Origin of the sequence: Methylobacterium jeotgali (assembly GCF_022179345.1) — a bacterium.
Lineage (GTDB): Bacteria > Pseudomonadota > Alphaproteobacteria > Rhizobiales > Beijerinckiaceae > Methylobacterium > Methylobacterium jeotgali.
In genome coordinates, this window is the sequence record NZ_BPQR01000012.1 from 1 (window position 1) to 46,117 (window position 46,117).

Here is a 46,117-nt window from a genome sequence, read left to right on the forward strand (position 1 = left end):
GTCACCCACACCGATGGCGAAATCGGCCGCGGACCGTCAAGGGCGGATCGCGTCCGATCCCGTGCACAGCGGGCGACGTGCGAAAAATGACACGCCGCTTCCGCCGAGAGCGCCGTGAGGAAGCGTGAAGGAAGGGTTTCGGGCCCCCGAAGGGCGCCTCCCCTTGTGGATGAGAGGGAGCAGGCGGCCCTTCCCCCTTGGAACGGCTGCGGCACCGCTTAGTTGTTGAGCCTGAGTTGCGCCCCGAGGGCGCCTCACCGCGAGCGCGCGGCAGCGCCGGAACCGGAGGAAAGCGATGGCCACCAAGACGACAGAGACGAAGAGCGCCCCTAAGAAGGCCGCCGCGCCCAAGGCCAAGTCGGCCGATGCGAAGCCGAACGCCCTTCAGCAGCCCCTCAAGCCCTCCGCCGAGCTCGGCGCCATCGTCGGCACCAGCCCGCTGCCCCGCGGCGAGGTGGTGAGCAAGGTGTGGGAGTACATCAAGAAGCACAATCTCCAGAACCCGGAGAACAAGCGCGAGATCCTCGCCGATGACAAGCTGAAGAAGATCTTCGGCAAGGATAAGTGCAGCATGTTCGAGATGAACAAGCATCTCGCCGCGCACCTGAAGTCCTGATCGACTCGCTTCCGGCGCTCGCGCGCTCCCGGCCGGCCCCTCAGGCCGCCGGGGGTCTCGCGGCGTGTGCCGGTCAGATGATCGAACGGAGCAGTCCGCCCTCCACGCGGAGCGCGGCGCCCGTCGTGGCGCTCGCCGCCGGCGAGCAGACGTAAGCCACAAGGCTCGCGACCTCCTCGACCGAGGCGAGGCGCCCGATGATCGAGCTCGGGCGATGCTCCGCGACGAAGGCCTTGCCGAGAGCCTCGAGATCCGCGTCCGGCCGATCGCCCGCCATCTGCCTTAGGAAGGTCTCCACGCCCTCCGAGAGCGTCGGGCCGGGCAGGACGCTGTTCACGGTCACGCCGGAGCCGGCGACCGTCTCGGCGAGGCCGCGGGCCACCGCGAGCTGCGCGGTCTTGGTCATGCCGTAGTGGATCATCTCCAGAGGGATGTTCACGGCGGACTCGCTCGAGATGAACACCACCCGTCCCCAACCGCGCTCAACCATGCCAGGCGTCAGCGCGCGGGACAGGCGCACGCCGCTCATCACGTTGACGTCGAAGAGGCGCTGCCAGTCGCCGTCCGGGATCTCGAAGAACGGCTTCGGCTCGAAGATGCCGGCGTTGTTGACGAGGATGTCGACCGGCCCGAGCCCCGAGACGAGCGCCTCGGCGCCTTCGGCGGTCGCCACGTCCCCAGGGGCGCCCTCGAAGCGGCCCGCCGGCATCGCACCGCTCAGGCGGCCGATCGCCTCCTCCACCCGCGCCGGCGTGCGGCCGTTGACGGCAACGGTGGCGCCGAGCTCGGCGAGCGCCTCGGCGATGGCGTAGCCGATGCCGCCCGTGGAGCCGGTGACGAGCGCGCGGCGGCCGGTGAGGTCGAGGTTCATGGGCAGTGCCTTCGATCCGAGGAGCCAAGCGGGGCGATATCCCGACAACGCGTCGGCGCGGACCGGGTGCCCGGCGCGAGCGCGCGGCATCGCCGCACCCGGGCCGGACGGCTCCCGGAAACGTGAATGCCGGCCGGCCCGGGTTCAGGCCAAGTTCACGCCACCGGACGGCAAGTCAAGGCGGATGCCGGGCCCGGATCGCCGGGTTCCCGATGCGAAGAATGGAGGGCGCCATGCCGATTCCACGCATGAACGGGCTTCGCGCGCGCCCGATACGGGGATGGCTGCCGGCGCTGCTGCTGACGATCGCCGCGACGCTCGGCTGCGGCGCGCCCCGCGCGCAGGCGCAAGGGCCCGAGAAGCGCATCGCCCTCGTCATCGGGAACGCGGCCTATACCGGGGCACCCCTGGCGACGCCCGCCAACGATGCGGGCCTCGTCGCGCAGACCCTCCAGGCGGCGGGCTTCGACGTGGCCGGCGCCCGCGACCTCGACGAGGACGGCCTGCGGCGGGCGCTGCGCGACTTCGTCGACAAGGCCGCGGCCTCGGGCCCCGACACGGTCGCCTTCCTCTACCTCTCCGGTTACGGGCTCCAGCTCGACGGTGAAAACTACTTCGCCCCCGTCGACGCCCGGATCGAGCGGGCGGCGGACGTCGCGGCCGCGGCGGTGCGGGTCTCCGATTTCACCAAGCGCCTCGCCGGCCTTCCCTTGAAGGCGCGCTTCGTGGTGCTCGATGCCGGCCGCGCCAACCCCTACGCGAGGAGCGGCGATCCGCTGGCCGGTGGCCTCGCCCTGGTCGAGGCCGACCCCGGCAGCCTCGTCGCCTTCAACGCCGCGCCGGGAACGGTCGGGCCCGAGTCGAAGGGCCCGTACGGGGCCTACGCCGAGGCGCTCGTCGAGATGATCCGCGAGGGCGGCCTGCAGCCGGAGGCGCTGTTCGAGCGGGTGCGCCTGCGCGTCAACGAGCGGACGGCCGGCGGCGAGGTGCCCTGGCACGCTTCCCGGATCGAGACGCCGTTCGTGTTCCTGGAGCGCGCGGCCGACGCCCCCGCGGTCGCGCAGCCGGCCACGACCGCCTCCTTGCGGGGGCGCCCCCTGCGCGAGATCGGCGCGCGGGACGCCTACGCTCTCTGCCTGGAGCGTGACACGCTGCAGGGCTATCAGGACTTCCTCGCCGCTTACCCGCAGGACGCGCTCGCCGCGCGGGTGCGCGCCATCCTGGCCGCCCGGCGGGAGGCGCTGACCTGGCGGCGCACCCTCGCCGCGGGCTCTCCGGAGGCCTACTGGTCCTATCTCGGCCGCTATCCGAAGGGGCCCCATGCCGCCGAGGCGCGGCATCGCCTCGCCCGTCTCGCGGCCGCCCTGCAGCCGCCGCCGGCCTTCACCCCGATCGTCTACGACGTGCCGCCGCCGCCGGTGGAGGAGATCGTCTATGTCGACCGCCCGGTCGTCACCTTCGACGATCCGGTCTACGCCTTCGCGCCGCCGCCCCCGCCGCCGGTCGTGCTCCTGCCGCCGCCGCCCGCCTACATCGTGGCGCTGGCACCGCCCCCGCCGCCGGTGGAGGTCTACGCCCTGCCGGTGCCCGCCTTCGTGCCGATGGCCGCCTACGTGAGCGCGCCGGCCTACATCTCGCCCCCGCCGAACAACGTGATCTTCCAGAACATCCACAACACGACGGTGATCAACGCGATCAACGCCGGCGCCGCCAACCCGGGCGCCGCGCAGTCGATCGGAGGCCCCTCGACCGCGGCGGTGGTCGGGGCCGGCGCGCTCGGCGCCACCGCCGGGATCACCGCGGCCAAGATCGCGCTGCCGCCCTCCGTCGCGCAGAAGGCCGCGCTGCCGGCCAATGCGCCCGGCGCGGCGCAATCCGGCGCGGGCGGGTTCCATCCGGGGCAGCCCCTGCCGGGACAGGCGCCGGCCCCAGGCTTTCCCGCCAAGGCGACGCCCCTGCCGGGCCAGCTCCCGGCTCAAGCGCTGCCCTCGAAGGCCGCGACGCTGCCGAACGCCACCGTACCGAATGCGGTGCAGCCGGGCGGCAAGCCCGGCGCTCCAGCTTCGGCGGCGTCTCCCCTGCCGCAGGGCGTGAAGCCCGGCCTCGCGCCGCTCCCGCAGCCGGCCGCTGCGAAACCGGCGACGCCGCCGGCCGGCCAGGGCCCCGGCCTTGCGCCCGCGCAGAAGGGCCCGCCTCCGGCCGCGGCGCCGGCTCCTGCAGTCGCCGCGAAAGCCGCGCCGCCCGCCGCAGCCGCGCCCGTGCCCTCGGGCGCCCGTCTTCAGGCCGCGCGCCAGCAGAATCTCGCCGGCCAGAGGCAGGCGGAGATCGAGGCCCGGAACGCCCAGCGCCAGCAGGCGATGGCCGCGCAGCGGGCCGCCGCGATGCAGCGCCAGGCGGCCGGCGCCGAGGCCCGCGCCCGGCAGATGCAGGCCCAGGCCGCCCGCCAGCAGGCGATGGCCCAGCAGCGGCAGGCGCAGCAGGCCCAGATGCAGGCGATGCGCCAGCAGCAGTCCATGCAGCGGCAGCAGGCGATGCAGCAGCGGGCCATGCAGCGCCAGCAGATGATGCAGCAGAGGGCAGCCCCGCCTCCCCGGGCTCCGGCACCGCATGGCGGAACCCGCTGCCCGCCCGGCATGCATTGCCGCTGAGCGCGTTCCGGCGAGGCGGCCTGCGGCTTGCCGAAAGACTGCGCGTCGAGACGAGAGCCACGAGACGCCGGCCCGATGCCGTTCGGTCGCCGTCTCGAGGTTTCGGCCGAGCGAAGCGGAGCCGCGCGCGCCGACCGCGCGTTGTGGCGATGCCCGGCTGCCGACGCAGACGGACACCGCACCATCAGGAAGGCCGGACCGGGGGCATGGATACAGGCGAGCGCTTCAAGCCCTTCGTGCCCGTCGGCGCCCAGGATGCGCCGATCCACAACCGGCCGGAGGTGCCGGAGAACGCCCGCAAGATCGTGAGCTGGAACCTCCTCCGGCGCACGGGCGCGGCGGTGGAGAACGTCGTCGCGCTGATCGAGCAGGAGCGTCCCGACCTCCTCCTGATGCAGGAGGCGACCCGCGGCATCGCCGCGATCCGCGACCGGGTCGGCGGCTCCTACGCCTGGGTGCCTCTGCCCGGCCGCATCCACGGCCTCGCCATGTGGAGCCCGCGGCCCTGGCCCGCCGAGCCCGTCGTGGTGACCCTGCCCTCGGGGGCGCTGGTACACCGGGTCTGCCAGGTGATCGATCTCGGCGATTGCGGCATCGCCAACGTGCATCTCTCGCACGGGCAGGTGCTCAACCGGCGCCAGCTCCGCTGCATCGAGCGGGCGCTGCCGGAGCGGGCGGCGGTGCTCGGCGACTACAACATCGTCGGCCCGGCCTTCCTGCCGGGCTTTCGCGATGTCGGGCCGCGGGCGCCGACGCATGCCATGGTCGACGTGCTGCCCCTGCGCCTCGATCGCTGCCTCGTGCGCGGCCTCGTCTGCCACGACCGGGGCGTGCTGCCCCGCGGCCCCTCCGACCACCGGCCGATCGTGGTGCATCTCGGCCCCGCGCCCGCCGAGGCGCCGGCCCGCGAGCGCCGGATGGTGCTGCGGGTCAGAGGTATGGCAGCAGCAGTCGGACGGCTGCGTCGCGCAGCCTCACGGGAAGGGAACGGGCGCGCAGGTCCTCGCGGGTGAGGCGCCGGCCCATCTTGGCCCGCATCGCCGCGTCGAGCCGGCCCGCCAGGTCGGTATCGTAGATCTCGACGTTCAGCTCGAAGTTCAGGCGGAAGCTGCGCATGTCCCAGTTGGCGCTGCCGACGAAGCACCAGGCGCCGTCGACGACGAGCAGCTTCGAGTGGTCGAAGGGCGGGTCGTCGAGCCAGATGCGCACGCCCGCGTCGAGCAGCGGGTCGACATGGGCCCGCATGGCGAAGTCCACGAAGCGGTGGTCGCTGCGGCCGGGCACGACGACGTCGACCTCGATGCCGCGCAGCGCCGCGAGGGACAGGGCGTTCACCACCAGCTCGCCGGGCAGGAAGTAGGGCGTCGCCAGCCGGATGTGGCGGCGCGCGGTGGCGATCGCCTCCAAGACCGCGATCTCGATCTTGCGCAGATCGGCGTCCGGTCCCGAGGTGACGACGCGGGCGGCGCTGTCCCCGGTGGGCGGCAGGGGCGGAAACCAGCGCTCCCCCTCGAGATCCTCGCCGGACACGAAGGACCATTCCTGCGCGAAGGCGATGGCGAGCTGCTCGACCACCGGCCCTTCGAGCCGGAAATGGGTGTCGCGCACGGGGCGGGGCGGGGAGAGCGCGACGCGGTTGGCGTCCGAGACGTTGATGCCGCCGGTGAAGCCGATGCGGCCGTCGACCACGAGCAGCTTCTTGTGGGTGCGCAGGTTCAGGAACGGCATCCGCCAGGGCAGCGCCGAATGCAGGAACAGCCCCGCCGGCACCCCGAGCCGGACAAGGCGCCGGTAGGCGGCCGGGTTGAACCAGCCGCCGCCGACGCCGTCGATGAGCACCCGCACGGCGACGCCGCGCCCCTGAGCCTCGGCGAGCGCCGCGCTGAAGGTGCGGCCGGTCTCGTCGTCCCGGAAGATGTAGCTCGACAGGCCGACGCTCTCGCGAGCGCCGGCGATGGCCGCGAGCATCGCCGGATAGGCGGCGTCGCCGTTGCGGTAGACCTCGACGCGGTTGCCGCCGACGAGCGGCAGGCCGGTGATGCGGCGCATGGCCCGGCCGAGGGGCGCGAACGCCTCCGGCACCGCGACGCTCGGATCGGGATCGTCGTCCCGCGTCTCGGAGGGTCTCGGACGCAGGCGCCGCGCCCGGCGCGAGACGCGGTTGACGCCGAACAGCGCGTAGAGGGTCGTGCCGAAGAGCGGCGACAGCCAGGCGAGGCCGATCCAGCCGATGGCGACGCCGGCCTCGCGCTTGCGCAGGAGCGCGTGGACCGTGACGACCAGCGAGAGGCCGAAGCCCCCCAGTCGCAGGATTTCGGCGCGAATCGCGGCGGTGGCCTCGATCCAGCGATACAGCGCCTCTTCCACCGTCCGGTCCGCCTCCCGAGAGTTGCCGCTCTCTTAGCCGAGTTTCCTTGCGGCGCGGCGGGCTTTGTCGGGCTCCCGCCGCAAGCGGGGCAGGATTCCCGCGAGGAGGACGCGGGAGCGCGCGGCCGGGGCGACGAAGCGCTCCGGCCGTTTCGTCCGGATCGGTCCAGGCGGCCGTCTTCTCCTCACTCTCGACGCAATCGGCGGGCCTCCTGCCCCTGTGCCGCTCTGCAGCTCGGCACTGGGGAAAGGGCCGTCATGCCTGTGATCGGACTGTGCCTGGCCATCGTGCCGATCCTGGCGATCCTCGCCGTCCGGGGTCTGGCCAAGCTGATCCTTCTGCCCGTGCGCGGCATCTTCGCCCTTCTGCGCACCCGTCCCGCCCGCGCCGCGCTGCTGATCGCGGTATGCGTCAGCCCGCTCCTGGCCTGGACGATCGGTTCCGGCGCCTGACCGGACGCGGCGTCTCAGGCGCCCTCGGCCTCCGCGGCGGGCTTCGCCTCGGCACCGGGGTGCTTGCGCGACAGGTAGTAGAGCCCGACCGCCTTCCAGAACGCGCCCTGCTCCTCCTCGGTCCTGCGCTCGAGGGAGGATGCGATCACGTCCATGGCGGCCTGCGCCGCCTCGTTGTGCTTCAGCTCGTCGACGAGCGTGGCAAGCACCTGCATGGGCGATCTCCCGGCTGGGGGTTTCAGAAGCGAAAGAGTCGAGCAAAGGGAACGCTCAAGCTCACGTTTCGATCCGGCCTGATCAGGCCACCAGACGCTCCTCGGCGATCGTCCCTCCCATGGTGAGCGCCGAGAAGGTCTCGATCGCCGCCGGCCTGCCGATCAGGTAGCCCTGGAGGGAACGGCAGTTCTCCGCCTCGAGGAAGGCGAGCTCGGCCTGGGTCTCGACGCCCTCCACGATGACGCGCATCTGCAGGCCGTGGCCGAGCCCGAGCACCGAGCGCACGATGGCCGCCGCCTGATGATTCGACTCGATCTGGCTGATGAAGGAGCGGTCGATCTTGATCTTGTCGAACGGGAAGGTGCGCAGGTTCGAGAGCGACGAGTAGCCCGTGCCGAAATCGTCCATGGCGATGTGCACGCCGAGCTCCTTCACGCCGCGCAGCACCGTCAGGGCCCTTGAAGGGTCGCGGATCAGCGCGGTCTCCGTGATCTCGATCTCGAGGCGGCTGGGGGCGAGACCGGTCTCGCGCAGAATGGCCACCAGCAGGTCGAGGAAGTTCGGCGCGTGAATCTGCACGGCCGAGACGTTCACCGCGATGCTGAGAGGACGCCGCCAGCGCGCCGCCTCGCGGCACGCCTCCCGCAGCACCCATTCCCCGACCTGGAGGATCGCTCCGCTCTCTTCGGCGATCGGAATGAACACCGACGGCGAGATGCTGCCGCGACTCGGGTGATTCCAGCGCAGAAGGGCCTCGAAGCCGACGACGGCTCCGGCCTCGCCGCCGGTCTGCGGCTGATAGACGAGTTCGAGCTCGCCCCGGTCCACGGCCATGCGCAGATCGTGCTCGAGGAGACGGCGCTCGCGGACCTGCGCTCCCATCCGCGCCTCGAAGAAGCGGTAGGTGCCGCGGCCCTCCTGCTTCGCGCGATAAACCGCGGTGTCGGCGCAGATCAGGAGGGCGTTATGGTCGCTGGCGTCGTCCGGGTAGACGGCGATGCCGATGCTCGTGGCCGCCTTGGGACCGTCCGTGCCGCGGGCGGTCTCGCGAAGGCTTTCCAGGATGCGCTCGGCGAGGCGGCCGGCGGTCGCGGCATGATCGCAGGGGACCAGCACCACGAACTCGTCTCCGCTGAGCCTGGCCATCAGTTGCGTCTCGTCGAGCAACCCGGTGACCAGCCTTGCGATCATCGTCAGGAGCGCATCGCCGGCGGCATGCCCGAACAGGTCGTTGACCTCCTTGAAGCGGTCGAGGTTGAGGCACAGCACCGCGAGCTTGCGTCCGCTGGCGGAGGCGAGCTGCATCTCCTGGCCGATGCGGCGGTCGAAGCTCGCCCGGTTGGCCAGTCCGGTCAGGGCATCGTGATGGGCGAGATACTCGATCTGCCGCTCGGCCCGACGCCGCGCGCGGAGATCGCGCATGGCCACGGCGAAGTGCGGCCTTGCGGCGTAGTCGATCGTCCGGACGATCAGCTCGACGGGGATCCGGGAGCCGTCGCTCCGGACGAGATCGGTCTCCAGCGGCTGGTCGAGGGCGTGAAGGCGGCCGCCCTCCCGAGGGAGGTACTCGGCCAGCGCCGTCCCGGGGACGTCCTGCGGCTGCCGCCGGACCAGGGCCGCGAAACTGTCGTTGGCGGTGACGATGGTCTCGCCGTCGCAGACCAGCAGCCCTTCCACGGCCGCGTTGGCGAGGCTGCGCAGGCGCGCCGACTCGCCCTGGGAGCGCCGGCGTTCGCGCAGATCCATGGCCAGCCCCGCCCCGGCAAGCGCCAGGATCACGACGCTCGCGAGCGCGACAGCAACGGCGAGCCATGCCTTCGGCAGCGCGCTTTCGGGCACCACCACGGTCGGATCCGGGACGATGGTGATGGCTCCCATCCCGGTGAAGTGAAGGCCGCCGATCGCCAGGACGAGCAGGGTGGCGCTCGCGGCCTGCCTCGGCAGGCTGCGCCCGTCGGCGAGCGCGGCGAGCGCGGCTCCGCCGAGCCCCATGCCGATCAGAACCGAGGCCGCGACCAGCTGCCGATCCCAGAGGATCTGCCCCTCGATCTGGAGAGCGCTCACGCCGATGTAGTGCATGGCCGAGATGCCCGCGCCGCCCACGGCTCCGCCGATCCAGGCCGTGGCCGCGGAGCGGCGGACCGTCCGCAGCATGGCCCCGGCGCCGGTGAAGGCGACCGCGACCACGAAGGAGAGAACCGTCAGCCGAAGATCGAAGGCCGTCGCCAGGCCGGGCGAGAAGGCCAGCATGGCGATGAAATGCGTGGTCCAGGCGCCGGACGCGATGGTGATCGCGGCCACGGCGAACCATGCCGCCCGTACCCGTCCGCCCGCGCTGGCGGCGTGCTTGGCCAGCATCACCGTCGCGACCGCAGCGAGCACGCACAGCGTCGCGGCGAGCGCGACGAGCGCGAGGTCGTGCTGATCCACGATGCAGCCGACGACTCTGATCATCTCAACAACCCATGGTTTTATCTTTCTTCATCATAGGCGATGCCACTTAATCGCGCACGAACAATGACAAGACCTCATGAATACGGTTACGCTCAAGTAAAAATCGATCATCTTGCGGCAATCGACGGAGCCTTTGGCCTTCCATGGCGTCGCATTCGCGGGACGGGCCGAGACAACCCTCTCCCCATGCATCGCAGAAAGGCGTCCTCTCGGACGCTGCCGCCGTCATATCCAGCGTCTTCAGCGCATCTCTCCTTCGGGAAACGAGGATGATCCATCCCGGCCGGGCAGGATGGCACGATCATCTCCGTACGATCTTCCATTGAAAAGATCGTTTTATTGACTGTCGATTGGACTCCGGCCAGCCTTGAACGAAGATCGTCACCCGCTTTCTCCCCCCTCTGCATGGGTCCTCATCTGGGGACAATGATCGCAGGTCGAGACTCTTCGGGCAGCGGACGCACAACCGGAAGTAGACCCATGACCCGTCCGAGGCTCGTCGGCTTCTCGGCCAACATCCAGCGCCCGTCGAGGACCCGCACGCTCGTCGAGACGATCGCCGGGCAGGCGGGCGCCGAGGCCGGTGCCGAGATCCGGCTGTTCGATCTCCTCGACGCCGGCACCGGCCTCGGCGCCGCCTGGAGCCGGGAGGCGCTCCCGCTCCCCGCGCGCCGGGTCGTGGAGGCGATCGAGGAGGCGGACGCCCTTGTGGTCGGCTCGCCGGTTTACAAGGGCGGGGTCACCGGGCTGTTCAAGCACCTCTTCGACCTCGTCGAGCCGACGCGTCTGGCGGGCAAGCCCGTCGCCATCGCGGCCACCGGCGGCGGCGCGCGGCACGCGCTCGTGGTCGAGCACGCGCTGCGGCCCCTGTTCGGATTCTTCGGAGCCCTTCAGGTCCCGACGGCGGTCTACGCATCGGATGCGGACTTCGTGGACGGACGCCTCGTCGAACCCGGCGTCGCCGACCGCGCCGGGCAGGCCGCCACGGAGCTTGCCGCCCTTCTCGGCCTCTCCGTCAGCGCGCAGGCGCCGGTGACCCGGCAGACGGCGGCAGCGGCGCGATGATCGGCCGCCGCACGATCCTGGCCGGCGCGCTCGCCTCCGCCTTCGCGCCCCGCGGCGCAAGGGCCGCGGAGAGGGGGGTGCTGCGCATCGGCTATCAGCGCAACGGCATTCTCGTCGTCGCCAAGCAGCAGGGTGTGATCGAGGAGCGCCTCAAGAGGTTCGGCCACACCGTGCGCTGGGTCGAGTTCTCCTTCGGACCTCCGCTCCTCGAGGCGCTCAGCCTCGACGGCATCGATTTCGGGCAGACCGGGGACGCGCCGCCGATCTTCGCGCAGGCGGCGGGCGGCAACCTCGTCTACGCGGCGACCCAGGAGGCCGGGAACTCCGGGCTCGGGATCCTGCTGCCGAAGGGCTCCCAGATCGGCGCGCTCGCCGAGCTGAAGGGCAAGCGCGTCGCCTTCGCCAAGGGATCGAGCGCCCACAACTTCACCGTGGCGGCCCTGGAGAAGGCGGGGCTCACCTACGCCGATATCGAGCCGGTGACGCTGGCGCCGGCCGACGCGGCGGCGGCCTTCGCCCGCGGCAGCGTCGACGCCTGGTCCATCTGGGACCCCTATCTCGCCGTGGCGGAAGGCGGGGAGGGCGTGCGCGTGCTGGCGAGCGCCGGCGACATCGCCCGCCAGAACATCTTCTTCCTCGCCAACCGGGACTTCGCGCGGGAGCGCGGCGAGGTGCTTGCGGAGGCGATCGACGGGCTCGGCGGCGTCGCGAAGTGGTGCACGGAGAACCGCGGCGAGGTCGCCGCCATCCTCTCGAAGGGCACCGGTGTGCCGCTCCCCGCCACCCGCCGGGCGGTCGACCGGACCGACTACGTGATCGGTCCCCTCACACCCTCCGTCGTCGCCGATCAGCAGCGCGTGGCCGACCGGTTCCGGTCCCTCAACCTGATCCCCAGGCCGATCCGCATCGCCGACGCGGTGTGGACGCCGCCGGCCCGCAACGGGTGAGATCGATGCCAGCCGCCCTCCGCTCCGCCCCGGCGCTTCCGGCGCCCCTCACCGCCGCTGGCCGCAACGCCCTGCCCTGGCTCCTTCCGGTCACGGTGCTGCTCGGCTGGCAGGCCGCCGTCTCGACGGGCATCGTCTCGAACCGGTTCATGCCGGCCCCCCTCGACGTGGTGCGGGCCGGCATCGCGGCCGCCCGCTCCGGCGAGCTCTGGACGAATCTCGGCGTCAGCACTCTGCGGGCGCTCGCGGGCTTCGCCGTCGGCGGCAGCATCGCCTTCGCGCTCGGCCTCGCCAACGGGCTCTCACGTCTGTCGGAGCGGCTCACCGACACCACCGTGCAGATGGTGCGCAACGTGCCCCACCTGTCGCTGATCCCGCTGGTGATCCTGTGGTTCGGCATCGGCGAGGAGGCGAAGCTCTTCCTCGTGGCGCTCGGCGTGTTCTTCCCGATCTACGCCAACACGCTCCACGGCATCCGCTCCGTCGATCCCGCCCTCGTGGAGATGGGCCGCGTCTACGGGATGTCGGAGGCGGAGCTGTTCCGCCGGGTGATCCTGCCCGGCGCCCTGCCCTCGATCTTCGTGGGCCTGCGCTACGCGCTCGGCATCATGTGGCTGACCCTGATCGTCGCCGAGACGATCTCGGCCTCCTCGGGCCTCGGCTACATGGCCATGCAGGCGCGCGAGTTCATGCTCGTCGACGTCGTGGTGCTGGCGATCCTGATCTACGCGGCGCTCGGCAAGATCGCTGACGCGCTGACGCGGGTGCTGGAACGGGCCTGCCTCGCCTGGAACCCCGCCTACCGGACGGTGTGACCGCCATGCTCCTCGACGCCCTCGCCCCCGACGCCGCCCGGCGGGTCGCCGACGCGCAGGCGCTCGACGGACGCGCCCTGCCGCGCGCCGCCGCGCCCGGTTCCGGCATCGCGGTCACGATCCGCGACCTGCGCAAGAGCTTTGACGACCACGCCGTGATCGGGGGGCTCGACCTGCACCTGCCGGCCGGCAGCTTCACCGCCGTGGTCGGCCGCTCCGGCTGCGGCAAGAGCACCCTGCTGCGCCTGATCCTCGGCCTCGAGGAGCCCACCGGGGGGCGCATCCTGCTGGAACAGAAGGACGGAACGCGCCGCGACGGCGCCCCGAAGCGCATCATGTTCCAAGAGCCGCGCCTGCTGCCCTGGGCGCGCGTCCTCGATAACGTCGCGGTGGGGCTGACGGGTCACGGCAAGAAGGCGTGGCGGCGGGAGCGGGCCCGGGCTGCGCTGGAGGAGGTCGGGCTCTCCGACAAGGCCGGGCAGTGGCCGGCGACGCTGTCGGGTGGCCAGCGGCAGCGGGTGGCGCTCGCCCGCGCCCTCGTCAGCCGCCCGGGGCTGCTCGCCCTCGACGAACCGCTTGGCGCCCTCGACGCCCTGACCCGCATCGGCATGCAGGAGCTGATCGAGCGGATCTGGCGCGCGCAAGAGTTCACGGCGCTCCTCGTCACCCACGACGTCGGCGAGGCGGTGGCGCTCGCCGACCGCATCCTCGTCATCGACGAGGGCCGCATCGCCCTCGATCTCCGTGTCGAGGTGCCCCGGCCCCGCCGGCGCGGCGACCCGGACCTCGCCCGGCTCGAGGGCCGCATCCTCCAGTACCTCCTCCACGGCCCCGGCCGGGAGGAGAAGCCATCACAAGGAGAGCTCGCATGAGCGCATCGACCGACGGCCGCACGGACGTCCTCTGGTTCCTGCCGACCCACGGGGACGGCCGCTATCTCGGCGCCTCCGAGGGCGCGCGGGACGTGTCGTTGAACTATCTCCGGCAGATCGCCCAGGCCTCCGACGACCTCGGCTACTACGGCGTGCTGCTGCCGACCGGGCGCTCCTGCGAGGATTCCTGGATCGTCGCCTCGGCGCTGGCGCCGCTGACGAAGCGCCTGCGCTTCCTCGTGGCGGTGCGGCCCGGCCTGATGGAGCCTTCCGCCGCCGCCCGCATGGCGGCGACCCTCGACCGGATCTCGGACGGGCGGCTCCTCATCAACGTCGTCACCGGCGGCGATCCCGTGGAGCTGCGCGGGGACGGCGTCTTCCTGGCGCATGACGAGCGCTACGCCGTCACCGACGAGTTCCTGCACATCTGGCGCGGGCTCATGGCCGGGGAGACGGTGAGCTTCGAGGGCCGGCACCTGCGCGCCGAGAACGGCCGGGTGATCTTCACGCCCGTGCAGTCACCCTACCCCCCGCTCTACTTCGGCGGCTCTTCGCCGGCGGGCATCGAGGTCGCGGCCGAGCACTGCGACGTCTACCTCACCTGGGGCGAACCCCCGGCGGGCGTCGCCGAGAAGATCGCCATCGCCCGCGCCGCGGCGGAGGCCAAGGGCAAGACCTTCTCCTACGGCATCCGCCTCCACGTCATCGTGCGCGAGACCGAGGCCGCCGCTTGGGACGCGGCGGAGGCGCTGATCTCGCGCCTCGACGAGGACACCATCGCCCAGGCGCAGGCGACCCTGAAGCGGCAGGATTCCGTCGGCCAGAGCCGGATGATGGCGCTTCACGGCGGCAGCCGCGACAAGCTCGTCGTCTCGCCGAACCTCTGGGCCGGCGTCGGCCTCGTGCGCGGCGGCGCCGGCACCGCGCTCGTCGGCTCGGCCGATCAGGTGGCCGACCGGATGAAGGAGTATATCGACCTCGGCATCGACCGGTTCATCCTCTCCGGCTACCCGCACCTGGAGGAGGCCTACCGCTTCGCCGAGCTCGTCTTCCCGAAGCTGCCGCTGCGCGACACCACCGGCACCGCCCCCTCGAACGCCCGCAATAACGGCCCGTTCGGCGAGGTCATCGCCAACGACATCGTGCCCGGCCGCCGCGTCGCCGCCCACTGATCCCTCGGAGATCTCGATGCCAGCGACCTCCCGCACGCTCCGCCGCGACGCGCCCGCTCTGCGCCTGCGCCGCCTCCTCGCGACCTGGGGGGCCCTCGCCCTGCTCCTCGGCCTCTGCCTCGCGGCGACGGTCGCGCATGCGCAGGAGAAGGTGATCCGGGTCGGCTACCAGAAGTACGGCACGCTGGTGCTGCTCAAGGGCAAGGGACTCCTGGAGAAGAAGCTCGCGCCGCTCGGCTACAGCGTGCGCTGGTCGGAGTTCCCGTCCGGGCCGCCGCTGCTCGAAGCCCTGAACGCGGGCGCCATCGACTTCGGCTCCGCGGGCGAGACCCCGCCGATCTTCGCGCAGGCCGCGAGCCCCGGCTTCGTCTACGTGGCCGCCGAGCCGCCGGCCCCGCGCGGCGAGGCAATCCTGGTGCCGGGCGACTCGGCCGTCCGCAGCCTCGCCGACCTGAAGGGTCGCACGGTCGCCTTCAACAAGGGCTCGAACGTCCACTTCCTGCTCGTGCAGGCGCTGGCCTCGGCGGGCGTGAGCTACGGCGACATCAAGCCCGCCTTCCTCGCGCCCGCGGACGGCGCCGCCGCCTTCGCCCGCGGCGCCGTCGATGCCTGGGTGATCTGGGACCCCTACCTCGCCTCCGGCGAGCGCATCCCCGGCGCCCGCACCCTGGCCAGCGCCGAAGGCCTCGCCCCGAACCGGCAGTTCTACCTGTCCGCGCGCCGCTTCGCGGACGGCAACCGCGAGGCCTTGAACGCCGTCATCGCGGCGGTCGGGGAGCTCGACGACTGGGCCCGGGCGAACACCGACGCCGCGGCGGCGGAGCTCGCCCCATCCGTCGGCATCCCGGCCCCGGTGCTCGCCGTGGCGCTCCGGCGGCAGAGCTACGGCGTCGCGCCCCTCGATGCCGCCGCGGTCGCGGACCAGCAGACGATCGCCGACACCTTCCACAAGCTCGGCCTGCTGCCGAAGCCGATCACCGTGTCGGATGCGGTGTGGAAGCCGGGAAGCTGAGGATCAGCTCGGCAGGCCGGGCGCGCCGCCGAGCATCAGCCCGGCGAGGAGCGCGACCCCGATCACCAGCACGAAGGCGGCGGCCAGGAGTTCGAGGCCGCCGATGACGCGGGCGCCCGTCCGCCCACGTCCGCCGAACAAGCGCAGCGCCAGGGCCTTGGCGAAGACGGCGAGGCTCGCCAGAAGTCCCGTCGTGAGCGCCGTGCCGAGCGCCATGGCGAGAACCGCCGCGACACCGGCCCAGAGAATCCCCTGAGACGCCGCGAAGACGAGGATCAGCACCGCACCGGCGCAGGGCCGCGAGCCCGCCGCAACGACGATGCCCGCCCGCTCGCGCCAGGAGCTGCTCCGGCCGATCTCCGGCGACACGTGCCCGCAGCCGGGACCGCAGCCCTCCGCCTCGACGGCGGCGAGACGCCCGGCCTTGCGCCAGGTCAGCGCCAGGCCGACCAGCGCGACGAGGGCGAAGCTGACGCTCTCGATGAGGGTCCCGGCCCGGTTCATCGCCGCCGCCGTCGCGCCGAGGACGAGCACGCCCGCTCCGACGATGGCGATGGCGACGCAGGCCTGCAGCAGCGCCGCGGCCGCGCTCAGCGCCATGCCCCGCCGCAGGCTGCGCTCGCCGGCCACGATGTAGCCGGCGATCACCGCCTTGCCGTGCCCGGGGCCGGCGGCATGGAAGACGCCGTAGGCGAAGCCGAGCAGCGCCAGCGTGTGCCAGCCGCCCCCCGTCCGCACGGCGGCGACGGCGGCCTCCAGATTGCGGGAGAAGCTCGCCTGGAAGGCGAGAAGCCAGGCGCCGAGGCTGGTGGCCGAGGGCGCCGCCTCGCGAAAGCCCATCCCGAAGGGGGAGCGCTGCGGGGGCGCCACGCCGGCGGAGGTCAGCCGGAGCAGTCCCGCGACGACCAGCGCGGCGAGAGCGATCGCCGATACCGCCAGGGCGAGCCGCAGAAGGACGCGCCCCCGTCCGTCGCCTTCGGCCAGGGCGGCGCCTAGGGACACGCGACGATGATCCGGTTCGCGAACTGGACACCGTAGTTGGAGGCGGCCGTCAGAGCCTCGAAGAACGCTTCCGACAGGCCGGGCTTGCCGGCCTCGGCGGTCTGAGGCTCGATCGTCTTCGGCCGCGTCACGGTGGTGGTGCAGCCGGGGGGCGCGCCTTCGAGCCGGGCGGCATCCGTGCCTTCCGCGAGGGCGAAGGACACGAAGTAGGTCGGATCGTAGACCTCCAGCGCCACGACCCCGCGCCCCGGCGCCGCCGCGGTCTTGAGCGGCAGGCGGAAGGCCAGGGTCAGCGCCCCGTCCTTCATCTCCATGCGCGGCTCGACGGGCTCGGCGAAGGCCTGGTCGCGGCCGGCGATCTTGAGCTTGGTGAAGTAGCCGAACTCGGCGAGCCCCGTGGTGTTCTCGGCGGCGAGCCCGGCGAGTTCCTCGGGGCTGAGCACGCCGTCGCCGTTGCGGTCGAGCCCCTGCGTGATGAAGGCCGAGTAGGACTTGTCGAAGGACCAGGCGTGCCGGAGCCCGACGACCTTGCCGTCGACGTAGTCGACCTCCGCCTTGGCCGTCACCCAGACATGGGGATGGGCGAGCGCCGGGCCGGCGCAGAGCGCCGCGAGCAGGGTCGGCAGCAGTCGGAGATGGCGCGGGAGGGTCGGCATGGCGGCCTCGGACGCTCGTCCCTCACGGTTAACGAAAGGTCAACGGCGGAGGCGCCGAATGTCCTTCTCCAGTGGGGCGAAAGCGAGGCGCGGGAGGGTCCGCGCCCCCGCCGGGCGGGGGCGCGGAGAGGTCGTGCCGTCAGTAGGACGCGTCGGCGACCTCGACGACGTCGCCCTTGCGGGAGAGCGCGATCGTCGTCTCGCTGCCGTCGGCGCCGAGGGTGCCCGGTACCGAGAGGTTCACCGTCTGGTCGCCCTTGAGGGTGGTGACGAAACGGATGACCTGCGGGTGATCGGCATTGGTGTTGAGGGCGGCGAGCGTCGTCACGACGCGATAGCCGTCCTTCTCGACCGTGTAGTAGGCCATCCCGCGGAAGTTGCCGAGCTCGATCCGCTTGTTGGTCGCGGGCTTCCACTCGGCGGCGGTGACGGGGGTGGTCGCAGTGAGGGCGGCCGTTGCCGCCGCCATGGCGAGGGCGATGGTCTTGATGCGCATGGGGAATCGTCCTGTGCGGTTACTGTCCGCCGGGAGCGCCCGTACGGAAAGCCGGTTGCACCGGGAGACCGCAAGATGTGGGATCAGTGCTGCTTTGCGAAGATCTCTTACCGCATCGCACAAATGCTGTCTAAGCATAACTCGTGCGTTATGACACCGTATACGGCACTTCAGTGCATATCTCAGCGTCTATTCGCGCTTGAGGAGGCGCTGGAGTTCCGCTTCCTCGGATGCCGACAGGTGATCGAACCTGGCGGGCGCCCGGTTCGCGAGAAGGCGCCGGACGCCGAAAGCGCCGAGCAGCAGCACGATGATGGGCGTCGCCCAAAGGGCCAGGGTGTGCCAGGCGAAGACCGGCCGCAGCAGCACGAACTCGCCGTAGCGGCCGACGACGTAGTCCTCGACCTGCTGGTCGCTGTCGCCGGCCTGGAGACGCTCGCGCACGAGCACGCGCAGGTCCTTGGCGAGCGGCGCGTCGGAATCGTCGATCGACTGGTTCTGGCAGACGAGGCAGCGCAGGCCGGCCGAGATGCCCCGCGCCCGGTGCTCCAGGCCCGGGTCCTTGAGAACCTCGTCGGGCTGGACGGCGGCGGCCATGGTGACGCCGGCCAGCAGCGCCAGGAGGGCGAGCGCCGGCCACAAGAGAACGCGCGCCCTCATTCGGCGGGGACCGCCGTCGGAGGAAGCGGCCGGGCGCGCGCAGCGGCCGGCGCCCCGACCCGCATCCGGCGGTCGGTGAGCGACAGCCCGCCGCCGGCCGCCATGATCAGCGAGCCGATCCAGATCAGGAGCACCAGGGGCTTGTCGTAGAGGCGCATGCCGATGCTGCCGTCGGGCTGCACTTCGCCGAGGCTGCCATAGACCTGGCTCGTGCCGACCGTGAGCAGGCCCGCCTCGGTCACGGTCATGCGCCGGCTCGGGTAGAAGCGCTTGCCGGTCTCGATGGTGCCGATCTCGGAGCCGGCGCGGTCGCGGATGCGCAGGGTCGCGACGGTCTCCTCGTAGTTCGGTCCCGAGCGCGGCCCGACGCGCTCGAGCGTCGCGACGTAGCGGCCGGAGGCGAGGCTCTGGCCGGGGCGCAGCGTCCCGAGCCCTTCCGTCGCCCAGCCCTGCGCGGCGATGCCGATCACCGCCACGCCGACGCCGGCATGCGCCAGCGCCGTGCCCCAGGCCGAGCGCGGCAGGCCGCTCGCCCGGCGCCAGATCGCGAGAGGCGTGCGGGAGCGGTTGCGCCCCTGCCCCCGGGCCCGGGCGGCGATCTCGGTCGCGGCGCCGAGGATCAGGTAGGCGCCGATCCCGACCCCGATCGGAGCGAGCACCGGACCGCCCCAGGTGAGGGCGAGCGCCACGATCCCGACGACGAGCGCGAGCCCGAAGGCGGCGTAGAGGCGCTGCGCGGCAGCGAGCACGTCGCCCCGCTTCCAGGCCAGCAGCTGCCCGAAGGGCACCAGCAGCAGCAGCGGCACCGCGAGCGGCAGGAAGGTCGCGTTGAAGAAGGGCGGCCCGACCGAGATCTTCTCGCCCGTCGCCATCTCGAGGAGCAGCGGATACAGCGTCCCGACGAGCACCGTGGCGCAGGCGGCGACCAGGAACAGGTTGTTGAGCACCAGCGCCCCCTCGCGGGAGAGCGGCGCGAACAGCCCTCCCTGGCGCAGGAGCGGCGCCCGCCAGGCGAACAGCGTCAGCGATCCGCCGATGAAGAGCACCAGGATCGCCAGGATGAAGATGCCGCGGGAGGGGTCGCTGGCGAAGCTGTGCACCGAGGTCAGAAGGCCGGAGCGCACGATGAAGGTGCCCAGAAGCGACAGCGAGAAGGTGAGGATGGCGAGGAGCACCGTCCAGACCTTGAGGGCGTCGCGCTTCTCCATCACCACCGTCGAGTGGACGAGGGCGGTGCCGGCGATCCAGGGCATCAGCGAGGCATTCTCGACCGGGTCCCAGAACCACCAGCCGCCCCAGCCGAGCTCGTAGTAGGCCCAGTAGGAGCCCATGGCGATGCCGAGCGTCAGGAAGCTCCAGGCGGCGAGCGTCCAGGGCCGCACCGCCCGCGCCCAGGCGGCGTCGATGCGTCCCTCGATGAGCGCCGCCACCGCGAAGGCGAAGGTGATCGAGAAGCCGACATAGCCGAGGTAGAGCAGAGGCGGGTGGATCGCGAGGCCGATGTCCTGGAGGAGCGGGTTGAGGTCGTTGCCCTCGATGGGCGCCGGCCGGACCCGCGTGAACGGGTTCGAGGTCGCGACGATGAACAGCCCGAACACGAAGGCGACCGCGCCCTGCACCGAGAGCACGTTCGCGCGCAGCACCGCCGGCACCGAGCGGCGCGACAGCGCAACGAGGCCGCCGAACAGGACCAGGATCAGGAGCCAGAGGAGCATCGAGCCCTCATGGTTCCCCCAGACGCCAGAGACCTTGTAGATCAGGGGCTTCGTGGTGTGGGAATGCTCGACCACGTTGAGGACGGAGAAGTCCGAGGTCACGTGGGCGTAGGTGAGCGCCGCGAAGGCGAGCGCCACGCAGAAGAACGCGCCGAGCGCGGCGGCGGTCGCGACGCCGCGCAGCGCCGGATCGCCGCTGCGCATCGCCCAGGCCGGCATCACGGCCTGGACCAGCGAAAGGGCCAGGGCGAGCGCCAGCCCGAAATGCCCGATCTCGACGATCACGCGGTGCGGTTCCGTTCGCTGCTGGGGTGGACGATCATCGGTGGCTCTACCGCTCGCTGCGGGGACCGAGGGTCGCGGGCATGCCCGCCGCGCTCTCGCGGGGCGCGGCGGCCTGCGCGGGAGGGCTCTTGCCCTCGCCCTCCTGCCAGCGCCCTTGCGCCTTCAGCGCGTCGGCGACCTCACGCGGCATGTAGCGCTCGTCGTGCTTGGCGAGCACGGTGTCGGCCCGGAAGACGCCGGTCGGGTCGAGGGTCCCCTCGGCGACGACGCCCTGCCCCTCGCGGAACAGGTCGGGCAGCAGGCCCTGATAGGCGACCTCGACGGTCGCGGCGGTGTCGGTGACGGCGAAGGCGACCCTCTGGTCGGCGCCGCGCTGGAGGGAGCCGTCCTTCACGAGGCCGCCGATGCGGAAGCGCACGCCCGGCTGGACGGCCTGCGCGGCGACCTCGCTGGGCGAGCGGAAGAACACGATCGAGCCGCTCATCGCCGACAGGATCAGCCCGAGCGCCAGGGCGAGCACGGCACCGCACGCGGCGATCACGACGAGACGGCGGCTCTTGCGCGTCACGGTTTGCGGTCTCCCCCACCCTGCCCGTGCCGGGACGCCGGAGCGCTCCCTGACATTGTTCTATCCTGTGAGGGTGTCGGCGCAGCCGCGGTCCGGGTCAAGAGCCGCGACCGGGACCGATTGTCAGGGGCCTGCGCATCGGCGCCTCAGGGCTTGCGGCCCTCGCCATGAAGATCGAGCTCGGCGGCCAGCGCGTCGAGGCGGGCGACGGAAGCGGGATCGGCCGCCAGCGCCATCCGGGCGCGGTCGATGGTGCGGCTCGCCTGCTTTCGGTCGCCGAGGACGCTGTAGGAGCGCACGAGGCGCAGCCACTCGTCGGCGCTGCCCCCCTTGGCGGTCAGGCGCCGGTCGAGGCTCGCGACCATGCCGCGGATGGCCGCGTCCCGGTCGGCCGGAGGCATCGCCCGCACCGCCGCGACCGCCGCGTCGGTCTCGGCACGGGCGGCATCCTCGCCCTTGGCGGCCTCCGGAGGCGGAGCGGTGCGAGCCCCCTCGGCCTTGCCGGCCGGCGCCGACGCGCCGCTCTCGAGGCCGAGCTCGCGGGCCTGGGCGTTCAGCCGGTCGAGGGCGCCCGCGTCGGCGGCGAGCGCGGCGCGGGCGCGGGAGAGCGTCTCGACCGCCTTGTCGCGCTCGCCGAGCACGCTGCGCGAGCGCACGAGGCGCAGCCACTCGTCGGCGCTGCCACCCTGCTTGGAGAGGCGCGTATCGAGCCCCTCGACCATCCCGCGGATGGCGGCGGACGGATCGGAGGATGCCTGCGGCGGAGGCGGCTCCCCCGCGGCGGGCGCCGGCTCCGCCTTCAGGCGCGCGAGGCTCTCGCGGACCAGGGGCTGCCAGGGCGCGTCGGCCGGCCCGGCCTCCGCGAGGGCCGTGAGGTGGGCGACGGCGCCGGCGGTGTCGCCTTTCTGCTCGGCCATGCGAGCGAGATAGAAGCGGGGCTTGGCCGCCTTCGGATCGAGGGCGAGCGCCCGCTCGAACAGGCTCGCGGCGTCCTCAGGCACGACGCCGTTGCCCGCGGCGACGAGCGCCTCGCCCCAGTCGCCGAGCACCGCCGGGTTCTCGCCGGCGAGGCGGGCGACGTTCGCGTAGGCGCGGGCCGCGTCGTCGAAGCGGCCGAGCCGCTTGTAGACCGGCGCCAGCACCGACCATCCCTTGACGTCGCCGGGGTCGCTCGCGAGCCGCGCCTCGATCTGGGCGATCGCCTTCATCAGGTCCTGGCTGCCCGATTGCGCGGCCTCGCGGTCGGCGGCGGTCTGCGCGGGCAGGTTCGGCGAGCCGTAGAGACCGTAGGCGAGGAGCGCGACGAGGGGGATCGTGGAGAGCGCGAAGGCCGAGGCCGCCCGGCGCTGGCGCAGATGCGGCTCGGCGAGGCCCGGCGCCTCGCCGGCGGCCGGCGCCCGGCTCGCCCGCAGGAGCCGCCGGGCCGCCTCGGTGCGCGCCGCCTCGGCCTCGCTCGGCGCGATCAGCCCGCGGCCGAGGTCGCGCTCGATCTCGCGGAGCTGATCCTCGTAGAAGGCCGTCTCCGTCGAGGCGCGGGCAGGCTCCGCGTGGCCGCCCCGGCGGGCCATGGGGCGCAGCAGGAGCAGCACGGCGGCGCCCGTCATCAGGGGCAGGATGAACCAGATCGCCGACACTCGGACTCCCGGATTGACGGACCTCGAGCGTCCGGCTCTGATGTAGCGGCACCCGGCGCCCGCCACGACGTGGCCCTTCGGCGACACGGTGTCACGCGAGGCGTCCCGCATTCCCGCGAAGACGACAAAAGAGCCCGGAAATCAATGGTGGGGGGTTCCGGACGGCGCATCGCCGGGAATCTCGATCACCGCGCGCAGGCCCCCGAGATCGGCCTCCTCCAGGCGGAAGCGCCCGCGGTAGAGGGCGACGAGATCAGCCACGATCGAGAGGCCGAGGCCGGAGCCGGGCTTCGTCTCGTCGAGGCGCCGGCCCCGCGCCCGCACCGCCTCCCGCGCCTCCGGGGGCAGGCCGGGCCCGTCATCCTCGATGGTGATCTGGAGATGGGGATAGGCGTCCTGGGCCACGGCCGCCGCGCGGATGGCGACGCGGCCCTTCGCCCATTTCGAGGCGTTGTCGACGAGGTTGCCGACCATCTCCTCGAAATCCTGCCGCTCGCCCCGGAAGCGCAGGCCGGCTGAGACCTGCACGTCGTAGGCGATGTCCTTGTCGCGGTAGATCTTGCCGAAGGTCCGCACCAGCCCGGCCAGCGCCGGCTCGACCTCCGTCGAGGTGCCGAGCGTGCCCGCCAGCGCCGCCGCCCGCGCCCGGTCGAGATGGTAGTTGACCTGATCGCGCATCACCGCCGCCTGCTCGCGGATCTTGGCGGCGAGCTCGTCCGGCGCGTCCGCCGCGCCGACCTCGTTGACGATGATCGAGAGCGGCGTCTTCAGGGCGTGGGCGAGGTTGCCGACCTGGGTCCGGGCCCGCTCCAGGATCTCGCGATTCGTGTCGATCAGCAGGTTCACCTCGCCGGCGAGCGGCGCGATGTCGCGCGGGTAGTCGCCGGTGATGTGGTCGGCCTCGCCCCGGCGGATGGCGCCGAGCGCCGTGCGCAGCTGCGAGAGGGGCGCCAGGCCGAAGCGGATCTGGAGGAGGGTCGTGGCCGCAAGGAAGACGCCGAGCACGCCGAAGGTGACGAACAGGGCTGCGCGGAAGCGGTCGACATCGTTGACGATCTCGTCGGCGGGACCGGCGACGCGCACCGTGTAGCGCCCGTCCGAGGCGAGATCGACGTCGCGCTCGATGATTCGCAGCAGGCGATCGTCCTGGGCGCGGCCGTAGCCCTGGCGGATCTGTCCGACGCCGGCCTTGCCGTCGGGATCGGTGGCGGGCTTCAGCGGCACGCCGACGAGGGAGCGGGAGGTGCGCAGGTCCCGCGGCTTGGCGTCCTGCTTGCCGACCTGCCAGTACCAGCCGGACAGGGGCAGGTCGAAGCGCGGATCGCCCAGCGAGAAGGTGCGGCTCTCGGGCTCGTTCGGCGAGACGAGATCGGTGGCCAGGTTGTTGGCGAAGACGAGGAGCCGGCTGTCGAAGGCCCGCTCGGTGTTCTCGCGGTAGAGGGTCGTCAGCACCAGGGCGGCGATCAGCAGGATCGCGGTCGAGGCGAGCAGCGCCGAGACGGCGAGGCGCACCGCGATGGAGCGGCGGCGCAGGGAGAGGGCGCCGATCAGGCCGTTCAAGGGAGCGCCCCCCGGATCGGCTGCGGGCTTTCAGAGATCGTCACACCCTCGGCGCGGGCTGGCTCGGGTCGACGAGGTAGCCGAGGCCGCGCACGGTCTGGATGAGGTCGACGGCGAGCTTCTTGCGCAGGCGGCCGACGAAGACCTCGATGGTGTTCGAGTCCCGGTCGAAATCCTGGTCGTAGAGGTGCTCGGTCAGCTCCGCCCGGGACACCACCCGGCCGGTATGGTGCATGAGGTAGGAGAGCAGCCGGTACTCGTGGCTCGTGAGCTTCACCGGGATGCCGTCGACGAAGACGCGGCCGGAGCGGGTGTCGAGGGTGACGGGGCCGCAGGCGATCTGGCTCGTGGCGTGCCCGGCGGTGCGGCGCAGGAGCGCGCGGACGCGGGCCATCAGCTCCTCCATGTGGAAGGGCTTCGTGACGTAATCGTCGGCGCCGGCATCGAAGCCGTCGACCTTGTCCGACCAGCGGTCGCGGGCGGTGAGGATGATCACCGGCGTCTTGATGCCGGCGCGGCGCCACTTCTGCAGGACGCTGACCCCGTCGGCCTTGGGCAGCCCCATGTCGAGGATGATGGCGTCGTAGGGCTCGTTCTCGCCGAGATAGCCGCCCTCCTCGCCGTCGAAGGCCTTGTCGGCGACGTAGCCGGCCTCCTCCAGCGCAGCGACCACCTGCCGGTTGATGTCTCGGTCATCCTCGACGACGAGCAGACGCACGGCTAGCGATACTCCGGTTCGGCGGCGCCCCGCCTCAGTACTGTCCTGCCACGGCGCCGGTCTTGGCGTCGACGACGACGTGCACGAAACGCCCGTCCCTGCGCAAGGCCGTGAGCATGTAGACGAGCCCCTCCGCGTGGCGGCACAGCTGGGCCCGCTGGATTTCGGCCCGCGGGATCACGGTGCGCGCGGCGCGGATCGCGGCCACGGGCTCGATCACCTGCCGCTCGGCCACCGCCTCGCGCAGATCGGCGGGCGAAAGGCAGCTCTCGACCCGCGGCCCGCTATCGGCGACGGCCTGCACGGCGGGCGCGGTCTCCTCCGCCTGCGTGCCGGTCTCGCCCGCGACGAAGGCCGTGACCGAAAGGCCGGCTGCAAGGAGGGCGAGGAGGTAACGCATCTGTCGCCACTGTCGGCCGAGGGCACTGAATGCGCCCTGAATAGGGACGCGGGCAGAGCTTACGGCCGAGCCCGGCAACCGGTTCCAGCCGATCGCTCGCGCGCATGTGAATCGCGAGACGCTCAACGCTCCGACAAGCGGTCGAGGCTCGCGCGCAGGGCCGTGCTCAGCACGATCTGGCGATCGACGTGGTCGAAGGCCGCCCGCCGCAGCGCCACGGTCGAGCGCTCGAACTGCCGGCGCGCGGCCTCCAGCCGGCCCGCCGCCGCCCGACCCCTGAGGCGGGCGTTCCCCGACGCCGCCGGCCGCTCGATCCCGCCTGCCCGCATCTCCGCCTCCCCGCCTCCTCACGCGGCGCCCGCCCGGCGCAGCTCGGTCAGCGCCCGCGTCAGCTCCTCGAAGCGGTCGCGCACGCGCTCGTCGTTGCGGTCGATGCCGCGCGCGATCTCTGCGGAGAGCCGCGACAGGTCCTCGAGCACGCGGGTGCGGCTCTCCAAGGCCGCGGCGACGGCGGCGTTGGTCTGCGAGGCCCGCTCCAGGGCGGTGGCCGTGGCGCCGGTGTCGTCGATGCGCGCCTCGAGGACGCGCAGGTTCTCCCGGTAGAGGTGCAGGCAGGCAAGACCGAGGAGGACCGCGACCACCCAGCCCGCGCCCCCGTCCGCGAAGAGCAGGCGGGCTGCCTCCATGGCGATCTTCTCCATCGCGCGCCCCCTCCGGCGAAGCCCAAGCGTCCCTAGCCTGCCGGACGACGCGTGGCGCCGAGGCGCCGGCCGGCCTCGACCGCCGGCCGCAGGGTGTTGCCGACGGTGGCCGCCTCTTCGAGCGGCAGGCTGCGGAAGACCTTCTCGGCGAGCCCCTCGATGCCGCCGGCCTGGCGGAGAAGCCAGCCCGGCGCCTGGTCGGCGGCTCGCTGGACCGCGCGGGCGATGACCGCCGAGCCGAGGGGGATCGTGAGCGTGCGGCCCTTCACGGCGCCCGCCACGGCGTTCAGCGCGAAGTCGGTGACGTTGCGGACGAGTCGCTCGACGAGAGTCGCGGTGACGAACAGGCGCAGCGGCCCCGCCAGCCGCGCGACGAGCGCCGTCACCGCCGCCGCAGCGAAGGGCACGGCGGCGCTCGCGAGGCCCTGTAGGACGGGGAGGAGCGCATCCCCCCAGGGCAGCGCGACGGCAGCGGTCTCGGCGGCGGCCGCTGGCACGGCGACGAACCACGCGAGCAGGGCGAGGGAGAGGGCGAGAGGGCGCATCGGATATCCTTTCGGGCGGTTCGGAGGCGTCAGCGGCGCAGGAGCCAGCGCCAGAGGGCGGCGAGGCCGGAGCGTGGCGGAGCCGGGGGCTCCGCCGGTCGCCGCGGCGCCACCGGAGCCGGGCCGCGCGGCAGGGGCCGACGCTCCGCGGATCGCGCCGGGCGCGGCGCGTTGACGGGACCGGTATCCCCGCGACGGGCGCAGGGCATCGCGGTGGCGTAGGGCGTGAGGAACTGGTCGTGCTCGGCCTGCCGGCGGGGCAGGATCGCGGCCGGGCGGTTCCACATCAGGATCGCTTCGGCCGCGCCCGCCCGGTCGCCGGCCCGGAGGCGCCGCAGCAGCGTCGAGCGCAGGAAGGCCCCCTGCCCGATGTTGAAGCAGAGCGAGACCAGGGCGTCGAAGGCGTGGTCCGGCAGATCCTCCGGCACCGCCTGCGCCACGGTGCGGGCGAAGCGCGCGACGTCGCGCGCGAAGATCGCCTCGCATTCCTCCGGCGTGATCGTCAGGCCCGGCCGCACGGTGGGCGGCCCCGCCGCCGAGGTGTGACCGACGCCGATCGTCCAGACGCCGACCGAGTCGCGATAGGCCTCGAGCCGCGCGCCTTCCCGCGCGACGAGCACTGCCCTGCCGATGGCGCTGAGCTCCATGGTCGATCTCCGGTGAGGTTGGGAAGCGGTGTGGCGGAGGCCGCGACGGTGCGGCCCGGAACGCCCGGCGGCGACGGCCGTTTGATCCGGCACGACCTTCCGCGAGGAGAGAGGATGATGAGGACGGGAACGATGCTGGCCGCGGTGGCGGCCCTGACGCTCGCCGGCGCCGGCACGGCGCTCGCCGGCAACAGCAATTCCGGAAGCGGGCTCTCGCCCTACGCGGCCCAGAGCGGCAACGACCGCTCGGCGGGGGTGAACAACGGCAACTACACGCAGCCGCGCTTCAATCCCTACACCCGCACCTACGGGCGCCCGGTTCGCGAATACGACCGGCCGGCGCCGGGGTACTACTACGGCTATCCGTACTGAGCGGACCTGCCGCCCTCACCCGAGGGCGTGTCCCCAGAACTGCGACTCGGCGCCGGCGGCATAACCGTCGGCGCCCCTCATGCGTGCGAAGACCTCGACGCGGTCGCCCGCCGCGAGGCCGAGCATCGCTGTGAGCACCAGGGTGCCGAGCCCGTCGACGGGGGCCGGCACGGCGCAGCGCCCGGCCTCGGCCACGCCGTTGCGTCGGAAGCGTGCCTCGAAGCCTGCCGGCGACGACGTGCCGTTGCGGCGGTAGCCGAGGCTCAGCCCGAATAGATAGGCCCCCGCCTCCGGCGCCACGAAGCGCGAGGTCCCCGCGTCGAAGGCTCCCTGCCCATTGATCGCCGCCTCGTTGAACTGCACCCGCGTCCAGGCATCGGCGGCGAGGTAGTTGTCGAAATTCGTCGCCGCACAGAAGCGGACCGGATTGCCGAGCCGCTGCCATCCCACGCCGTCATAGGCGCGGAAGGCGCTCGCCGTGCTGTCGAACACGATCTGCCCGGCGCTCGCCCCGGCGGCCGGAACGCCTGCCCGCGGCTGAAGCTCCAGGGCGCCGTTGGCCCGCAGCCGCAGGACCGGACGCCGAACGGTCGAGCCGAGGTCGGTGGTCTGGAACTCGATGGCGGTGCCGCGGGCCCCGGCCGCGAACCCCTCTTCCGCGTAGGCCCCGAGGGAGACGGCATCCCCCGAATAGGCGCCGCCGTCATGGTAGCCGCGGCCGGCCAGGGTGAAGAGCCGGTCCCCGGCCGCGAGCGCGCCGGGCGATGAGGACGTACCGCGACCGATACGAGCGCGCAGCACGGCCTCCGGCGCACCGGTCGCGGCGTGGCTCGCGATCTCGATCGCCGGGGAGCCCGGTTGGGATGCCGCCGTAACCGGAGCGGCGGGCGCCCCGGCACCGGGTGAGGCGGCGGCGCCGAAGCCGACGAAGCCGGTGGCAGGGTCGATCCGCCAGGCGCCGGTCCAGGCCGATCCGTCCGGCGAGACCTTGGCCGACAGCGCGTCCTCGCCTGCGAGCCCGATCTCGGCGCGGCCCGAATAACCCTTCTGGAACAGGAGCGAGAGGGCGTTTCCGCTCGCCTCCTTGTTAAGGACCAAGCGCAGGTCGCCGCTGCCGCCCTCGCCCGGGGCGCGTGCCGTGAGCAGGGCGGCGTTGAGCTTCGCCGCGAAGGGGTTGCCGGCATCCGCCTGCGTGCCGATTCCGAGCCCGGCGAGGCTCGCGGCGCCGCCCAGCGCGCTTCCGAGCCCGGTCCAGCCGGCGGCGGTGAAGACGCAGAGCGCGCCCTCGTCCATCAGATACGCGATCCAGCCCGGCCGGGGCGCGGACGCCGCCCAGACCCCGTCCTCGAAGCGCACGACCTGACCGGCGAGCCCCGCCCAGGCCCCGGTCGGCGCCGGCCCCGCGACGATATAGCGGTCGCCCTCGGCCGGGTTTACGGGCGGCGCCGCGAGGTCCCGGTCGAGGCAGGCGAGTTGCGCCAGCGCATCGAGGAGGGTCAGCGCTTCGTTGTGGGTGACGTGCTTCTGCGCCTGCCCCGCCGCGATCAGCGGCAGGGCGAGGTTGCGGGTCGTCTGCGACATGCGTGTGCTCCTGGTCTCAACCGGCGCGGACGGGCACGCGGGCACGGCAGCGAGGCCCGAAGCCCGCGACCGCGCCGACCTGCGCCACCGCCGCCTCGATCGCGTGTTGCGGAGCGCCGAAATCCGCGGCCTCGTCGGCGGCCGGGTAGAGCGCGGCAGGTTCCGCGACGGTCAGCGTCCGCAGGACGGCGCCGCCGGGGCCGAGGATGTCGAGGGCGTAGCGCTCGGCCGCCTCGTCGAGAGGGATGTCGGCAGGCTCCCAGGCATCCGCTGCCCGGCGGGCACGGCGGATCCAGGTGAAGCGCACGCCCTCGGGCCCGCGCCGGGCGCGCAGATGCACCGGCGCCGGCGGCCGCAGCGCCTCGATGCCGGCGGTGGCGGCGATCTCGGTGAAAGCCGGATCGCCGGGGTCGCGGTCGGCGGGGCCGACCCGGTAGCGGAACGGACGGCCGGTCTCGTCGAGCCGGTCCACCAGCGGCACCACCGCCTCGTCGAGGCGCACGATCAGGCTGCCGGCGGGCGTCGGCCGCGAGGCCGCCGCCTCGCTCCCGGCCAGGCCCCGGAGCAGGCACGCGAGACGGAAGCGGCCGGCGCCGGTCATAACCGCCACGGCGGCGGCGACGATCTCGACGGTGCCGTCCGGCGCGACGAGGGCGAAGAGGTTCGCGCCCGCCAGCACGGCGGCCTCGTCGGCGCTCGCGAGCGTGCCGGCGTTGCGCAGATCGACGTCGAGGGCGTGACCCCGATCGAAGCGCCAGAGCGGGCCCGGCGGCAGCTCGCTCAGGGTGCGCCCGAGGCAGGCCCCGTGCTCCACGAGCCGGTGGAAGGCGAGCGGACCAGCCTCACCCTCGCCCCGCCAGACGGCCAGCGCGCCGGGCCAGGGCTGGGCGGCGACGGCGAGATGCTGGAGGATCGTCGGCTCCCCCCGATCCGCCGGGAGATCGAGGGGGACCACGAAGGGCTTTCCGGGAAAGGCGGGACGGGTGCGCCGGGGCGGCTGCCCCTCGCCGTCCCGAGGGCGCGGCGCCCGGCCGGGCTCGGACACCGCGCGGGTCTCGATGCGGCGGCCGGCCGGCGCGTCCTCGATGCGGAGGATGCGGTGCGCCGTCCCGCCCGGCAGGGTCACGAGATCGCCGGGCTCCAGGTCGAGACGGCGGGGGCTCACCGCGAAGGCCGCCGTCTCCCGCCCGGCGATGGCCGCGTCGAGGAGCGACTCGGCGAGCGCCTCCGCCGCCCCGCGCCGCGTGACGACGGGAAGGTCGAGGCGCGTCTCCCGGCGCCGGCCGCCGGTGGGCCGCGAGGCCGCGGCGGAGGCGCGGCGATACTCCGGGCTCTCGCTATCGCCGAAGACCAGTTCGACGGAGCGGGGCAGCGCGCTCTCCTCGGCGCGCATCCGGCGGAGCGTCGGCTCGTCACCGCTCTCGACGAGCTCGCCCGCCGAGAGCGGCAGGGCCCGCGCGAGGCCGGGGCCGCGGAAGCGCAGGCGTCCGCCGCTCGCGGAGACGTCGAGCCCGAAGGCCTGGGCCAGGGGCTCCAGGGCGCCGCGGGCGGAGAGCGGCCGGTCGAGCACGTAGCCGTCGAGGAAGGCGTCGGCCGCGATCGCGGCGGGCGCGGAGACGCCGAGATCGGCCAGGATCGCCGCGATCAGGCGGGCGAGGTCGAGCCCCTCGACGCGGCCGGTGATCCAGTGGCCGACCGACCAGTTGCCGGCATCCGCCCAGACCTCGGAATAGTCCGGGAAGGCCGGGAAGGGCCGCGCGTCCCAGCACCAGACGAAGACGCTCTCGGGGGACACCATGCGCCCGCCGTAGAAGGACGAGACCGGATTGTGCGCCTCCACGAAGCCCGGCGCGGCGGGGTCGAAGCGACCGATGATCGCTTCGAGGCCCCGGGCCTGGATGAGGTCGTCGCGGCGGCCCGTCGAGAAGGGCGGGGCGGCGTTCTCAGAGGATTTCGGGTCGGGGAAGACGTTCGGGCCGTTGGTTCCCTTGTCGACGGCGGGCACGCCGATCTCGGTGAGCCAGATCGGCTTCGAGCACGGCACCCAGGCGGTGGTGCGGGTCTCGACGCCGCCGTCGCGCTCGACATGCGGGTTCGACCACCAGGAGACGAGGTCCTTCGCCCGGTAGATCCAGGGCTTGCCGTAGGCGCCGTCGGTGATCGGGGCGCGGACCTGCGCCGCCCGGTCCGCCCCGCTCGCGTAGTACCAGTCGAAGGCCTCTCCCGCGCCGAGGCGGGAGCGGAGATAGGCAGTGTCGGTCACGGCGTCCGCGAGGCCCGCGTCGGCGTGGTCGCGGCCCTCCCGCCAGTCGCTCAGCGGCGGGTAGAAGTCGATACCGACCGCGTCGATGGCAGGATCGGCGAAGAGCGCATCGAGGGGAAAGCGCACCGTGGCGCCGCCGTCGCGGACATGGGCGCCGTACTCGGTCCAGTCGGCGGCGTATACCAAGGCGGTACCGCTTCCGAGACGGGCGCGGACGGCCGACGCGAGGGAGCGGAAGGAGGCGACCGCCGGGTAGCCGCCCGCCTCGTCGCGTACCTGGGTCAGGCCGGGGAACTCGCTGCCGAGGATGAGGCCCGCGAGCGGCGCGCCCCCCGCCGCCCAGCCGGCGGCGAGATCGGCGTAGTGCAGCAGCATCGCCGCATAGCCGGAAGGGCCGTCGAAGAAGGCGCCGACCTGCTGGGCGGCCTCCACCGTCCCGTCCGTGCTGCCGGCGGTGTCCGGCGCCGGGTAGCAGGTGATGCGCCCGCGCCAGGGATAGGCGGGCTGGCCTGGACCGCCCGGCGCATAGGGGTTCGGCAGGGCGTTGCCGGCGGGCACGTCCATCATCACGAAGGGGTAGAGCACGACCGCGAGGCCGCGCCCGTGCAGCTCCGCCACGAGCCGGCCGAGCCCCGCGTCGGAGGGCGTGCCGCCATAGGCGGGACCGCCGCCGGGCGCCGTCGAGACGACGTCGGCGGTCTCCCGCGTCAGACCCGCCACGGACCAGGCGTCGCCGGCCGATTTCTTCAGCGCGGAATCGACCTTCGGGACGATGGTGCAGGCGCCGGCCCGGAGATCGCTGCCGAACCAGGACGCGACCACCGCGACGCGCTTGAGGTTCGGGCACAGCGCCTGGAGGGCGTCGAGGGAGGCGAGCACGTCCGTGCCGCGCTGGAACTGGAAGCGGTTGGCGGGCTTCGTGGTGCCGAGCCCGCCATCCTCGCTCACGGGGGCCGGGTCGAGGCCGAACTCCGTCGAGCCGGGGATGAGGTCGACGGCGCGGATCATCCCCGCCAGCCCCTCGACGGGCCGCACCACCTCGAAGGCGAACTGCGGCACCCGGTTGCCGTAGTCGGCGAGGGCCAAGCGCTCGAACACGGCGTAGGCGAGGCCGCGATAGGCCGGCGCGCGCTCCGCCCCCTCCTTGGCGACGATGAGCGGATCGGGCGCCTGGTCCGCTCCGCCCCGGTGCAGGCGCCAGGTGATCGCCGAAAGGTCGAGCTCGGCCCCGTCCGCCCAGACGCGCCGGACATACGCGATCTCGCCCTCACAGAGGCCGACCGCGAGATTGGCGTAGTAGGCGTAGGCCGTCCGGACCGTCTTGCTTCCGCTCCCGCCCTTGCCGCCGGTGGAGGAGCGTTCGACGGTGGTGTTGGCGACCTCGAGCGGCCGCGTCGCCCAGATCAGGGTGCCGCCGATCCGCGCCCGGCCGTAGACGCGAGGCACGGGGTCACCCTCCGTCGAGGAGAGGCCGGCGACCTCCGACAGGCGCGGACCCTCGACCCGGCGGGGGCTGGCATCGGTCCCGAACAGGGCGCTGTCGATGGCGCTGCCCGCGACGGCGCCGACGACCTTTCCGATGGCGCCGCCGATCGGGCCGCCCAGCGCCGTGCCGACCGCGCTCGCCGCCGTCGACAGGATCAGCGTCGCCATGCGGGGCTCCTCTCGTCGGGTTCGGGGAAGCGGAAGGCCGCGCGCAGGTGGCGGCGCCACCAGCCCGAGAGCGCAACCTCGGCCACGCAGGCCCCGTCATGGGCGTGGACCATGCAGCCCTCGCCCGTGGCTATGGCGCAGTGGCGGGCGGGCAGATGCGCTCGGAAGGCGAAAAGCAGCATCGTGCCGGCCGCCGGCTTGAAATCGGGGGTGATCGGCGGCCCCGGCAGGAGATGGCGCAGGGCGGCATCGACGAGCGGCTCGGAGCCGGCGGGCGCCGACTCCGCCCAGGACGGACCGTAGGGCGGCGGCGCCTCCGGCTCCGACCCGAGGCAGGCCCGCCAGACGCCCCGCACGAGACCGAGGCAGTCGCAGCCGACGCCCTTCAGCGACGCCTGGTGCCGGTAGGGCGTGCCGATCCAGGCCCGCGCTTCCGCCACGATGCGCGCCGACCCGTCCATGTCACCGAATCCTCTCGTGCCGGCCGCGCCACGCTTGCAGCGGGCGCCGCGGGATGGTCCCCTGGCGTCATGCCGAAGGGATCGCTTCAGGAGGCTCTCAGCCTCGATTTCGACCTGATCGCCCGCGCCCATCCGGGCGCCGTCGCCGACGACGAGACCGCTCTGAAGCTCCTCTCGGAGGAGGAGCTCGGCCCCGGCCTGGAGCGGATGCTCGCCGGCCACGCGCCCGGCGAGGGGCTCTGGGTGTTCGCCTACGGCTCCCTGCTCTGGAAGCCGGAGTTCGCCTTCGACGCGCGACGCGTGGGCACCGTGCACGGCTTCCACCGCCGGTTCTGCCTGCTCCAGCGCCGGTTCCGCGGCACGCGGGAGCGGCCGGGCTTGGTGCTCGCCCTCGACCGAGGGGGCTCATGCAAGGGCGTCGCGTTCCGCCTCGCCGGGCTCGACCCGCGGGCGGCGCTGATGCCGGTCTGGCGGCGCGAGATGCAGGGTCTCGGCTACGAGGGCCGCTGGGTCACCGTCGAGACGGGGGACGGGCCGGTGCGGGCGCTGACCTTCGTCGTGAACCGGGCGGGAGACCGCTACACCGGCCGTCTCAGCGACGCGGAGACCGCCGAGCGGATCGCCGCGGCCTGCGGCCATCTCGGCCCCAGCGCCGAATACCTGCTGCGCACGGTGCGCGCCTGCGCCGAGCTCGGCATCCACGATCCCCATCTCTGGCGGGTGCAGGCGCTGGTGGCGGAGCGCCTGCGGGCCTGCGGAACCGCCGCCAACGAGGCTTGAGCTAGGGTCTTGTTGGATCGTTGGTCCTGACGGAGAACCGGCTTCCACTTCTCCTGGACCAACTCTAGCCGCGGAACAGGCTGCTGCCGTCGAGCGTGGTGCCGGCGCTCGGGGCCGGGCGGACGACGAAGTCGTTGCCGGGCATGTGCGGGAAGCCCCGGAAGTTCACCGCGTTCGCGAAGGTGCCGGCGCAGGTGGCGAGACTCTTGTCGCAGCCCCGCGTGAGAGAGAAGCCGTCGCCCGGCGCGACCGGACGCGGCGGCACCTCCCAAAGCTCGATGCCGCCTTCGCCGGCCCCGCGGATGTCGGCGGCGCGGCCGGCATTGGCGCCCGTCGTCCAGACGAGGCGCCCCCCGGCGAGCCCCGTTTCCGCAAGGCCGACGGAAAGCGCCGCCCGGACCAGCACCGGCGAGATCACCTCGGCGACCGTTCCCGCCGCGCGGTGAGCCGTCAGGTCGGCCCGGCAGCGCCCGTCGCCGAGCTCGGCGTCGCAGGTGGCGCGGTAGGTGCGCCCGCGCTCGACGTCGAGTTCGTCCATCAGCCCGCGCAATTCGGCGACGAAGGCGGTGCCCGCCCGGCGGACCTCGCCGATGCGGGCCACGTCGAGGAGGAGCCGCGCGGACGGCTCCGACCAGTCCACGAGCCAGGTCTCGACGCTCGCCCCGTCGTAGAGGCCCCCGGCGATATCGGCCTCCGTGAGCCCCAGCGAGGTCAGCGCCCCGGAGACGTCGCCGCCGGAGACCGCGAAGCCGAGCTCGGCGCTCGCCTCCGCCGCCTCAAGGCCGGTGCGGGCGGCGTGCAGCGTGCCGTTCAGCGGGATGTCGCGGTCGTGGTCGGTGAAGCCGAGGACGGCGCCGTCGGCCCGCCGCAGGGTCCAGCAGCGGCAGAGCGTCGTGGCGCCGGCTTCGAGCCGGGCGGCGAGGGCGGGGCCGATGTCGCGCATGTCATCCTCAGGGCACGATCTCGACGAGGGGCACCTTCGGGATCTCGCCGGCCGAGAAGGCCTCGAGGTTGACGGTGATCTCGTCGGTGTCGAAGCGGACCGGCACGTCGAACTCGAAGCCGGCGGTGACGGCTTGGCTCGGGCCGGGCGCCTCGACGAGGGCGACGAGCCCTGTCGCCGGATCGCAGGAGAAGGCGGAGGCTTCGAGCTCGATGCCGGCGATCGCCACGCGCACGCTGCCGGCGACGGGCTTGGCGATGGTGCGCCGATAGGGCAACGCGCCGCTTCCGTAGGTCTTGGCGAGGGGAAAGACCCGCGTCGCGCCGTCGCCGATGCCGAGCGGCTGGTCTCCGGCGGCGGGCGCCTGCGAGGGCGCCCCGGAGCGGAAATCGACCCGGTCCCGGTAGCGGAAGCCGTAGAGCCGGCCGCGGCGCTCCTCGAAGAAGCCGATGACGGCGTGGAGCGCATCGAGCGTGCGGATGCCGAAGCCGGCATCGTAGCGGCGGCGAGAATCCGCCCAGCGGCTGTTGCGGTGCTCGCGCCCGGAGGCCAGCGTCACGATCTCGGTCAGCCGGGCCGGGCCGCCGCTGCCGCGCAGGGACACGTCGAGGGGAAAGCGCACCTCGTGGAAGTCGCCGGCCATGCTGCCCCCTTGCGATGTGTTCGGAACGATCCCGCGTCTTCAGAGCGCGCGCTGCCCTCGAGCGACGGCGCGGGCGAGGCTCGCGGCGACCTGGGCTTCCGACTTGCGGAAGCTCGCCGCGTCCGGCGTCGCGATGTTGACCGTCACCGCGACCGGCCGTCCACCGGATCCGGCAGCGACCCCGAGGCGGCCGTCGCTGCCCCGGCGGAGCGGCAGAATCGCCTCCGGCCCCGCCTCGCCGGCAAGCCCCGTGCCGCCGCGCATCGGGAAGTAGGTCGGCGCGGCGATCACCCCGCCCGCCGCGAAGGGCTGCACGCGCCCGCCCATCAGCACCCCGCCCCGGGCGAAGGCCGCCGGCGTCTCGGAGGCCGTGCCGAGCAGGCCGTTGACGAGGCTCGCGACCCCCGCCCGCACCGGCGCCGCGGCGGTCCGCGCGGCGAGGCTCCCGAGCCGGGTCGCTAACGAACCCAGCACGCCGTCGAGCTGCCGCCCGGCCCCGAGATTCCCGGCGAGCGCCTTGGTCAGGCTCTGCCCGAAGCGCTGCGCGAGCCGGTCGAGCCCTTCGAGTTGTCTTGCGCGGGCGGCAGTAGCGCGTTCGGCGTCAAGTTCCATCATGATCATACTTCCATGGAACCAAATAATTACAGCACATTAAATTTAGCGTGGTTGAATTTGGTAATACTTTACGCACACCTTCTATGATGTCAGCCGAGAATATATCTTTCTCGGCCGACACTTCTTAATTATAATATCTTTATACTACGGAATAGACCATCACGTATTGATATATCTTCCTAAATACCTGGATTTCCATCAACATAGTTATTTCCGCCCGTAGGTCCTTGATTAAGGAATGCCTGATTATTCCCATAGACCATGTTGTTCCTAGCCATGATCCAACCCCCGTTCCCGGCGACAAGGGCCAGACCGGTGCTGTTAGCTCTATTTGGATCCCAAGGCAGATACTTTCCAATCATATTATTCACGATCATGACATGGCTCGTATTGGTTCCAACACATACGCCGATACCCCACCCAGCCACCGTGGAATTCGATAGCACCGTGTTGATACATCCAACTCCTTCAACGAGAAATCCATAGCCGGGATTATTTGATGTGCTTGCAATAATGCCATTATCCCAGCGGGTATTCATCACAGGGCGCCCGGAATTTCCTGTTGCGCCGTTGCCAAGGATACGAAGGCCAAAGGAATTTTCTGATCGAGTGTTCGTCAGCCAGCAGTTCGAAAAAGAGGTCTCGAACACAAATCCGTTACCGCTTGGTGAAATCAAAATATTATCGCGCTGACCACTGTCAAAATAGACATCTGAGCAGTAAGTTGCTTGAGCCGTCTGTCCATTACCGGGATTTATAATTAGATTATTGAAGAAACCAAGAATGTCCGTGTTGTTGATCATCGTTGCCCCGGAGTTTACGATTTGGACTCCGAACTCGGGGCGCGGACCAACCGGGCCACTACTGGTCGGGTCATTACCATCGCCATAGATCGTACAGTTACTAATCCAGTTTGATGGCCCATATGACGGGTTGTCGACGACAATCGCGCCGCGATTACTACCGGTCGCAATAAATGTCATAGTATTATTGTGTACCAGACAGTTTCCCGCGACTGGCCCCATTCGAATACCACGAAAGCAGTGACGAATATCTACATCTCGGCAGAAAGTATATGCGCCTCTCAAATTGACTGTATATCCACTCGTTCTATCTCCTGCACTGCTTTTAAACGCGCAATCTTTGACACCCGAATAATTTCCGTTAAAACAAATAACGTCTGTATCAAGTCGAGTGCAATCGATGAAGGTTGCGTACTTGCCTGATCCGAGCAAGGTCACATTCTGGCGCGTGAACGTGAAGGTATCACCGAGCGTGATGGTACCGGGAGGCAGAACGATCACACCACCATCTGCCGGCAGAGAAGCTTCAGCCAGCGCGAGGCTAGCATTCTGGGAAGTACCTGTGTTGGCTTGAACGCCATACTTGCTAGCATCGCGCCAGCCAAATGCATTCGCTGCCTGCGATGGATTGAAATTTCCGGCATGCCAGATTTCATTTCCATTGACACGCGGCCCACCGGCACCGGTTCCAGTCGAAAAATTAACGTGACCTCCACTCTTCTCGGCAGCGATCTGGATAATTCCATTATCCTTGTGAGCGTAGCCAATGTACCCGTGTCGACTGTTATCACCCGCGCGAAATTCCGCATAACCTGAGTAATTAGCATCTCCAGGCTGGCTCCAGATCGAACCCGTGTTCGCCGAACTTCTCGTAGAGGATTGCGGAACAAACAAAGTTCCAGTCATAGTATCTCCGGACTTGTTCACATAATCGACCATTTTAGATATCCTTCTATGCTATTGAATACTTTCTTCCTCATCCGGGAAGGCATCGAGCAGCCGATCGAGACCGGCCCGCTCCATGACGGGACGGGACGGACCGATGGCGGCGGCGAGTTCGCGGGGGCTCGCGGCCCAGAACTCGGCGGGGCGCCAGCCGAGACGACTGAGCGCGAAGTGCAGCGCGTCGTCCCACGGGAAGGCGGGGGTGGGCCCCGGCGCCGCTCCTCCCGTGGGGGTCAAGGGCGGGGCTCGGGCTCCCCGAAGGCGAGGGTGAGGGCGGCGCCGAGCGCGGCGCCGATCGCGTCGAGGCTGCCGGCGAGCGGCAGCCGGGCGACGGCCGCGTCGTCGAGGGGGTGGCCGCCGCCGCGCAAGGCTGCACCGAGGAGGACGATGAGGTCGCTTCCGGCGAGCCGCCCATCCGAGAAGCGGGCGGCGAGGCCGTCGAGATCGCCGCCGCCGAGGCCGCTCTCGATCTCGGCCAGCGCCCCGAGGGTGATGCAGAGGGTGTAGCGGGTGCCCCCGAGGTCGAGATCGACCTCCCCGCGATGCCGGTTCGCCATCGCCTTAGAGCGCCGTGAAGGAGAGGGCGCCGGCCGAGTCGAGGCTCATGTCGAAGGTGACCTCGCCGGCATGGTCGCCCCGGTACTCGAGGCTCGCGATCTGGAACGGCCCCTCCAGCGTGCCGAAGCTCGGCACGACGATCTGGAAGGTCTCGATCAGCCCCTCGAAGAAGAGCTGCCGCAGGCGCAGGTCCGAGGCCTCGTCTCGGAAGACACCGGAGCCGGAGATCGCGGCGCGCCGCACCCCGGCGCCGGCGAGAAGCTCCCGCCAGCGGCCGGCGGAATCGGCGTTCGTCACGTCCACGGTCTCGGCGTTGAAGGCGATCTGCCGGGCGCGTAGCCCCGCGACGGCGACGAAGCCGCCGCTGCCGTTCCCTGCCCTGACGAGCAGGTCCTTGCCTTTCTGGGCGCTCATGGCTGGCTCCGGATGAGAGAGGGTCAGGCGGTCTCGGCGACGGCCTCGATGAGGAGGTTCGCGCGGGCCTCGCCGCTGCGCTCGTCGCGGGCGGCGGAGACGGAGCGGATGCGGAGCCGGATCAGGACATGCCCGGGGAGATCGGGCCCGAGATCGGCGAGCAGCGCCGCCATGCGCGCGGCGGCGGCGAGCGCGGTGCCCGCCGAGCCCGGCCGGGCGACGACGGCGAGGGCTTGGCTGAGAAGGTAGCGGCCGGCGCCGTCGACGGAGTCGTCGCGGGCCTCGGCATCGCCGAACAGGGCGTAGACCGGAACGGCTCCGCGGGGCGGCTCGTCGTAGACCTGAACGGTGCCGCCCATCAGGACGGCGAGCGCCGCGTCCCCGGAGAGACGGGCCAGGAGGGCGGCGCGCAGCGCCAGGATCGGGCTCGTCACGGGCTGCCCTCCCCGTTCGCCTCGATGAGTTCCTCGACCTCGCAGACGAGGTCGCGGCCCCGCTCGTCGGGGTCGGTGACGGCGCGGATGGCGAAGCGCCGAGAGCCGGACTTCAGGCGCATCGGCGGTCCGACTCCGTGGCGGGCGCGGATCGTGATGCGGTGGGTGGCGACCACGTCGGAACGGCCCCCGCGCAGGCGCTCTGCCCGCGAGAGCGGGCTCAGGGCCCCCCACAGCAGAGGCCCGTCGACGTAGCGGCGGACCCGGCCTCCGAAGCCGTCCGGATCGTCCACCGGGCGCTCGAGCACGAAGCGGCGGCGGCGCGCGCCGAGGGCGGACCTGAGGGAGTTCGCAGCCATCGTGCCGATCCTGAAAGCAATGTCTTGAGCCGGCTCAGAGACGGCGCCAGCGGTACGGTGCGAGAAGCGCCGCGACGGTCGCCGGAAGCCCCGCCTCCGGCTCGTCGCCCCGGTGCTCGAACCAGCCCGCCGCGAGCCGGCGGATGGCGAGCGCGAGGGGGAGGGGCAGCGGAAACGCCGCCGTGCCGAAGCCCGCCTCGACCTCCACGAGCAGGGTGCGGCCGCCGAGCGGCGGCAGAGCTGAGGCGAAGAGCAGGCAGGGGCCTTCGAGACCATCGCTCCCGACCTGGACGCTCCCTTCCGGCAAGTCGCTCAAGGCCCCGCCCGCCTCGGCAAGCGCTGCCCGCGTCACCCCGGCGAGCGGGCTCAGCGGCAGCGGGAGAATGCCGTCCGGCGGCCGGGACGGCAGGGCGATGCGGTAGCGGCCCGGCACAAGGAGGCGGCGGGTCTCGCGCTCGAGCGCCGCGCGGGCGGCTCCGATCAGGCTTCCGATCAGGGCGTCCTCGGCGCCGCCGTCGTCGGGGTCGAGGCGGAGGTAGGCGCGCATCTCGGCGACGCTCACCGGCTCGACCACGCTGCTCTCGACGCGTATCGGGGTCATCGTGGCCAAGCCCTCCGGGGCGTTTGAGACGGGGTTGTGCGGTGTCGGCTCGCGGTCTCGGTCCGCTGCTTGCTGTTCTGTCGATCCTCGCGGCGGGGCCCGCGGGCGCCGTCTCGGGAGGCGCCGAGGTGCCGGAGGACGGCACCACGGTGATGGTCCTGTCCTCGAAGGGCGGCGTCTGCACCGGCATCGTGGTGGCGCAGGCGGCCGTGCTCACCGCCGCCCACTGCGCGGCCGCGGGCGCCGAGCATCGGGTCCACTACCGGGAGGGGGGGCAGCCCGTCCTCGCCGAGGTCGCGGGGCGCGCGGTCCATCCCGGCTACGATGCCGGGGCCGTCGCCGGGCGCCGCCGCTCGATCGACCTCGCGCTTCTGCGCCTCGAAAGGCCCCTGCCCGGCCGCTTCCGGCCGGCGACGCTCGCGATCGACGCGCCCAACGCCGGAGCGTCGGCGCTGCTCGCGGGCTACGGCGAGACCGCCGGCGGCGGCCCCCGCAGCACGGGGACGCTGCGGGCCCTGCCCCTCACGGTCGTCGAGCCCTACGGCCCGAGCCGCATCCTGCTCTGGCTCCGGGCCGCCGCGGGTGCCAGCGCCTGCCGGGGCGACAGCGGCGGGCCGGTGAGCGTGGACGGATCGGTCGCGGCGGTCTCGGCCTGGTCCGGCGGCACCTGCGGCAGCCTCGTGCAGGGCGTGCGCGTCGGCCCGCAGCGAGGCTGGATCGACGGGACGCTCAGTGGCTGGGGCCTCTCCGCAGTCTGGCGCTAGGAAGCGGCGGCCGCCCCCGGAACCCAGGCTTGGCCGGAAGACTGCCTTGGTCTACGGTTCCCGACGACACGCCCGCCACGGGAGACAGGCATGGTCGCTCATCTTCTCCGGCGGGTCGTGCTCGGCGCGACCCTCGGGCTCCTCGGCCCCATCCTGCCGGCCCAGGCGGTCATCCAGGGCGAGGTCTCGCGCAACCCCAACGGGGCCCGCGCCTTCGTGGTGCGCATCGAGAGCACGCAAGGGGAGATCTGCTCCGGCACGCTAATCGCGCCGGATCTCGTGCTCACCGCCGCGCACTGCGTGATGCATCAGGCGGGCTACAGCGTCGTCACCGTCGACCGGGCCTTCCGGCAGCATCGCGTACAGGCGATCGCCGCCTCGATGCATCCCGATTTCGTGCCCGGCACGACGCCCGAGGACCAGCCCGGCATCGACCTCGCGCTGATCAAGCTCGCCGAGCCGGTGAGCGGCGACTTCGTGCCCCTCGATCCCCGCGGCGCCGGCTCGATCGCCACCGGCGACAGCGTGCACATCGCGGGCTTCGGCGTCGTCGCCGAGAACCGCCGCAACACCGCCCGGACGCTCCGGGAGGCGAACCTCGTCTCGATCGGCTCGCTGCAGGTCGCCAACCGGGTCACGGTGGTGACGGACCGGCGCCGCTTCGCGGAGACGGCGGGTGCCGGTGCGTGCCTGGGCGATTCCGGCGGCCCGATCCTGCGGGGCGGGCCCGGCGGCTACCAGATCGTCGGCGTGGTGAGCTGGTCGAGCGGCGCCCTCCAGCAGAACGGGCGCACCCGCACCGCCTGCGGCGGCTTCACGGCGGTGACGCCGGTGGCCGAGCACGCGGGCTGGATCGCCTCGCGGGCGGCCGAGCTCGCCCGCATCCAGGTCGGCGACGCGATGCCCGCCCGGGGCCACCGCTCCGACTGGATGTCCCGGCCCGGCCGCCAGCGCCGCTGAGGCAACGCGCGCCCGGCGCCGCACCGTCGCGGCCCCGAGATATCGAGGCCGCGACGCGCCTCCATCAGGCGAACTTCAGGAGCTTGATGGCATCGTGGTCCTGGATGCCGCCGCCGACGCGCTTCGTGGTGTAGAACAGCACGTAGGGCTTGGCGGAATAGGGATCGCGCAGGACCCGCAGGCCGGTGCGGTCGATAACGAGGTAGCCGCGCTTGAAGTCGCCGAAGGCGATCGAGAGGCTGCCGGCGGCGATGTCGGGCATCGCCTCGGCCTCGACCACCGGGAAACCGAGAAGCGTCGCGGCCCGGTCGGCGGCGAGCGGCGGCTGCCAGAGGTAGTTGCCGTCCGCGTCCTTGAACTTGCGGATGGCGCTCTGCACCCGCCGGTTCATGACGAAGCTCGCGTTCTGGCGGTAGCCGGCCCGCAGCGCGTAGACGAGGTCGAAGAGCACGTCCGTCGGGCTGTCGGCGGGGAAGGCGCCGCTGCTACCGGTGGCCACGAACCCGACCTTGCCGGGCACCCAGGCGGCATTCGCGATCGTCTCGTAGCTGAGGAAGCCCTTCGGCCGGCCGATGCCGTCGCCGGTGACGAAGGCGATGCTCTCCTGCTCGGCGAAGGCGGTCTCGACCTCGTCGGCGAGCCAGGTGTCGAGATCGACCGCCGCGTCGTCGAGAAGCGTCTGCGTCGCCGCCGGCATCGCGTAGAGCTCCATGGCCGGGAAGCTCTGCTCGGCGAGCACCGGCGCATCGGTCTGCGGGCGCGGCGCGGTCTCCGCGACCCAGCCCGCCACCGCCGCGGTCCCAGCGAAGGCCCGCTTGTAGACGCCCCCGGAGATGGCCCGCACCGTGGCGATGGCGCGGATCGGCGAGAGGTTGGAGAGGCGCGAGAGCACCTCCCGCTCGACGTTCGGCGGCACGAGGTAGCCGCCGTCCGGGCCGGAGCCGGCGCTGAGCGCCTTCTCCTCGAGGCGCTTCAGGCCGGCGCTCTCGCCGGCCCGGACGTAGAGGTCGAAGGCCGCCTTGTGCTCGGTCATCGCCTCCGGCACGCGCTCGCCACTGGAGAGCGGCGGGCGGGCGCGGTCGAGGCTCATCCGGTCGAGGCGGGCGCGGGCGGCGTCGAGGGCGGTGTCGATGCGCGCGAGCTTCTCCTCGGTCAGCGGATCGCTCCCGATGCGGCCCTCGATCTGGGCGAGGCGCGCGTCGTTCGTCTCCTTGAAGGCCTCGAAGGCGCGGCCGAACTCCTCGATGGCGGCGGCGACCGCGGGGTCTGCGGCACCGGCGCCGGCCTTCGACTCGAGGCCAGGAACGGGGGCGTGGGCAGCGGTCTCAATGGCGGCGTGACGGGTCATGGGAACCTCGGGTTGGCGGAGGAAAGGGGTCAGGCGGCGAGGCGCCGGGCGAGGCCGCTGATCTCGGCGGCCAGCGGCCGGGTGACGGGCGCCACGCGGGCGCCGGCCTGGAGCGGGAAGGTCACGAGGGAGATCTCCCAGAGGTCGACCGCCGCGAGACGCCGCAGGCGCCCCTCCGGAACCGCGCGGAGGGTGCGGAAGCCGATCGAGAGCCCGTCGAGGGAGCCGTCTTCCATCAGCGCCGCGATCTCGCGGGCCCGCTGCACGGCGAGGTTGAGGCGCCCGGTGACACGCAGGCCGCGGGCATCCTCGAGAATCGAGAGCCAGCGGCCGATGGGCTCGGCCGGGTCGTGCTGCCAGAGCATGCGCACGCCCGCGATCCCGCGCCGCTGGAGGCTCGCGGCGAAGGCGCCGGGCGCCACCACGTCGCGGCCGAGATCGGGCACGCCGAAGAGGCTGGCGTAACCGGTGAAGGTGCCGTCCATGGGGGTCTCCGGTGAGGACTTCGGGTTCAGGCGGCGGGCTTCTCGGGCGGGTAGCCCACCGCTTCGCGCTTCTCGGCCTGGGTGAGGAAGTCCGCCCCCTGCACCCGGCGCCAGAGGGATTCGCGCTCGGGCGCGAGCGCCTCGATGGCGTCGAGGTCCGGCTCCAGCGTCGCGGGGCCGAAGGCGGGCTCCAGCCAGTGGGCGATGGAATCGGCGGTGCGGCGCACCAGCGGGATCACCGTCTGCCGGTAGAAGGCGCGGTTCGCCTCGGCGTAGTTCGCGTGCGTGCTGTCGCCGGGAAGCCCCAGCATCAGGGGCGGCACCCCGAAGGCGAGGGCGATCTCGCGGGCGGCCGCCGCCTTCGCCTCGACGAAGTCCATGTCCTTGGGCGAGAGCGAGAGCGGCTTCCAGTCGAGGCCGCCTTCGAGCAGCAGCGGCCGCCCGGCATTGCCCGCACCCTGGTAGTTCGCCTCCAGCTCGCCCTTGAGGCGGGCGAACTGCGCGTCGCTCAAGGACGCGCCGGCGCCGGCCCCGAAGACCAGCGCGCCCGAGGGCCGGGCGGCATTGTCGAGAAGGGCCTTGTTCCAGGCACCGGCGGCGTTGTGGATGTCGAGGGCGACCGCTGCCGCCTCCATCGGCGAGAGGCCGTAATGGTCGTCGGTCGGGTGGAACAGGCCGAGATGCAGGATCGGCGGGACCGCGCCGGCCGCCTGGTCGTAGCGCAGGGTGCGCCCGCCGACCGTGTAGTCGTAGGCCGCGGGCCAGCCATCGGCGCCGGGCACGACCTGCATCCGGTCGGGGCGGAGCACGTAGAGCTCGCGGGGCACGCCGTCGAGGCGTACCGCCTCGAGGTAGGCGTTTCCCGAGACCATTAGGTGGCCGTAGAGGCTCTCCATCAGCCGGGCCCCGCCCTCGCGGGGGTTCGGCCGGGCGATGAGCGCCGAGAGCGGGTGGGGCTCGCCCGCGGAGGTGCCGGTGAGGATCAGCGGCAGGGAGGCCGCCGCCTCGGCGACGAGCCGCACGGCGCGATGGACGACGGCGTTGCGCTGGAAGCCCTCCCGAGCGAGCGCCGTGCCGTCGCGGGCGGTCCAGACGGCGCGGGCATCGCCGTAGACCCAGACCGTGGCTCCCGAGAGCGGCGCCGCCTTCGCCTCCGGCGCGAGGCCGGCCGCCCGCATGAACCGCGACACGAGGTTCGCCATAGGCCGGAGACCTTTCGGATGGGAGCGGAAACGACGAGAGCCGCGCCCGTCGGTGGACGGGGCGGCTCTCGAAGGTGGTGGTGCGGCAGTCCCGCTAAGGGAAACCGCTGGGGGGCATGGGGTCGGTCAGACCTTTCGGGCCATGCCCGAGCCCGCATGCACGGCGCGGCGGCGCTGAGCGGAGAGGCGCTTGGCGTTGGCGGCCTCGCGCCAGTTGACGATATGGCCCGCCATCCGGTCGAGAACCCACATCACGGCGCTGACCACGATGGCCAGGGCGCAGATGCCGCCGATCAGCACGCCCCAGATGCCCGGCGCGGGCAGCATCATCAGGCAGACGAGGCCGAACAGGGCCGCGCCGGGAATCCACTTGGCCATCGTTCACCTCTCAACAATATTCCTGCAGTCTAGCGGAAGAGCTTTGACGACAGCTTAATCGAGACGACTGATTTCAACGGGACGAACACGGCTCGGCGCCCGAAATACAATTCATAGTTGTCTTATCCGCGGCTCCGGCCCCGTCAGCATCAGGTGGGTCAGCGCCCAGACCAGGGCGTCGAGGCGGTCCGGGGAGGCGCCACCGGAGAGGCCGTCCGGTCCGAAGTCGCACATCTCGTCCTCCAAGAGCGGGAAGGCTCCGGCATGGTGCACGCGCCCCTGCGCATAGAGCAGCGAGACCGGCTCCGCCCGCAGATACTTGCCGCGCGTCGCCCGCACCGGCACCACCGGCACGTGAGGGTCGATGCCGGCGACGACCGCCTCCACCATCTCGCCGCCCTGGTTGACCTCGACGACGAGGGCGTCCGCCTCCAGACGGTGGTAGAGCCCCAGCGCCGCC

General features: G+C 72.2%; 50 protein-coding genes. 14 read left to right on the top strand and 36 right to left on the bottom strand.

Annotated features, from left to right (window positions below):
* Positions 1-295 precede the first annotated feature (295 nt).
* Positions 296-616: an SWIB/MDM2 domain-containing protein gene (locus MFF04_RS04010; RefSeq protein WP_238274182.1), complete on the top strand. Its 321-nt coding sequence runs from the start codon at positions 296-298 to the stop codon at positions 614-616.
* A 73-nt stretch (positions 617-689) separates the two neighbouring features.
* On the opposite strand, the gene MFF04_RS04015 is transcribed toward MFF04_RS04010, so the two are convergent.
* Complete coding sequence (locus MFF04_RS04015) at positions 690-1,487, bottom strand: SDR family NAD(P)-dependent oxidoreductase (protein ID WP_238274183.1); 798 nt, start codon at positions 1,485-1,487, stop codon at positions 690-692.
* Positions 1,488-1,720: 233 nt separating this feature from the next.
* Here MFF04_RS04015 and MFF04_RS21910 point away from each other — a divergent pair, with 233 nt between their 5' ends.
* Together MFF04_RS21910 and MFF04_RS04025 are read left to right on the top strand one after the other, a co-directional pair.
* On the top strand, positions 1,721-4,135 hold the full coding sequence (locus MFF04_RS21910) for a caspase family protein (protein ID WP_283206343.1): 2,415 nt from the start codon (positions 1,721-1,723) through the stop codon (positions 4,133-4,135).
* A gap of 206 nt (positions 4,136-4,341) precedes the next feature.
* Positions 4,342-5,148: an endonuclease/exonuclease/phosphatase family protein gene (locus MFF04_RS04025; protein ID WP_238274184.1), complete on the top strand. Its 807-nt coding sequence runs from the start codon at positions 4,342-4,344 to the stop codon at positions 5,146-5,148.
* Here the strand turns inward: MFF04_RS04025 and MFF04_RS04030 are convergent.
* Positions 5,066-6,502, bottom strand: a complete 1,437-nt coding sequence (locus MFF04_RS04030) for a phospholipase D-like domain-containing protein (protein WP_238274185.1) — start codon at positions 6,500-6,502, stop codon at positions 5,066-5,068. The genes MFF04_RS04025 and MFF04_RS04030 overlap by 83 nt on opposite strands.
* 258 nt (positions 6,503-6,760) lie before the next feature.
* On the opposite strand from MFF04_RS04030, the gene MFF04_RS04035 reads away from it, so the two are divergent.
* A complete protein-coding gene (locus MFF04_RS04035; protein WP_238274186.1) occupies positions 6,761-6,955 on the top strand; it encodes a hypothetical protein in 195 nt (64 codons plus the stop codon).
* Positions 6,956-6,969: 14 nt separating this feature from the next.
* On the opposite strand, the gene MFF04_RS04040 is transcribed toward MFF04_RS04035, so the two are convergent.
* Positions 6,970-7,170 carry a hypothetical protein gene (locus MFF04_RS04040; protein WP_238274187.1) on the bottom strand — a complete coding sequence of 67 codons (201 nt, stop codon included), beginning with the start codon at positions 7,168-7,170 and terminating at the stop codon, positions 6,970-6,972.
* A gap of 82 nt (positions 7,171-7,252) precedes the next feature.
* Complete coding sequence (locus MFF04_RS04045; protein ID WP_238274188.1) at positions 7,253-9,625, bottom strand: bifunctional diguanylate cyclase/phosphodiesterase; 2,373 nt, start codon at positions 9,623-9,625, stop codon at positions 7,253-7,255.
* A 480-nt stretch (positions 9,626-10,105) separates the two neighbouring features.
* Between MFF04_RS04045 and msuE the strand changes: the two genes are divergently transcribed.
* From msuE to MFF04_RS04075, 6 genes are read left to right on the top strand one after another with little or no spacing between them, the layout of a single operon-like run.
* A complete protein-coding gene (gene msuE / locus MFF04_RS04050) occupies positions 10,106-10,690 on the top strand; it encodes an FMN reductase (protein WP_238274189.1) in 585 nt (194 codons plus the stop codon).
* Positions 10,687-11,637: an aliphatic sulfonate ABC transporter substrate-binding protein gene (locus MFF04_RS04055; RefSeq protein ID WP_238274190.1), complete on the top strand. Its 951-nt coding sequence runs from the start codon at positions 10,687-10,689 to the stop codon at positions 11,635-11,637. Before msuE ends, MFF04_RS04055 begins: the two co-directional genes overlap by 4 nt.
* Before the next feature lie 5 nt (positions 11,638-11,642).
* Positions 11,643-12,452 carry an aliphatic sulfonate ABC transporter permease SsuC gene (gene ssuC, locus MFF04_RS04060; RefSeq protein ID WP_238274191.1) on the top strand — a complete coding sequence of 270 codons (810 nt, stop codon included), beginning with the start codon at positions 11,643-11,645 and terminating at the stop codon, positions 12,450-12,452.
* 5 nt (positions 12,453-12,457) lie between these two features.
* The gene (locus MFF04_RS04065; RefSeq protein ID WP_238274192.1) at positions 12,458-13,324 is read left to right on the top strand and encodes an ATP-binding cassette domain-containing protein; all 867 of its coding nucleotides are present in this window, start codon (positions 12,458-12,460) and stop codon (positions 13,322-13,324) included.
* A complete protein-coding gene (ssuD, locus tag MFF04_RS04070) occupies positions 13,321-14,496 on the top strand; it encodes an FMNH2-dependent alkanesulfonate monooxygenase (RefSeq protein ID WP_238274193.1) in 1,176 nt (391 codons plus the stop codon). Before MFF04_RS04065 ends, ssuD begins: the two co-directional genes overlap by 4 nt.
* A gap of 16 nt (positions 14,497-14,512) precedes the next feature.
* Positions 14,513-15,508: an aliphatic sulfonate ABC transporter substrate-binding protein gene (locus MFF04_RS04075; protein ID WP_238274194.1), complete on the top strand. Its 996-nt coding sequence runs from the start codon at positions 14,513-14,515 to the stop codon at positions 15,506-15,508.
* A 3-nt stretch (positions 15,509-15,511) separates the two neighbouring features.
* Here the strand turns inward: MFF04_RS04075 and MFF04_RS04080 are convergent, their stop codons facing one another.
* The 14 genes from MFF04_RS04080 to MFF04_RS04145 all read right to left on the bottom strand — a co-directional run bounded on the left by MFF04_RS04080 (position 15,512) and on the right by MFF04_RS04145 (position 27,095).
* Positions 15,512-16,510, bottom strand: coding sequence for a nickel/cobalt transporter (locus tag MFF04_RS04080; RefSeq protein WP_238274195.1), 999 nt, complete (start codon positions 16,508-16,510; stop codon positions 15,512-15,514).
* Positions 16,501-17,166 (bottom strand): DUF1007 family protein, encoded by a 666-nt coding sequence (locus MFF04_RS04085; RefSeq protein ID WP_238274196.1) that lies wholly within the window; start codon positions 17,164-17,166, stop codon positions 16,501-16,503. The genes MFF04_RS04080 and MFF04_RS04085 overlap by 10 nt, the downstream gene beginning before the upstream one ends.
* Positions 17,167-17,305: 139 nt before the next feature.
* Entirely contained in the window at positions 17,306-17,662 is a 357-nt protein-coding gene (locus MFF04_RS04090) for a hypothetical protein (RefSeq protein WP_238274197.1), read from the bottom strand.
* 189 nt (positions 17,663-17,851) lie between these two features.
* The gene (locus MFF04_RS04095; RefSeq protein WP_283206344.1) at positions 17,852-18,322 is read right to left on the bottom strand and encodes a cytochrome c-type biogenesis protein; all 471 of its coding nucleotides are present in this window, start codon (positions 18,320-18,322) and stop codon (positions 17,852-17,854) included.
* Positions 18,319-20,322 carry a heme lyase CcmF/NrfE family subunit gene (locus tag MFF04_RS04100; protein ID WP_238274198.1) on the bottom strand — a complete coding sequence of 668 codons (2,004 nt, stop codon included), beginning with the start codon at positions 20,320-20,322 and terminating at the stop codon, positions 18,319-18,321. The genes MFF04_RS04095 and MFF04_RS04100 overlap by 4 nt, the downstream gene beginning before the upstream one ends.
* A gap of 46 nt (positions 20,323-20,368) precedes the next feature.
* Complete coding sequence (gene ccmE / locus MFF04_RS04105) at positions 20,369-20,890, bottom strand: cytochrome c maturation protein CcmE (protein WP_238274199.1); 522 nt, start codon at positions 20,888-20,890, stop codon at positions 20,369-20,371.
* Positions 20,891-21,036: 146 nt separating this feature from the next.
* Positions 21,037-22,524, bottom strand: a complete 1,488-nt coding sequence (gene ccmI / locus MFF04_RS04110) for a c-type cytochrome biogenesis protein CcmI (RefSeq protein ID WP_238274200.1) — start codon at positions 22,522-22,524, stop codon at positions 21,037-21,039.
* Between the two features lie 141 nt (positions 22,525-22,665).
* Positions 22,666-24,084, bottom strand: coding sequence for a sensor histidine kinase (locus MFF04_RS04115; protein WP_238274201.1), 1,419 nt, complete (start codon positions 24,082-24,084; stop codon positions 22,666-22,668).
* A 40-nt stretch (positions 24,085-24,124) separates the two neighbouring features.
* Positions 24,125-24,802 (bottom strand): response regulator transcription factor, encoded by a 678-nt coding sequence (locus MFF04_RS04120; protein WP_238274202.1) that lies wholly within the window; start codon positions 24,800-24,802, stop codon positions 24,125-24,127.
* A gap of 34 nt (positions 24,803-24,836) precedes the next feature.
* Complete coding sequence (locus tag MFF04_RS04125; protein ID WP_238274203.1) at positions 24,837-25,202, bottom strand: PepSY domain-containing protein; 366 nt, start codon at positions 25,200-25,202, stop codon at positions 24,837-24,839.
* A 122-nt stretch (positions 25,203-25,324) separates the two neighbouring features.
* The gene (locus tag MFF04_RS04130; RefSeq protein ID WP_238274204.1) at positions 25,325-25,531 is read right to left on the bottom strand and encodes a hypothetical protein; all 207 of its coding nucleotides are present in this window, start codon (positions 25,529-25,531) and stop codon (positions 25,325-25,327) included.
* An 18-nt stretch (positions 25,532-25,549) separates the two neighbouring features.
* Positions 25,550-25,903 carry a hypothetical protein gene (locus MFF04_RS04135; protein WP_238274205.1) on the bottom strand — a complete coding sequence of 118 codons (354 nt, stop codon included), beginning with the start codon at positions 25,901-25,903 and terminating at the stop codon, positions 25,550-25,552.
* Positions 25,904-25,935: 32 nt separating this feature from the next.
* Positions 25,936-26,448 carry a hypothetical protein gene (locus tag MFF04_RS04140; protein ID WP_238274206.1) on the bottom strand — a complete coding sequence of 171 codons (513 nt, stop codon included), beginning with the start codon at positions 26,446-26,448 and terminating at the stop codon, positions 25,936-25,938.
* A 29-nt stretch (positions 26,449-26,477) separates the two neighbouring features.
* Positions 26,478-27,095 carry a lysozyme gene (locus tag MFF04_RS04145; RefSeq protein ID WP_238274207.1) on the bottom strand — a complete coding sequence of 206 codons (618 nt, stop codon included), beginning with the start codon at positions 27,093-27,095 and terminating at the stop codon, positions 26,478-26,480.
* A gap of 114 nt (positions 27,096-27,209) precedes the next feature.
* Between MFF04_RS04145 and MFF04_RS04150 the strand changes: the two genes are divergently transcribed.
* Positions 27,210-27,467 (top strand): hypothetical protein, encoded by a 258-nt coding sequence (locus MFF04_RS04150; protein ID WP_238274208.1) that lies wholly within the window; start codon positions 27,210-27,212, stop codon positions 27,465-27,467.
* 15 nt (positions 27,468-27,482) lie between these two features.
* On the opposite strand, the gene MFF04_RS04155 is transcribed toward MFF04_RS04150, so the two are convergent.
* The 3 genes from MFF04_RS04155 to MFF04_RS04165 are packed head-to-tail and all read right to left on the bottom strand — an operon-like array spanning position 27,483 to position 33,425.
* Entirely contained in the window at positions 27,483-29,048 is a 1,566-nt protein-coding gene (locus MFF04_RS04155; protein ID WP_238274209.1) for a DUF2793 domain-containing protein, read from the bottom strand.
* Positions 29,049-29,064: 16 nt separating this feature from the next.
* Positions 29,065-32,964 (bottom strand): baseplate multidomain protein megatron, encoded by a 3,900-nt coding sequence (locus tag MFF04_RS04160; protein WP_238274210.1) that lies wholly within the window; start codon positions 32,962-32,964, stop codon positions 29,065-29,067.
* On the bottom strand, positions 32,952-33,425 hold the full coding sequence (locus MFF04_RS04165; protein WP_238274211.1) for a C40 family peptidase: 474 nt from the start codon (positions 33,423-33,425) through the stop codon (positions 32,952-32,954). Before MFF04_RS04165 ends, MFF04_RS04160 begins: the two co-directional genes overlap by 13 nt.
* A 69-nt stretch (positions 33,426-33,494) precedes the next feature.
* Between MFF04_RS04165 and MFF04_RS04170 the strand changes: the two genes are divergently transcribed.
* Positions 33,495-34,205: a gamma-glutamylcyclotransferase gene (locus MFF04_RS04170; protein WP_238274212.1), complete on the top strand. Its 711-nt coding sequence runs from the start codon at positions 33,495-33,497 to the stop codon at positions 34,203-34,205.
* 64 nt (positions 34,206-34,269) lie between these two features.
* Here MFF04_RS04170 and MFF04_RS04175 read toward each other — a convergent pair whose 3' ends face one another.
* The 10 genes from MFF04_RS04175 to MFF04_RS04220 all read right to left on the bottom strand — a co-directional run bounded on the left by MFF04_RS04175 (position 34,270) and on the right by MFF04_RS04220 (position 40,520).
* Positions 34,270-35,148, bottom strand: coding sequence for a phage/gene transfer agent baseplate hub protein (locus MFF04_RS04175; protein WP_238274213.1), 879 nt, complete (start codon positions 35,146-35,148; stop codon positions 34,270-34,272).
* Between the two features lie 7 nt (positions 35,149-35,155).
* The gene (locus MFF04_RS04180; protein ID WP_238274214.1) at positions 35,156-35,791 is read right to left on the bottom strand and encodes a DUF2460 domain-containing protein; all 636 of its coding nucleotides are present in this window, start codon (positions 35,789-35,791) and stop codon (positions 35,156-35,158) included.
* A gap of 39 nt (positions 35,792-35,830) precedes the next feature.
* Entirely contained in the window at positions 35,831-36,406 is a 576-nt protein-coding gene (locus MFF04_RS04185; RefSeq protein WP_238274215.1) for a phage tail tape measure protein, read from the bottom strand.
* Positions 36,407-36,585: 179 nt separating this feature from the next.
* Positions 36,586-38,148: a right-handed parallel beta-helix repeat-containing protein gene (locus tag MFF04_RS04190; RefSeq protein WP_238274216.1), complete on the bottom strand. Its 1,563-nt coding sequence runs from the start codon at positions 38,146-38,148 to the stop codon at positions 36,586-36,588.
* Between the two features lie 18 nt (positions 38,149-38,166).
* Positions 38,167-38,391 carry a phage tail assembly chaperone gene (locus MFF04_RS04195; RefSeq protein WP_238274217.1) on the bottom strand — a complete coding sequence of 75 codons (225 nt, stop codon included), beginning with the start codon at positions 38,389-38,391 and terminating at the stop codon, positions 38,167-38,169.
* The gene (locus tag MFF04_RS04200; protein ID WP_238274218.1) at positions 38,388-38,711 is read right to left on the bottom strand and encodes a gene transfer agent family protein; all 324 of its coding nucleotides are present in this window, start codon (positions 38,709-38,711) and stop codon (positions 38,388-38,390) included. The genes MFF04_RS04195 and MFF04_RS04200 overlap by 4 nt, the downstream gene beginning before the upstream one ends.
* A gap of 4 nt (positions 38,712-38,715) precedes the next feature.
* On the bottom strand, positions 38,716-39,126 hold the full coding sequence (locus MFF04_RS04205) for a phage major tail protein, TP901-1 family (RefSeq protein WP_238274219.1): 411 nt from the start codon (positions 39,124-39,126) through the stop codon (positions 38,716-38,718).
* A gap of 23 nt (positions 39,127-39,149) precedes the next feature.
* Positions 39,150-39,560, bottom strand: a complete 411-nt coding sequence (gene gp17, locus MFF04_RS04210; RefSeq protein ID WP_238274220.1) for a tail completion protein gp17 — start codon at positions 39,558-39,560, stop codon at positions 39,150-39,152.
* Positions 39,557-39,919: a phage head closure protein gene (locus MFF04_RS04215; RefSeq protein WP_238274221.1), complete on the bottom strand. Its 363-nt coding sequence runs from the start codon at positions 39,917-39,919 to the stop codon at positions 39,557-39,559. Before MFF04_RS04215 ends, gp17 begins: the two co-directional genes overlap by 4 nt.
* 34 nt (positions 39,920-39,953) lie before the next feature.
* Positions 39,954-40,520: a head-tail connector protein gene (locus MFF04_RS04220; protein WP_238274222.1), complete on the bottom strand. Its 567-nt coding sequence runs from the start codon at positions 40,518-40,520 to the stop codon at positions 39,954-39,956.
* Positions 40,521-40,561: 41 nt separating this feature from the next.
* Between MFF04_RS04220 and MFF04_RS04225 the strand changes: the two genes are divergently transcribed.
* The gene (locus tag MFF04_RS04225) at positions 40,562-41,284 is read left to right on the top strand and encodes a trypsin-like serine protease (protein ID WP_238274223.1); all 723 of its coding nucleotides are present in this window, start codon (positions 40,562-40,564) and stop codon (positions 41,282-41,284) included.
* Between the two features lie 90 nt (positions 41,285-41,374).
* Entirely contained in the window at positions 41,375-42,244 is an 870-nt protein-coding gene (locus tag MFF04_RS04230; RefSeq protein WP_238274224.1) for a S1 family peptidase, read from the top strand.
* Between the two features lie 64 nt (positions 42,245-42,308).
* Here the strand turns inward: MFF04_RS04230 and MFF04_RS04235 are convergent, their stop codons facing one another.
* From MFF04_RS04235 to MFF04_RS04255, 5 genes are all read right to left on the bottom strand, one after another.
* Positions 42,309-43,592, bottom strand: coding sequence for a phage major capsid protein (locus MFF04_RS04235; RefSeq protein WP_238274225.1), 1,284 nt, complete (start codon positions 43,590-43,592; stop codon positions 42,309-42,311).
* A 29-nt stretch (positions 43,593-43,621) separates the two neighbouring features.
* Positions 43,622-44,077: an HK97 family phage prohead protease gene (locus MFF04_RS04240; protein WP_238274226.1), complete on the bottom strand. Its 456-nt coding sequence runs from the start codon at positions 44,075-44,077 to the stop codon at positions 43,622-43,624.
* 26 nt (positions 44,078-44,103) lie between these two features.
* Positions 44,104-45,279 (bottom strand): phage portal protein, encoded by a 1,176-nt coding sequence (locus MFF04_RS04245; RefSeq protein ID WP_238274227.1) that lies wholly within the window; start codon positions 45,277-45,279, stop codon positions 44,104-44,106.
* Positions 45,280-45,405: 126 nt separating this feature from the next.
* Positions 45,406-45,657 (bottom strand): hypothetical protein, encoded by a 252-nt coding sequence (locus MFF04_RS04250; protein ID WP_238274228.1) that lies wholly within the window; start codon positions 45,655-45,657, stop codon positions 45,406-45,408.
* Positions 45,658-45,768: 111 nt separating this feature from the next.
* Positions 45,769-46,117 (bottom strand): phage terminase large subunit family protein (locus MFF04_RS04255; RefSeq protein ID WP_444543500.1); only part of this gene is annotated, 349 nt, incomplete at its 5' end.

Bases quoted from the DNA above. Each gene is read 5' to 3' on its own strand.
- MFF04_RS04010 (WP_238274182.1), top strand. From the start codon at position 296: ATGGCCACCAAGACGACAGAGACGAAGAGCGCCCCTAAGAAGGCCGCC.
- MFF04_RS04015 (WP_238274183.1), bottom strand. From the start codon at position 1,487: ATGAACCTCGACCTCACCGGCCGCCGCGCGCTCGTCACCGGCTCCACG.
- MFF04_RS21910 (WP_283206343.1), top strand. From the start codon at position 1,721: ATGCCGATTCCACGCATGAACGGGCTTCGCGCGCGCCCGATACGGGGA.
- MFF04_RS04025 (WP_238274184.1), top strand. From the start codon at position 4,342: ATGGATACAGGCGAGCGCTTCAAGCCCTTCGTGCCCGTCGGCGCCCAG.
- MFF04_RS04035 (WP_238274186.1), top strand. From the start codon at position 6,761: ATGCCTGTGATCGGACTGTGCCTGGCCATCGTGCCGATCCTGGCGATC.
- MFF04_RS04040 (WP_238274187.1), bottom strand. From the start codon at position 7,170: ATGCAGGTGCTTGCCACGCTCGTCGACGAGCTGAAGCACAACGAGGCG.
- MFF04_RS04045 (WP_238274188.1), bottom strand. From the start codon at position 9,625: ATGATCAGAGTCGTCGGCTGCATCGTGGATCAGCACGACCTCGCGCTC.
- msuE (WP_238274189.1), top strand. From the start codon at position 10,106: ATGACCCGTCCGAGGCTCGTCGGCTTCTCGGCCAACATCCAGCGCCCG.
- MFF04_RS04055 (WP_238274190.1), top strand. From the start codon at position 10,687: ATGATCGGCCGCCGCACGATCCTGGCCGGCGCGCTCGCCTCCGCCTTC.
- ssuC (WP_238274191.1), top strand. From the start codon at position 11,643: ATGCCAGCCGCCCTCCGCTCCGCCCCGGCGCTTCCGGCGCCCCTCACC.
- MFF04_RS04065 (WP_238274192.1), top strand. From the start codon at position 12,458: ATGCTCCTCGACGCCCTCGCCCCCGACGCCGCCCGGCGGGTCGCCGAC.
- ssuD (WP_238274193.1), top strand. From the start codon at position 13,321: ATGAGCGCATCGACCGACGGCCGCACGGACGTCCTCTGGTTCCTGCCG.
- MFF04_RS04075 (WP_238274194.1), top strand. From the start codon at position 14,513: ATGCCAGCGACCTCCCGCACGCTCCGCCGCGACGCGCCCGCTCTGCGC.
- MFF04_RS04085 (WP_238274196.1), bottom strand. From the start codon at position 17,166: ATGCCGACCCTCCCGCGCCATCTCCGACTGCTGCCGACCCTGCTCGCG.
- MFF04_RS04090 (WP_238274197.1), bottom strand. From the start codon at position 17,662: ATGCGCATCAAGACCATCGCCCTCGCCATGGCGGCGGCAACGGCCGCC.
- MFF04_RS04095 (WP_283206344.1), bottom strand. From the start codon at position 18,322: ATGAGGGCGCGCGTTCTCTTGTGGCCGGCGCTCGCCCTCCTGGCGCTG.
- MFF04_RS04125 (WP_238274203.1), bottom strand. From the start codon at position 25,202: ATGCGTTACCTCCTCGCCCTCCTTGCAGCCGGCCTTTCGGTCACGGCC.
- MFF04_RS04130 (WP_238274204.1), bottom strand. From the start codon at position 25,531: ATGCGGGCAGGCGGGATCGAGCGGCCGGCGGCGTCGGGGAACGCCCGC.
- MFF04_RS04135 (WP_238274205.1), bottom strand. From the start codon at position 25,903: ATGGAGAAGATCGCCATGGAGGCAGCCCGCCTGCTCTTCGCGGACGGG.
- MFF04_RS04140 (WP_238274206.1), bottom strand. From the start codon at position 26,448: ATGCGCCCTCTCGCCCTCTCCCTCGCCCTGCTCGCGTGGTTCGTCGCC.
- MFF04_RS04145 (WP_238274207.1), bottom strand. From the start codon at position 27,095: ATGGAGCTCAGCGCCATCGGCAGGGCAGTGCTCGTCGCGCGGGAAGGC.
- MFF04_RS04150 (WP_238274208.1), top strand. From the start codon at position 27,210: ATGATGAGGACGGGAACGATGCTGGCCGCGGTGGCGGCCCTGACGCTC.
- MFF04_RS04155 (WP_238274209.1), bottom strand. From the start codon at position 29,048: ATGTCGCAGACGACCCGCAACCTCGCCCTGCCGCTGATCGCGGCGGGG.
- MFF04_RS04160 (WP_238274210.1), bottom strand. From the start codon at position 32,964: ATGGCGACGCTGATCCTGTCGACGGCGGCGAGCGCGGTCGGCACGGCG.
- MFF04_RS04165 (WP_238274211.1), bottom strand. From the start codon at position 33,425: ATGGACGGGTCGGCGCGCATCGTGGCGGAAGCGCGGGCCTGGATCGGC.
- MFF04_RS04170 (WP_238274212.1), top strand. From the start codon at position 33,495: ATGCCGAAGGGATCGCTTCAGGAGGCTCTCAGCCTCGATTTCGACCTG.
- MFF04_RS04175 (WP_238274213.1), bottom strand. From the start codon at position 35,148: ATGCGCGACATCGGCCCCGCCCTCGCCGCCCGGCTCGAAGCCGGCGCC.
- MFF04_RS04180 (WP_238274214.1), bottom strand. From the start codon at position 35,791: ATGGCCGGCGACTTCCACGAGGTGCGCTTTCCCCTCGACGTGTCCCTG.
- MFF04_RS04185 (WP_238274215.1), bottom strand. From the start codon at position 36,406: ATGATGGAACTTGACGCCGAACGCGCTACTGCCGCCCGCGCAAGACAA.
- MFF04_RS04190 (WP_238274216.1), bottom strand. From the start codon at position 38,148: ATGGTCGATTATGTGAACAAGTCCGGAGATACTATGACTGGAACTTTG.
- MFF04_RS04200 (WP_238274218.1), bottom strand. From the start codon at position 38,711: ATGGCGAACCGGCATCGCGGGGAGGTCGATCTCGACCTCGGGGGCACC.
- MFF04_RS04205 (WP_238274219.1), bottom strand. From the start codon at position 39,126: ATGAGCGCCCAGAAAGGCAAGGACCTGCTCGTCAGGGCAGGGAACGGC.
- MFF04_RS04215 (WP_238274221.1), bottom strand. From the start codon at position 39,919: ATGGCTGCGAACTCCCTCAGGTCCGCCCTCGGCGCGCGCCGCCGCCGC.
- MFF04_RS04220 (WP_238274222.1), bottom strand. From the start codon at position 40,520: ATGACCCCGATACGCGTCGAGAGCAGCGTGGTCGAGCCGGTGAGCGTC.
- MFF04_RS04230 (WP_238274224.1), top strand. From the start codon at position 41,375: ATGGTCGCTCATCTTCTCCGGCGGGTCGTGCTCGGCGCGACCCTCGGG.
- MFF04_RS04235 (WP_238274225.1), bottom strand. From the start codon at position 43,592: ATGACCCGTCACGCCGCCATTGAGACCGCTGCCCACGCCCCCGTTCCT.
- MFF04_RS04240 (WP_238274226.1), bottom strand. From the start codon at position 44,077: ATGGACGGCACCTTCACCGGTTACGCCAGCCTCTTCGGCGTGCCCGAT.
- MFF04_RS04245 (WP_238274227.1), bottom strand. From the start codon at position 45,279: ATGGCGAACCTCGTGTCGCGGTTCATGCGGGCGGCCGGCCTCGCGCCG.
- MFF04_RS04250 (WP_238274228.1), bottom strand. From the start codon at position 45,657: ATGGCCAAGTGGATTCCCGGCGCGGCCCTGTTCGGCCTCGTCTGCCTG.